The following is a 57,671-nucleotide window of genomic DNA, read 5'->3' as shown; positions in this document are numbered from 1 at the left end:
CATTTCTTTTCTTTTACAGACCTTCCTATCAGGGAACCAAACAACCTTTCTTTCAGTGGCATTTTTTCGATCGGAGGCGTCTTCTTGTCCTCCCAGGTTGCTGAGTAGCGATCACTTAACCATTCGTCACGACTTGCTTGCGCAGATTTGAAGTGTTTATTTAAAGCTTCTTCATCTTCATCTTCGATGGCATCACGCAGCTCAGCCAGGGATTGGATCATCGTATTGAGCACCCGGGCGATGTTTTCACGGTTATGCAAAGATAACATCTTCAAAGTTTCAGGGTCATCTTGTATGGCTGTAGTTGCATGATAGGCACGCTCAGCCACTTTGCGGGTTTCCTGCCAGCCGGGTTGGCTTACAGTCGCATTCAGCAATGCGGTGGATGTAAGTTGCGGCAGGAGATATGCTGAAGCCATCAATCCATCTGACTCAACGATATCCGCGATCATAAACTTGGCGCCGATCAACGACACCAAATTGGTAACCAATTGCACCCCTTCACCGGGTGTGCCGAACGAGGCATCTACCAGGAAGATGCTGTTCTTGAAAATATCCGCATTGGCTGAGTCCAGACCCTTTCCTGACTCCTGCAAAAATTCAGCCGCGATGGTGGGTACAAGTCCCACATAATAACAATGTGCTGGAAGGATCTCTCTTGCCCACTTCGCCACCTCAGATTTGATGGGAGCAGTATCCACAACCACCGTTCCCGGCATAAGGTCGGGGGCGATAAATTCCAGGGTCTCGCGGATCTGATGAACGGGCAGTGCCAGGATTACCAAACGAGCATCCTTCACGGCCCTCGGGAGATTATGCTCGGTCTTATCCACGGCGCCTTTTTGCTGCGCTGCGCGCTCGATCGAAAATTCCTTGTCGTGACCTACAACGAAAACGTTATCTTTATGAGCAGAAAGCGCCAATCCGATCGAAGCGCCAACTTGACCCAAACCAATAATTGTAATTTGAACAGGCATGTTACCCTCGCAAAAGTTTGATGGCGCGATTATACTGCCAATACCTCCGCTTTAAACGCCAAGAACCGCGGACGCCGACCGCGGTTCTCTTTGAAAGGAGGAGAAGAGAAATCACCTTACTGAGGTAAATTTATCATGGTTGTCCAAATAGTACTTGACGACAACCCTACGATTCCCCTACGATTGTTAGACAATTAACAAGAATGCAAATTTTTTAACATTATTTGTCTTGCGGAGGATTACAAAATGGCTATCTCTTCCCTAAAAATATATCTTGGCGAATTGAATCATACGGTACTGGGTGATTTCCGCCTCGCGGTTTCCGACCTTGGGCTGGTCGCTGTCGAATGGGCTGACGCTCAACCCAGGCTGGATGCGTATTTGCGCCGTTTCAAATGTGCTGTTGAACAAAATCCATCAAAGGTAAAACCCTACGCAAAAGAATTAGGCGAATACTTAAAAGGCAAGTGCCGTGAATTCACCTTCCCGATTGATTGGTCAAGTTTGCGTCCATTTCAACAGAAAACGTTAAAAGTTGTTTACGCAATTCCATATGGGGAGATAAGCACCTATGCAGAAGTTGCCGTGAAGATCGAATATCCGAGAGCTTACCGCGCTGTCGGCCGAGCCAACGCCACCAACCCCATGCCGATTGTGATTCCCTGCCACCGTGTGATCGGCAAGGACGGTAAACTGCACGGCTATGGCGGCGGAAATGGGCTGGCCACCAAGGAGTGGTTGCTTAAATTTGAAGGCGCTGTGATCGCGTAACGGTTACAAGCCCGGCGTATATTTTTGTTCCCACTCTGCAATGGCGGCGCGGATCTCGGATTTGATTTGCTCATCTGGAACATCATCTATCGTGGCGTATTTTTGCAAGCCTACGTAGACTTGTACGCCACCCTGAAGTGATTCTTGTAAACGGATTCCAGCTTTTGCGAACTTGGTCTTCATCAATTTTGTTTGCAGGACGGAGTCGATCTGACCGACGATGCTCAGTGTTGAGATGTTCTTTTCTTCAGTTTTTTTGACTAGAGGCTGTGCGGGTGGTGGCGCTGACTCTTTAACGGAATCAGGTATGGGCGGCGTGTTGAACGGTACTGCTTGTTGAGTCTGTCCGCCTTCAAGCCATGGACGAAAGATCGAGATGAGTTCGATCAAGCGTTTTTTCTTATCAGCAGATAATATTTCTGGAAGCAAGATTCCGTCCATTTCCACAGTGACACGGTTGTTTATTTTTTTTAATCTTAATAAACCGGGGTCATCCTGTTGTAGAGCGGGGGCCATCCGTGATTCAAGTGAAATTTTTTGATCCGCCTGCGCGATCTTTTTCTCGGCTTCATCAAGCTTGATCTGAGCTTTTTGTTCGGCTGCTTTAATTTTTTGCGTAGTACGGAGATTGGAATCAAGAAATCCAATGACCCATCCCACAATTACAGCAATTACTGCAATCACAATATATTGGAGTGTCATATATCACCTCATGTGCTGGCAGACTGGACAAATATGTGTGCCGCGCTGTCCAACGGTCAATTTTTGTATGATCGTACCGCAAACGGGACATGCTTCGCCGTCGCGGCCATACACTCGAAAATGATTTTGAAATTCACCACCGCGGTAGACCCAATCAATGCTGGCTCCATTGCGGCGAATGCCTTCCTTGAGGACAGTGCGGATCGCTTTGTGCAATGCGCCAGCTTTTTCTTGCGTAACGGTATTCGATAGCGCGAGCGGATGCAGTTGCGCGATGTGCAAACATTCATCGGTATAAATATTTCCAAGGCCGGCGATGAAGGTCTGGTCAAGCAGTAACGGTTTTAGCAGGCGTTTGCGGTTAAGTAAATTTTCATAGAGCCATTGCGAAGTGAAGTTTTTTTCAAGCGGTTCAGGTCCAAGTTTGCCCAGAATAGTTTCAGGTTTATCTGTCAGCCAAACCCGCCCAAATTTGCGGGTGTCGTTGAATGCCAGAACTGTATGGTCCGAAAGGTGAAGCAGAATGCGGTCATGCTTTTCCGCCTTGATTTTACCTTCCCGTATGATCAAATCCCCGCTCATGCGCAAATGGATCAGGAGACTATAATGTTCCAGGTTGAGTATGAGATATTTTGCGCGGCGTGAGACATCCAGGATCTTTTGCCCGGCCACCTGTCTCTTAAAGTGGTTGGTTGACGGTGTGGCAAGCGTGCGTGCCCAGTGTACTTCGGCGGAGAGGATCGTCTTTCCGACGAGTTCCGGTTTCAGGGTACGGGCAAAGGTTTCAACCTCGGGGAGTTCAGGCATTTTTTTGTTTAAGGGTTTGAAATTTAAAACTCTTCAACATTCAAACGGGAATTCTATTCGTTGAACATCTCGCCCACCGAACGGCCTTCATGAGCACGCTTGATCACCTCTCCTAACAGCGGTGCAACAGAGAGTACGGTCAGGCGGCCTTCCAGTTTCTTGAGTTTATCTGCGGTGAGCGGCGCGGAATCAGTAGTGACGATATGTTTGATGGGAAGGGAAGCCAGTCGTTCCGCTCCATTTCTGGAGAGAATGGCATGGACGAATGCGAGATAAACGTCGCGCGCTCCATTCTGTATGACAACATTCACAGCCTGTGAAATGGAACCACCGGTGTCCACTTCATCATCAACAATGATCACATCACGGTCTTTTACATCGCCGATCAATGTCAGCGCTTCGGTATTCGCGTCATTTCCAATACGCCGCTTTTCAATGAAGGCGATCGGCATATCCATGTCCGCGGCGTAGTTGCGGCCCTTTTTCGCAAAGCCGAGATCCACTGAAACGACCACAGGATCCTTCATTTGGGGGCGAAGGTTTTTGTTGATGTGATCCACCAATAAATGTGATGCGGTCAGGACATCGCCGGGAATCGAGAAAAATCCCTGCACCTGCCCGGCGTGCGGATCAAGGGTCATGTAACGGTCGGCACCGGCGACTTCGAGCATATCCGCAACCAGGCGAGCGGTAATGGGTACGCGCGGTTGGTCTTTCTTATCGGAACGGCCATAGCACAAATAAGGCACGACCGCTGTGATACGGGCTGCGGAATCCAAACGCAGGGTTTGGATCATGATCAGCAGTTCCATCAAGTTTCGATGGACGGGAGCTGACGTACTTTGGATCACATACACATCCTGTCCACGCACACTACCGTGCAGTTTTACGAACAGGTTTTCGTTCGGGAACTCGATCACTTCACGCTCGCTGACCGGTTGATCGAGATAATCAGCTATTTTTTGACCAAGCTCGGGTGAGCCGGTGCCAACAAAAAGTTTTATTCCACCATACACTTTCAGGTCGTGATGAACATGACGCATTTAAAGCTCCTTCTTTCGAGACATCCACTCAGAGCGTAACACACTCATGATCAAAACGTCATCGTATTTTCCAAATTTATACACAGCCTCACGCAGGCGGCCTTCAAGTATAAAGCCGGCTTTTTCATAAGAACGCACAGCGCGGATATTATCAGTATAGACCCGTAAAAACGCGCGGTTCAGGTTCAATGTTTCAAAACAATGGCGCACCAGCAGGGACATGACTTCGGACCCATAGCCCTTGTTCCATTCTGATTTATCGCCGATCAAGATCCCAAGCTCGGCACAACTATTCACCGCGTCGAAATCAAACACCCCACAATCACCGATCAACTTCCATGTCTTGCCTTTGCGTATTTCTATCGCAAGAGGTTTTTCCTTTTGGTCGCGTTTTGCAAGTGATGCGAACCAGTTTTCTTCATCGCTCATGGACATCGGCAGGTACATGGCAAGACCGCGGGTTACCTCCGGATCATTTACCCACTCAAAAAAATATTTAACATCATCATGTTCCACCGCGCGCAAACGTACACGGTCACCATAAATTGTGCTCACTTGTACCCTCCGTTCATTAACGACTTGACCGCTTCCCACGGTGAAAGTTCTCTTTGGATGATGCGCTCAAGCGCATCATCGACCTGTTTTTGGGGAACATTTTCCCTAAAACGGTTAACCAGAGTCTCACGGATCAGCGCATCCAATTCGACCTCGAGCCTGGCGCGGTCCCGAACGGCCCAATCTCCGCTGTGAGTTAAGTGCGCCACATGTCCCGCAATGGACTCTGCCAGTTCCGCAATCCCCTTGCCTTCTGTGGCTACCGTCCGCAAGATGGGCGGAATCCACATCGGCGCAGACAGCGAATCTTGTTTCGGGGCAGCTGTCCGCATGATTTGACCGTGATGTTGAAAGACTCGCTCGGTCGGGTGTGCCAGATCCAGCATGGACTTCAATGCCTTCTCGGTATTCTCCACACCGGGGCGGTCTGATTTATTTATCACAAGAATATCCGCAACCTCCAGAATGCCGGCTTTGATGGCCTGGATGTCATCGCCAAGGCCGGGCGCTTCCACAACGAGAGTTGTATGCGCGAGGCGCGCCACATCCACTTCGCTCTGCCCTGCGCCGACCGTTTCAATAATAACAATATCAAACCCGGCCGCGTCAAACACCTGGGACATGTTTGCTGTGGACTGTGCCAGCCCGCCCAACGAACCGCGCGTCGCCATGGAGCGGATGAACACGCCGGTGTCACCGGAAAGATCGCGCATGCGCACACGGTCACCCAGTACCGCTCCGCCTGTGAAAGGACTGGAAGGGTCAACTGCGATGATCGCCACGCGCTTGTTTTGAATTTTGCGAAAATGTAATGCCAGTTGATTCACCAGCGATGATTTGCCGGTCCCGGGCGCGCCTGTCACACCGATCAAATGTGCCTTGCCGGTATGTGGGAATAATTCGATCAGAGCGGCGCGGCTTTCGGGGGAGTCATTCTCCACCTGGGTAAGCAAGCGTGCCAATGAAAGTCGGTCACCATTGAGTACTGACTGGGAGTAATTCATGAAAATCTATTCTTCAATATCCACAACAAAAACACAGAGCAGTGAAATCTCTGTGTTTTTGACCGTAAGTTTATGCTTCAACTGCTGTTCGGACATCACGAATGATGTCTTCGGTGGAGGCGCCAGGGCCAAAGACGCCTGCCACTCCCAATTCTTTTAAGCGAATAAGGTCTTCATCCGGGATAATACCCCCAATGAAAACCTTAACATGTGTTTGTCCATTGGCTTTCAGTAATTCCATTACACGCGGAGTTAATGCCATGTGTGCGCCGGAGAGAATGGAAAGCCCGACCACATCCACATCCTCTTGAAGCGCGGCTTCGGCGATCATTTCCGGGGTCTGGCGCAGACCGGTGTAGATCACTTCCATGCCGGCGTCGCGCAATGCGCGCGCCACAACTTTTGCGCCGCGGTCATGTCCATCCAAACCGGGCTTGGCCACCAATACACGTATCTTCTTATCGGTCATATTTCCTCCGAGGGAATGATGTTCAAAATTATACTATGTATCACAATCGCCATATCTGATAAAAGTGAAAGGATTGCATTTCGCAATCCTTTCACTTTTTACATTCCATCATCTTTTGGCGGCGCGGTCTGACCATAATCCAGAACCGGTCGCATTTGTGTTCCGCCTTCCGGCGGGCCAACGATCTTTTTATCTTCCATCATATCCACGATACGGGAAGCGCGTGTGTAGCCGATGCGCATTCTTCTTTGCAGCATGGAGACGGATGCGCGTCCTTCCTTGCGGACAATATCCACAGCATCATCAAAGAGCGGATCATTATCTGATTTTGCGCCTTCATCCCATAATTCGGTCTGCTTTAATGGAACGCCGGTTGGCACGGCGTCCGCGGGAGTGCCGGCCACCGCATATGCGCTCGACCCGCCAGCCTGTGTTCTCCAGAACTCTACCAGACCCTGGATCTCATGGTCTGAGACGAATACACCTTGCAATCGCGCGGCAGAAGGCGCGTCTGGCGCTTGATAAAGCATGTCACCGCGCCCGAGCAATCTTTCCGCACCGGGCTGGTCGAGGATCACACGGCTGTCTGTATTGGACGCAACGGCAAAGGCAATACGCGCGGGGAAGTTCGCTTTGATCAGTCCTGTGACCACATCCACGGATGGGCGCTGGGTCGCGAGGATCATATGAATACCGGTGGCGCGTGATAACTGCGCAAGACGCGTAATGGTCTTTTCAGTTTCATCCGGTGCGATCATCATTAAGTCAGCCAGCTCGTCAATGATGATGACAAGATATGGCAATTTCTTTTGCCCCTTTAATTTCATTTTTGCATTGTAGTCAATGATGTTGCGCGAACCAATCTGGGCAAACATGTGGTACCGCTTGTCCATTTCGCGTGTCATCCATTGCAATGCGCCGATAACGCGGTCCATTTCCACAACAACTGGACCAAGCAAATGCGGGATCCCGTTGTAGCCTGTCAGCTCCACGCGTTTGGGGTCCACCAGAACAATGCGCAGATCATCTGGTGTGTTGAACAAAAGCAAACAGGTGAGAATGGAATTCACACACACTGATTTACCGGAACCGGTCGTGCCAGCGATCAGCATGTGCGGCATCCCTTCCAGGCTGGCGATTATTGGAAGTCCAGCCACGTCGCGTCCCAGGCCAAAATTCAACGGCTTGGTATTGCGTTTGTAAATATCGCTTTCCAGAATATCACGCAGCGCCACCATCGCCATTTCTTCATTTGGCACTTCGATGCCCACATAGCTATGTCCGGGCACAGGCGCTTGAATGCGGATGCGCGGCGCGGCCAATGCGAGCGCAAGATCATCGGATAAGGAAGCGATCTTGCTGACGCGCACCTTGGTGCGGACTCCGCCTCTGGTCTCAAGGAATAGCGGTTCCACTCCGAACTGCGTGATGGATGGTCCGCGGCTGATTGCAACCACCTGGGCCGGCGCACCAAAAGATGCAAGTGTCTCCTCAATTAATCGTGCGCGCTGTTGAATAAAATCTTCATTGATGGCGGGCGCACTGCCTGCGTCCAGGATATCGCTGACGCTTGGTAATTTCCATTGGATCACACTTGGTCCGCTGCTTGTTCGTGTGGGTTGGATGCTGTTGGCAGCCGCTTGTTCCATGACGGGCATGGCAGATGAATCTATCGGGGTGAATTCCTCTGTTGAAACAGGTTCAGGTTCGGGGCTGCTTGAAGCGCGCGGCGCGATCGGTTTGTTCAACCATTTTTGCAGCGTATCCTTTAATGGCGTCAACCAGAAGAATAATTCCTGCACGGGTTTATCAAGGGTGACCGCGATCCCAATGACCAGCCATGCGAGCAGTGCCACATAGGTTCCACCTGCCCCCAGACCTGACCAGAGTGCGCGTTGGAAGAGACCGCCCAAAGCGCCGCCCCCATTGCCGGTTAGCGCCACGGCTTCCGCAGTTTCTGCGGTGGCGACAAATGAATGCAATACGGTGAGCAGCCAAAGATAAAGGAGCACGCTGCCGGAGGCGCGTTCAAGCGAAAGCGGGGGGATGCGCTCGATCTTTCGGAGGACAAGCCACAGCCCAAAGATGAGCAGTCCGATCGGCAGGATGTACGCGCCCCAGCCAAAGATTTGCAAAAGGAATTGAATCGCCCCGCCAATGAGCGGGGATCGGTTTGCTGAGATCAACCCCAAAAGAATAATTGCGCCGATGAATGTCAGGATGATGCCGACTACATCGAGTTTGCGTTCAGCGGAAAGAGTATTCCACCACGAAAAAGCGGGGGGCGGGGGAGTCTGTAGTGGCGGCGTTTTTCTGCTTTTTGACGCGGGTTTGTTCTGCGACACATCCCCCTTTTTTGAGGGAAGGATTTTGCCGGCAGGTTTTGTATTTTTCTTGGGAGGAGTGGAGGGTTTTAAAAGAGGCATGAAGATAAAAGGATGAAGGCTGAAATTTGGAAGGTCAAAAAGATTATAGCACTGATGGTCTGTTTCCTTTAAGGTACAATTGTTTCATTATGTCGTTGCCAGGAGGGTGCTTGCTCTTCCCGATACCATCCCGAATGCTCTTATCGGGATGAAGCAATCTCCCCCCATGAGAGGCTGCTCACCTGCACCGCAGGTGTAAGTGTCGGATAAGAACAGGACCGCCTCGCAGCGACATGATCTATATCGAGAATCGTTAATAGTTGTAAGGACTAACCCATTGTTCGAAATCCTATTTCTTGGCACATCCGCTTCCGCGCCGTCTGCAAAGCGCGGGCTTTCGGGGCAGATCGTTTCTCATAACGAATATCGTTTCCTCATTGATTGCGGCGAAGGCACCCAAAGACAGATCCTGCAGTCGGGCATTGGCTTTAAACGGCTGACGCGCGTGTTATTAACGCACGGACATCTTGACCACATCCTTGGGCTGGGCGGACTGCTGTCTACGCTCCTGCGCTGGGAATCGATCGATGAGCTTACGATCTACGGCGGGCGCAGTACGCTCGAGCGCGTACAGACACTTCTTTATGACGTTGTCCTGCGTGGTAATCAGCCTCCCATGCCGCTGATCTTAAAAGAGATCAAACCCGGTGTCATCTTTGAAACGGATGATTTCACAGTGACCGCTTTTTCTGTCACGCACCGCGGACCGGATTGTTTGGGCTATGTCTTTGAAGAGAAGGCGCGCCGTCCATTCCTTTCACAAAAAGCAGATGCGCTTGGCGTACCGTTCGGTCCCGAACGCGGACAACTGGTTGCCGGCAATGAGATCATACTCGCTGATGGAAAACAAATCACCCCCGATGATGTGCTGGGTGACTGGGAAAAGGGCAGTAAATTTGTCGTGGTGGGCGATGCCGGTCGGATAGATAACCTGATCGAGGTCTGCAAGGACGCGGACGGTCTCGTGATCGAGTCCACGTACCTGGATGAAGAAGCGGATATGGCGAAGCAGTTCTCTCATCTCACCGCGCGCATGGGTGCGGAACTAGCCACAAAAGCCGGGGTTAAGAAGCTGATCCTTACGCATATTTCGCGCCGCTACCGTGAAAAAGATGTGATCGCTGAAGCGCAATCCGTTTTTCCAAATGTGGCTGTGGCGCGTGATTTTGACACCTATCAAATAAAGAGAGAAATTTAAGATGCCAGAAAAATTAAAGATCGGGGTATTGACCTCGGGCGGCGATGCGCCGGGTATGAACGCGGCCATCCGTGCCGTGGTGCGTACCGCGTTGACGAACGACATGGAAGTGATCGGGATTCAAAATGGTTACGAAGGTTTGATCAATGGTGAATTCCGTAATATGAATGAACGCTCTGTCGGCGGTATTTTACAGCGCGGCGGGACGATCCTTCTCACCAGCCGAAGCAAGCGCTTTATGGAGCCAACCGGCCAGCGCGATGCGATCCGCAAGATGAATGAAGCCGGCATCAACGGGTTGATTGTGATCGGTGGTGAAGGCTCAATGAACGGTGCGCACGCGCTTTCACAACAGGGTGTCAAGGTTGTTGGTATCCCTGGCAGCATTGATAACGATATCTGGGGAACGAACATCGCCATTGGCACGGATACCGCCATGAACACCATTATGGAAGCTGTCGACAAATTGCGCGATACCGCGTCATCGCATCAACGCGCGTTCCTGGTCGAAACAATGGGACGCAACAGCGGCTATCTTGCAGTGATGGCGGCCATTGTCTGCGGCGCGGAAGTGGCCTTGATCCCCGAAGTATCCATTACCGCTGATGAGGTGGCCATGGCGGTCGAACAAGCCTACAAACGCGGCAAGACACATGCCATCATTATCAACGCGGAAGGTTCCAATATCAGTACAACCGAGCTTGCGGCACGCATTGATGACCTGGATGTAGGCTTCAAGACGCGTATGACGATCCTTGGTCATATTCAACGTGGAGGTTCGCCGACCGCGTATGACCGCCTGCTGGCCTCACGCATGGGTGTAAAAGCCGTGGAAGCCTTGATGGATGATAAGCACGGCGTGATGGCCGGACTTAAAGGCAAGGGGGTGGAATTTATTCCGCTGGTGGATGTGATCACCAACAAACGCAAGGTCAACATGGAGTACTATCGCATGGCGAAGGTGCTGGCTAGATAGGACCGTTGCAGATTCAAAAGTTTCAGCCGTTAAGATGGAAAATCTTGGCGGCTTTTCTATTTAATGGTTACTTGAATCACAGCCGTATCCACTCTCTGATCTGCGCGTACTACTTGCAGCTGAATCGCATATAGTCCAATTAATCCTTTTGTATCCCACTCAGCCAGAACAGCATTTTCTATGGGAGTATTTACATCACTCCCCAGTTGAATCCATTCCTGTGGATTCAACCCCTTGCCCACCTGCACACGATAATATGAAAAGTCGTCGCCCGAGGCTGTCCCGATTATTTTCACAGCGCCGTTCACATCTGCAAATAATTCCGGAGAAATGATATTGGCGATGGGATTCACTGGCGGTGCTTGAATGGCGTCGTACATGGTAGGTGGGATCTCAAACCCTTCCCCCAAAGCCCAATCGCGCGCGTTTTCCGGGACAAGCATATACACACGTTTCTCAATTAATTCAGGCGGAGTGAACACAGTGGCGAGCAGACCTGTCTCGCGGTTGATATCGAACTCGTTGAATAAATTATCCGCCTGGATCGGTTCACTTCCGTTCAGGAAAACCTCGCTTACCAAATTCGGGCATTCACTGGTTGGCAGCATTCCGGAAGGATCACACACAGTTATTGTAGAGACCCCTTGCGGTTTGGCCCAACCGTCAGCGGGGGAATTCCCTGAAGCCAACTGCATCAATGCATTCCATAATACCGATGGAAATTTTGGCGAAACAAGCTCATTCTCGTCATGCACGCCGGTCCATGTGACCACTACATGGGAGGGGGTATAGCCAACCACCCACGCATCCTGCCCATTTGATGTTTGCCCAACCTTTACCCCCACGGGACGCCCGATCTCAAGTGGATTCGATCCGCCGCGTGCGGTTTCATCGCTCAATATATTTGTCATCAAATACGCCAGCGCGGATGTTAACACTGGCTTGGCTTGCGGCAATGACCAATCCAACAAAACCGCGTGGTCCACACTCTCCACGCGCAGAACGGTCACAGGTAAAAATTCATCACGCACAGTCTGACCGAAATAAATTCCCTGTTTACCAAACACACCATATGCCCCTGCAAGTTTCAGCATGGAAATATTTTCGATCAAATCGATTCCAAATGATGACGCAATGTTGGTCACGTTCTCAATGCCCATTTGCGCCTTCAATGCCTGCGCAGGTACTTGATAATCGTTTGCCAGTGCGATCCGCAGGCGTACGGGTCCGTGATACTTGCGGTCAAAGTTTTGAGAAAATCCTTCTGTGGGAATATCCCATGTTAATGAAGCTGGACTCAAGCCGCGGGTGAATCCTGTCAAATAGATGAACGCATCCAAACTGGACCCGGGCTGGTGCGCGCTGACGAGCGGGGTTTCCACGCCTTGGTTTGTCTCCCCGACCAACGCCAGCACCTGGCCATTGTTCGGGTCAAGGATCAACGCGCTCGCGGATGAATCTGCCAGTGTGACGGCGGGAGGAAGGGATGGCAATAATCTTGCAGATTCGCAGTCACTTTCAGATTCAGTTAATCCGGCCATGCGGGTTGCGTATACTTTCGTTGTACACGCGGCTTGGATCTGTAGGTCATAATCGAGCGTGGTAATGATGTTAAACCCGCCGCGCTCAACCCGCTCGCGCGGGATTTGCGAATCGAGTTGGGACAAGACCATGTTGACGAAAGCCGGGGCAGTTTCGGGTGAGACCGAGGCGCGGACTCGAAGGTTGGGGTCTCTGCCAGCGCGGCGATCATCTCGGTGTTGCTTAATTTCAGAGTCAAGATCAAATCTCGTCCACGTTCCAATGCCTGCTGCGGCGCATCCAGCGGATTCAAAGCAGGGGTTTCACTTGTCGCCGCAAGAATGGCGGATTCGACTAAAGTAAGCTCTTCAGGTGATTTGCTAAAATAAAATTGAGAGGCAGCATCCACACCGAAAGCATAGCTGCCAAAGTTCGCGCTGTTGAGATACCACTCCATCACCTGCGCGCGCCCAAAGCGGGCTGTGATCTGCGCGGCCAGAATACGCTCGCGGATGGCGCGCCTAAATGTTGGCGCTTCGTTATAAATAATTAACTCGTTGACAAGTTTTTGTGCAATGGTGGGATGTGAATCGGGGTCGTTATATCCCTGAACGGTAAACCCGGGATGAGACCAAAATTGAGGATCGGCGACGGCGGCCGCCGCATCAATTAATGTCGCGGGAATGTGTTGTGGATTTTTAGCGTTGATGGGAATGTATCGCCGCGTTCGCGAATCGTCCGTTGGCGAAAATGTGAAAATCAACTCCGCGCCTGTGCGGTCATAGATGCGTGTCGGTTGGAGTAAAAGCCCGTCAGGTGGGTTCAGCAGTCGCGGTAAGATGTCAATGGATGGGAGGTCCTGGGTAATATCTGCGTACGCATACGCACCAATAATAATGAATGCCGCGAGAAAAAGAGAAAGAAGGATCCCCAAACTAAACAAAGTACCGCGCGTGCGGTTGGATGATATACGCTGTTTTGCGATTCGCCTGTCACGGCGTGTGCGTAGAACTGGAAGGATGGAGGGCATGCCTCTATTTTAGCGTAGGTCGCGCTTCAAGCGCGACTTTTAGTCGTTCAAAAGATCCGAAAGGAAATTAAGTAGTCCGCCAGTTCCAGCCTCTTCTTGTGTTTGTGAGTTATCGGGGACATCACTCGCCACCAATCCGCTTTGACCGTTGATCAACACCAAATGCTCGCGCCCGTCAAAGGGAAGTTCGGTCATCCACACAGGCATCAAATTTAATTTGAAAGACTCCACAGCCAGGTTTTGAGATGAAGTGTGCACAATGTTCATGCCGCTGATCATGTAAGGAAGTTTGTCTTTATATCGTGCATAGACCTGACTGCGCGCATCCAGTGAAGCATCAGCCATCGGCACATCATAGATCTCCGCGGGCCAGCTTGCAAGGAAGCGCGGATCATACGGCTTGGTGGTCTTGAGGTCAAAAGCGGGGATCAATTTCAAGAAAACAGCAGACAGCTTTCGCGAGGCGGGAAACGGAAGGTCATCCACCATGATGGGATACTGGTCAGTGATACGGGTGATCTTTTTCTCGCCGCCGCGCTTGAATAACTGTTCATCCTGTTCGATCATTTCTCCTGTGTAATCAATGACGCCGCCAATGTCAAAGGTCCACATTGGAAGATAAAGCCCGCGCGGCAGTTCCACTCTTTTTTCAGGGTTGATATGGTTACTCTCGACCCAGTTGACCAAAAGCTGCGTGGCTTTTTTCTGTGTGAAAGCGTGCGGGATGATCCCATCCGGCGCGAGCAGGTCTTTTGTCTTTTCAAGGCTGACCACATGCGGAGAATCGCAATACACGCATGAAGCCGAGATCTGCTTCGGCGGCAAAATGAATTCAGCGCCGCACCCGTTACAATGAAAAACCAGTTCCTGCAGCGGCTTGCCATGTCCGCGCGAGGTGGCCATCGCGATGATGAAATCTTTTTCGTCCGCCTCTTTGGTATGCGTGTCAAAACCCTGATTGCGTGAGCAATAATCGCAAACAAGGGTTTGACCGTCCGGCGCGAACGCCATACGTCCGCCGCATTTGGGACACATGAAGCGATCCGCATTTGCCTGGCGCGATCCTTCAGACACAGCGGGCATCTTATCGGGATTGATCACTTCATCGGCTTTGAGTTTCCCATCGAGGATCGCCAATGCGCGGCGCGCCCGCGCATGTCTCAGGTCATGCGAAAGACAATTTTCCAGGGCTTTTCTTTTTTCGACAGGATTGGCTGTGACTTCCCCCATCCAATACCAGGCTTCAGCCAGCACATCATGCGAACTGGTCATATAAATGGCGCGGTCAAGATAACGGCGGGCGGTTTCATGATTGCCTGTCTTGGCTTCAATAATTCCAGAGCGGAGAAGTTCCTTGCTGTATTCTTCCATTTTTATTTCGCGGCGCTCCTGACGATCGCGTCTGTCATTTTTGCAACACGCGCCATTTCTTTCACATCATGCACGCGGATGATATCCGCGCCGCGCGCGATGCCCACCGCAACTGTCGCGGCTGTGCCTTCCACCCGCTGGTCTGCGGGCAGATCCAGAGTAAATCCTATGAATGATTTGCGGGATGTCCCCAGCAAAATGGGATATCCCAACTCGCGGATCTCGCCCAGCCGATTGATCAACTCAAGATTGTGTTCGCGCGTCTTTCCAAAGCCGACACCTGGGTCCAGAACAATATGCGACTCAGCAATCCCGGCTCTTCGCGCCAGCGCCGCGCTATCCATGAGTTCACGTTTTACATCCGCAATTAAATTTTCATATCCCGCGCCGATATAAGCATTCCCAAATTTCTCGCGGACTTCCACGCTGGCGGGGTTGCTGCGATTGTGCATCAGGATGACCGGTGTTTTATATTTTGCCGCCACCAACGCAAGGTCATCATCCGCGCGCAGCCCCCAGACATCATTAATAATATGCGCGCCTGCATGAACCGCTTCTTCGGCGACTTTTGCTTTGTATGTATCAATTGAAATAATTGCTTCGGGAAAATTTTTGTTCAGTGCGTGAATGACAGGAATCACACGTTCCATTTCCTCATCAGCATTGACTGGAGCAGAGCCGGGTCGTGTTGACTCTCCGCCCACATCCAAAATATCGGCGCCGTTTGCCAGGAAATTCTTCGCCTGCTCGATAGCAGTCTCGACGGCATCTCCTTTTGCAATGATACCGTCCCCGGAAAAACTATCGGGAGTCACATTCAAGATCCCCATCACATACGTGCGGGAACCCCAGTTGAATGTAAAACTCCCGATCTGCAGAGAAGTGGATTTCATGTAAGTTATGTCGTTGCGACGAGCCTCAAAAGGCGAGGGTGTTCTTCCATCCTAAGCAACCTCGAGATTACCAAAAGGTTGCTCCGTCGCTGCGCTCCTCGCAACGACATGTTTCATGCTATATCTGATCCAGAGGACGCGCCAGCCAGGCTTCGGCCTGATTAATGTCAGTAAAGATCTTCATGGCGGAGGCTGCTTCTGGCAATGATCCGGCAGCCACGTTTCGTACCGCATCCGCGACGGATTGATCCGCAACCACCACAGCCACGCGGATGTTGCGCGCGGAAGGGTCGCTGTTCGCATCCACTGCCATGCGCACGGCTTTTTCAGGGATCTGCTTCACGGCGCGCAGGTCATACAGGTTGCGGGTGCGGCGGTCTGCTTCCAGCAAGTGCTCGAGAGCAAATTCATGCCAGTGCTTGAGGGTGGCGTCTGACAGATCGGTGAATGTCAAGGTCATGCCGCCATCGCCGCGGCGGATCACAGAATAGCCGACATCGGCGGCGGGGGACCAGTTTAAAGGTTTGGATTCAGTCATGGGTTCTCTCCTGTATTTATACTATGATTATAACGCAGGCATAAAATTATTTTTCATTTTTTGGAATCACATGCTATAATGCGGTTCACCCGGGCGCTTAGCTCAGTTGGTTAGAGCACCTCGTTTACACCGAGGGGGTCGGGGGTTCGAGTCCCTCAGCGCCCACCTTTTTTTCGGAGAGTTGTAAATCAGGGGTTCGAGCGTTTCACGTCAGCGCCCACTAAATCCTGCTTTGGCGGGATTTTTTCTTTTAATTCAAAATTTTTCCTCTGCTATAATCCTTTTATGATCCTTATCACCGGCGCAACAGGTTTTATCGGACGTACACTTGTGCGCCAACTTTCATCCATTGGGTACCCGCTGCGGACGCTGATCCGCCCTTCGCCGCGTACGCCGCGCTTACCAAAGGGCGTGCCCGTTGAAGTGGCCGTGGTGTCCTTGGCAGATGTGCGTGGTCTACGCGCTGCGCTGCGCGATGTTGATACTGTCATCCACCTGGCAAGCGCGGAAAACCAGGGCAGCCGCGGGGATCTCTTAAAGGCGGATATTCAAGGCACAGAAAATCTTGTCGGGGCGGCATCAGACGCAGGTGTGGACCGGATCTTGTATCTCAGTCATATTGGCGCAGCGCCTTCCTCTGCATATCCGGCTTTTAGGGCAAAGGGCATCGCTGAAGAACATATCCGTAACGGAAAGGTCCCGTATACGGTCCTGCGGACTTCAATGGTGTATGGCGCTGAGGATCATTTCACCAATAATCTTGCGCGGATCATTCGGACATCGATTGGGGTATTCCCGATCACGAATGGCCGTCGGACGGTCGTTCAGCCACTTTGGGTTGAAGACCTGGTGACTTGCATGGTATGGTCTCTTGAAAATAATGACACGCTTAATAAGGTGTACGAGCTTGGCGGGACTGAATTTTTCACGTTACAGCAGATCGTCGAGATCATCATGGATGTCACCCATCGGCGGCGCTTGCTTGTTCCGCTATCACCACTCACCTTGCGTGGCTTGACCGTGTTCCTTGAAGGGGTGATACCGAATTTTCCGATCTCTTCATTCTGGCTCGATTATTTTGCCGTGAACCGCACCTGCGCGATCGATTCACTCCCGCGTATTTTTGGTTTGATGCCTGCGCGGTTTTCCTATCGCCTTGATTACCTGATCCGCAGGCCGTGGTATCAACAGGCTTGGAGTATGATCACGGAAAGAATTTCATCCCTACGCTCTCGCTAAATATGACCAATATTCAAATTCGCCTGATCGAAACACCTGAAGAAATGAGGCTTGTGGAGGAGCTTCAACGCGCAGTTTGGCCCGGCTCCGAAACGGACGTGGTTCCTTTGCATATGCTCATCACCGCTGTGCATAATGGCGGACTTGTCCTTGGCGCATTTATTGATGAAATACTCGCCGGCTTTGTGTTTGGATTTCCAGGAATCGAATCCACTCCTGATGGTCCGCGCCCCAAACATTGCTCGCACATGATGGGAATTCATCCCGATCATCGTGATGAAGGGATCGGCTTTGCGCTCAAGCGCGCGCAATGGCAAATGGTACGCCACCAAAACCTTGATCACATCACATGGACGTATGATCCCCTGCTCAGCCGCAATGCTTATCTCAATATAGCGAAACTTGGGGCGGTCTGTATCACCTACCGCCGCTCAGAGTATGGCGATATGCGCGATGGACTCAATGCCGGACTTCCCTCCGACCGCTTTCAATTGGATTGGTGGATCAACACTCCCCGTGTGGAAAGCAGACTCAGCAAGCGCCCGCGCCCAACCCTTAAGCTGCACCACGTTGCACGGTCGGGTCTGCGTCCATTTTATTCGCTTCACACTTCGTCCGATATGCTGTCATACCCGCCTGAGCACGTCCCTCCCTTTGAAGAGCGCCTGCTCTTGGCAGAGATCCCTGGCGATTTCCTCTTGCTCAAATCGAAGGATTTTGCGCTTGCCCGTGATTGGAGATTCTTTACCCGTGAGCTTTTTGAAACCGCCTTTGCAAAAGCATATATCGTCACCGATTTTATCTTTGATAAGAACGAAGGCGATCCGCGCGGGCTATATGTATTAACTCACGGTGAAAGCACGCTTGATGAATTTGAATAGACTCGGAGAAGATCGTTCATAAAAGTTGAAACGCCCGTTGGGGCGTTTCATTGTTAAGAAGTAAAGATATGAAAACCAAAGCTGCTTGTCCAAGGCTTACCTCCGCATAGAGGAAGCGTTCTGTTCGTTGGCGCCCATGGCGGTCATGCCGATCGGATGATAGGTTGGTTCAGCGACAGGGCGATTGGTGCCATAGTTTGGAGTCGGCTTGGGCGCTGGGCGCGGAGTATTAGTGCTGGGTTGATTGGGGCGATAGGCAGGCTGTTGTGCCTGAGCCGGGTAATTCCTTTGTGAAGAATAACGGTCGTGCACATCTGCAAGTGTGAACAGACGTTCCCCGGCCACAGAAAAGGTCCCAATGATCAGCACGCGGATCAGCCAGACCATGGCCGCCACAAAGATCGGCACTGCCTTGATCATGACGGACTGCCCGACCAATGAGCCGCCTTCAACGCTGTGATTGAGGATTGCCACTGATACACCCCACCAGGTCAATATGGCATTGAATGCAGCAGCAAGCAGCCATGCCCCAAAGAGGTACCAAACCTCGGCTGGTTCGTCGCGCCCCTGTTCTGGAGTGAAGATGCGGGCGATTCCTGCAAAGTCAATTCCGCAGAAGGCAAAAGCCAGAATCGCCGACCAGTGCATTCCCGCGAATTTCAGGTCGCCTAGAACATCCCGCAATGCGAATGAAGTTGTCCCAAAATTGAACAATTCAAAAGCGAGCAGGGCCGTAATAAGGATACTGCCAAATATCGCGCCGCGTTGCAGGGCGGTGTTTTTAAGAAATGGAAGAATATTAATATTGAGGGAACGGTTCATTGCGGTTCTCCTGTTGTAACCATACTCGGTAAATTCGACATTTCCGAATATAGAACACTTGTTCTAATTTGTCAAGGTTTTTGACGCCTTACGCAATGAAAACATCAAATCAAGAAAACTAACTCAAATTACGTAAAGAAATCTTTGATGAATCTTTAGGCCATAGCCCCGCAATTTTTTCTGCGCACTTTGGACATGTCCCCTCGCGCGTGATCTTGTATGCGCGGATGACATACCCGCTTCGTTTCACAAGCGGATAACTACATTTCGGGCAATGAGTAGTTTCATACTCTCCGACATGACCCGCTAAATTCCCCGCGTACACATACCTCAGCCCCGCCTCGCGTCCGATGTCAGCCGCGCGCATCAATGTCTGCGGACCGGTATTGTCCGGCGCGGTCATTTTATAGTCTTTGTGAAAAGCCGTTACATGCCAGGGAATATCAACCGATAACTCTGCCAGGAAACGCGCCGCGTCCCATAATTCTTCGTTTGAATCATTGAAGCCCGGAACCACCAAAGTCACTACTTCCACCCACAGTCCCAGGTCATGTGCCCTTTTGATCCCGTCCAGCGTATTTTTCAACGTGCCGCCGAGCGTACGATATTTCTTCTCGCTCATACATTTCAGGTCGATCTTATATGCGTCAATATACGGACGGATATACTCCATCACTTCGGGCGTGTTATTTCCATTCGACACATAAGCGCAGATTAACCCAGCCGTTTTTGCCTCTTTAAAAATATCAACCGCCCATTCGCTAGTGATTAATGGCTCGTTGTATGAAGAGACAACTACCGAAGCGTTTGTCCTCCTCGCCTGCTCCAGAATTTGTACAGGCGCTATTTTTCTTATAAACTGTCCCGCGATCTCAGAAGCCGGGTCTCGCAGTGCCTGTGACGTTAACCAATTTTGGCAATACCCGCAGTGATAATCGCAACCCAGCATTCCAAATGTCAATGCGTTCGTGCCGGGTAATACATGTGAAAAGGGTTTCTTCTCGATCGGGTCGCATTGCAATGCCGCTACATATCCCCACGGCACACGTAACTTTCCGCCCTCATTAAATCGCACCTGACAAATTCCGCGCCTGCCCTCACGGATCAGACAGCGGTGACCGCACGCGAAACAGCGTACCGCGCCATCCGCTTGCGGTTCATACAATTCACCTTCAACCGTTAAGCCGTCCAATACATTTGCCAGCGAACTCATCGAGACCTCGGCAAGAAACTCCCTGCTTTAGCAGTGGAGAGGGATAGCCGCTGGCGATGTGCTTTCGCTAGAACATTTTCAATAGATTGAAGATGTGGTATAATCACGCCATGAAATTGACCGCTCAAATAAAACTCCTGCCTACGCCTGAACAAGCGCAAGCCCTTCGTAAAACTCTTGAGGTTGCAAACGCCGCCTGCAATCACATCAGCGAACAGGCTGGGAGTCAGACATTCAAACAATTTCCAATCCACAACTTACTTTCGTGTCAAGGAAATGTTTGGCTTGACCGCCAGGTGGTGCGTTGCATCTCGAAAGTTGCAGATGCTTATAAGCTGGATAGAAAAGTCAAACGTACTTTCAAGCCGCATGGCGCGTGCTTTTGATGCCCGCATCCTGACCTACAAACTGGACAGGATGGAGTTGAGCCTCTGGACAGTAGAGGGCAGACAAAAGATGTCCTTTGCCTGCGGAAAACGCCAGCTGAATGCTAAAGGCCAGCATGGGGAAAGCGACTTGTGTCTGGTCAAAGGCAGTTTTACCTGATGGTTGTCTGCGAGGTGGAACCCCAAGCCAATTGACGTGGAAGGGGTGTTGGGGGTGGATCTGGGTCTTGTCCAGATCGCCGCAACTTCGGACGGTGGCGGGTTCAGCGGCCCATCGAAGATAACCGCCGAAAGTTTGGACATCGCAGAAGCAATTTGCAAAAGAAACAGACCAAATCCCCACGAAACTCAAGAAAATATCCGGCGTTCAATCCCGTTTTCAAAAACAACCAACCATAGAATCAGCAAAATTCTCGTACAGATTGCGTATGACACTCATCGAGCGATTGCCCTTGAAGAATTGGGCGGTATCCGTGAGGCTCCGTAAAAGGACGCAAGCAAGAGGCATGCGATTGGTCGTTCTCCAACTGAGGCGTACATCGTTACAAAGCCGAGCGCGTGGGGGTTCCTGTGATCTTCGTTGATCCAAGAAACACCCGCCACCTGCCCTGTGGTGTGTTGATAAAGCCAATCGTAGTCTCAATCTGTTTTCCTTGTCCGCTTGCAACTTCTTGGCAATGCGGACAGAGTAGCGGCTGTGAATATCGCAGTCAGGGCAGAAGTAAACCTGCCAATGGTCTCGAACCTTCGTGTTCAGGGACAAAGCCCCCTGCTTTAGCTGTGGGGTTCGTTTACCTATAATATGTCCATGCTGAATTTACTTTTGATCTTTGATAAAAGGTTATAAATCTGTGAAACAAGCGATCACTGTCGTCATTCAAGCAGGCGGCGCATCCTCACGCATGGGCGAGGACAAAGCCTTGAAATTATTCCTCGGACATCCGCTCATTGAACGGGTGATTGATCGACTCGCGCCGATCGCAGACGAGATCATTGTTACAACAAATCGTCCCGCGGAGTATGAATTTTTAGGCCTGCGCCTCATCCCTGACCTCAAGCCGGGGCGTGGCGCATTGGGCGGACTCTACACTGCCATCGCTTCAACCGCGCATCCGCTGGCGGCGGTGGTGGCCTGTGACATGCCCTTCGCCAGTTCAACCTTCTTCGAAGGCGCGCGCAGACTCATGGTCAGCGGTGAAGCGGATGTGGTCATCGCCAAAACGGATGAAGGCTACGAACCATTCCATGCGCTGTACCGCCGCGAGACCTGTCTGCCCGCCATTGAATCAGCAATAGACGCGGATCAGTGGAAGGTCATCTCGTGGTTTCCAAAAGTAAAAGTACGGACGCTTACCTCTGATGAGGTTAATTCCTTTGACCCGTCAGGGTTATGTTTTTGGAATCTAAACACACCGCAAGAATTTTTAGAAGCGGAGAAACGCGCTACCGGACAATAAGCACCGGGCAGGGCGCGTGCGCCACAACTTTTTGACTGGTACTCCCGAGCAGCAAGCCGGCCAGCGTGCCCAACCCGCGCGAACCTATTACGATCACATCACTATTGCGCGTGACAGCTACATCCAGTACAGCTTCGGCTGCCGAGCCTTCGATCATTTCAGTATTGATCTCACAAGGGATCTGCCCCACCGCCTCAATGGCTTTTTTCATAATGGCCTTGGCATCATCAATACGCGCGTCGATCGCATATTGCAGGTTCGGCTCGCCAAGATAGGGTGGAATGAAATCATAAGCCACCACAATGCGAAACTCATTTGAATTCATGGCGCGCGCCAGGTCGGCGGCGGTACGTGCGGCGTGCAAGGCATGATCGGAACCATCTACGGCCAACAGAACTCTTTCGAACATATTGCCTCCTTGTTGTGTGGGGTACAATCTTAGTATACAACCTCTCTGTCTAATTTTCATTAAAGGAGTTTTGCATGTCCCCTGATCATTCGACCGTGCTCAGCGAAAATCTAAAATTAATACGCCAGCAATTCCCAGCTCTTGACCGACCGGCTATTTTCTTCGACAACCCCGGCGGAACGCAGATCGCAAAACACAGTCTTGACCGCATCAACAAGTATCTAATCGAATGTAACGCCAACCACGAAGGCGCATTCGCCACCAGCATCGCCTCAGATGCTGTTCTGGACGAAGCTCATCGCGCCATGGCGGATTTCTACAACGCGCCCTCTGCAGAAGAGATCGTCTTTGGCAACAACATGACCACACTCACACTGCACATCAGCCGTTCGATTTCACGCGAGTGGAACGAAGGCGACGAGATCGTCCTCACCCGCCTTGACCATGATGCCAATGTCACGCCCTGGGTATTAGCCGCGCAGGACAAGGGCGTCAAAGTTAACTGGGTTGATTTTGACGTGGAAGATGGGACCTTGAAATTGGACGACCTGCAAAAAGCGCTGGAACGAAAGCCGCGCCTGCTGGCGGTGGGGTACGCTTCCAATTCGCTTGGCACGATCAACCCGATTGAAAAGATCATCAAGATGGCGCACGACGCCGGCACGCTGGTCTATATTGACGCTGTCCAGTATGCGCCGCACGGTCCCATTGATGTTCAAAAACTGGATTGTGATTTTTTGGTTTCATCCGCCTACAAATTTTTCGGCACGCACGCGGGCATTTTATACGGCAAGCATGACCTGCTGGAAAAATTATTCGCATACAAAGTCCGCCCTGCGACCAACAAACTGCCGGGCAAATTCGAGACCGGCACACAGAACCATGAAGGCATCGCCGGCGTGCTTGGCGCGATCGAATATTTCGAATGGGTCGGCAGGGAATTTGGCGGCGAGTACATCGAAGGCTTGAGCGGTGAAGGCTATCAAGGACGCAGACTGGAACTCAAAAAGGGAATGACAGCCATCCGCGCCTATGAATTCGAACTTGGGCGCGCGCTTCTTTCCGCGCTGGAAGCTGTTCCCGGTTTACGTTTATATGGTCTGGCCGATGTCCGTCGTCTGGATGACCGCGTGGCGACATTCTCGTTCCGCTTGAAGGATATGCATCCGCGCCTTGTCGCTGAGAAACTGGCGGAAGAAGGCATCTATGTTTGGGATGGAAATTATTACGCGCTCAATGTTAGTGAAAGACTCGGCGTCGAAGATCAGGGCGGCATGGTCCGTGTTGGAGCGGCGCATTACAACACGCTCGAAGAAGTGGAGCGATTAAAGGAAGCATTGATAAAGATCAGTAAATAGCATACAAAAAATCCCCGGCTGATGACGGGGATTTTTTGTATGACCTTCTCATTGGATACGGAAGCGGTAAAATCAACGCACCATGCAATCATCCCATCAGCTTGTACCTGATTTTATTTTCCGAAAATACCGCGCGGGCGAATCGAATGGAATCTTCGAAGGCGCGGCCATGTTCGTGGATCTCTCGGGTTTTTCCTACATGACCGAAGTGCTTTCTGCGCAGGGAGCGCACGGCGCAGAGGTACTGGCGGATATGATGCGCGTGGTGTTCGACCCGTTGGTGAATGCGGTCTATCAGCAGGGCGGATTTGTGATCGGATTTGCCGGGGACGCGTTCAGTGCTGTTTTTCCCGCCGGACAGGACCCAGTCGAGACAGCGATGCGCTGTTTGTCATCCGCGGCGGCAATGCAGGCGCACACCCAATCCCATTCGCAGATATCCACGCCCTATGGCACATTTAACATCCGCATCAAAGCGGGGATCGGATTTGGCAGGACGACCTGGCAGATCTTTAGATCCATCAACAATAGGCGCGCCAGTTATTGGTTTCGCGGCGAGAGTTTGAACGGTGCGGTCGCCGGGGAAGAAGCCGCGCACGCGGGGGATATCGTGGCAGATCCATTCTCTTACGAATTGCTGAAGGATATTGTCAGTGTTACCCCGGCGGGGAATTGTTTTTTGATCCAGGATATTCACGCGGACCTGCCCGCGCCGCTTCCTTTATCGGTGCCAAAGCCTGCAGATGACCTGGTTGAAATATTCCTTGACGATGCAATTCTTCACCTGCCCGCCATCGGTGAGTTCCGACAGGTGGTTAACATGTTTATTGACATCCCCGCCGGCATTTCAGATGAAGCGCTGATCGCGCCGTTCATGGAAACGGTTTATCTGTTACAGGAACAATACGGCGGTTTCTTTTTACGCCCCGACCTTGGAGATAAAGGGTTTACCCTGCTTATTTTCTGGGGCGCACCAAAGGCACATGAAAATGATGTGGAACGCGCGTTAAATTTCGTTCTTGAACTTTCCACGCGCACGCGCATCCCGCTGGGAGTTGGGATATCCTATTACATGGCATATACGGGATTCATCGGGTCCAGTCAGCGGGAGGATTACACAGCCTATAGCTGGGGAGTGAACCTCGCGGCTCGTATGATGGAACATGCCGGCCATGGCGAGTTTTGGATGGATGAAGAGATCGCCCGCCGCGCTGAAAAACATTTTAACCTTAGGTCTCTGGGAGAATTTTATTTCAAGGGTTTCAATCGCGGCTTGAAAACTTTTGTATTGATCGGGCGCAAGAACGTTGTTGAAACCGTTTATCAGGGACAGTTGGTTGGGCGTAGGAATGAGTTGGAAGCGCTGGCCGCATTTACAGAACCGCTCAAACACGGTCAATTTGCCGGCGTGATGGTCTTGAAAGGAGAGGCTGGTATTGGCAAAAGCCGTCTTGTGCATTCTTTTCAGTATTCTGAAGAGTTCAAGGATACCCCTGCCAATTGGGCCGTCTGCCAGACAGACGAAATCCTAAAGCTGCCATTTAACCCAATCATTGATTGGCTGAAGAAACGATTTGAACTGCTCGAAAACCAGCCTGATGAAATTAATTTCATCGCCTTCTCGCGCAATATTCACGAATTGGTCTCGGCAATACCTGACCGTGAGCTTGGCGCGGAACTGCTTCGAACCAGTTCGGTGCTGGCTGCGTTGATCAATATCACACAGCCCGATTCGTTATACGAAAGGCTGGACGCGAAAGGCCGTTACGATAATACGCTGATCGCTTTGAGCGTGTTTCTTCGCGCAGAGAGCCTGCGTAAACCGCTGGTCCTGTTCCTGGAAGATACGCACTGGCTGGATGAGGATACGGGCGCATTCCTCTCTTTTTTTGTACGCAGTCTGCGGTCTGCGCCGCACAAACAATATCCGATCGCTATTATTGCGACGCAGCGCCCCGAAGGCGATTCTGCGCGGATCATGGATGAAATTTCAACGAACATGGTCCGACTTGATAAACTCTCCCCGGCGAACATGTCTCATATTGCAAAGGACGTTTTAGGCCGTGTCATTGCCGACCCGCTGCTTGCCTTGCTGAATGATCGCGCGGAGGGCAATCCGTTCTTTGCCGAACAGATCCTGCGCTATCTGCTGGAACAAAATGCGCTGACTGTGGATGTGAACGGGCAATATATTTCAAGCCAACAGGCGGAAAGTTCCCTGCCAACCGATGTGCGCGCCGTGCTGGTTGCTCGCCTCGACCGCCTGACCCAGCCAGTGAAAGAGACCGTGCAAACCGCATCCGTGCTTGGACGTGAATTTGAAGTGCGCGTACTGGGAGAGATGCTGCGCGCCAAAGAGAAATTCCTAAGTTATATGACACAGGCGGAGAATGCAAATATCTGGTCACCGCTGAGCGAGATCGAATATATTTTCCGTCATGCATTACTGAGAGACGCGGCTTACTCAATGCAGTTGCAGATGCGTCAACGCGAATTACACGGGACGGCGGTCGCTGCGATGGAAAAGATCTATCGTCATGATCTTGAGCCGCATTACGGCGAACTGGCGTATCACGCCGAAAAAGCAGACCTGCGCGAAAAGGCTCTGCACTATCTAAGCCGCGCGGGCAAGGCCTCCCTGAGTTTGTACCATAACCAGCAAGCCATTGATTATTTCACGCGCGCGCTGGCATTGGTTCAGTCCGATGATCTGCGCACAAAGTTCGACCTGATGCTGCTGCGTGTGGAATGTTATTACAACAACAGCGACTCCGCCGCGCAGTTTATAGACCTGGATATTCTTGAAGAACTGGCAAAGACACTACAGGACGATGGACTGTTGGGCCGCGCGTATATGCGCCGCTCTTATTGTTTCTCCGCTTTGGGTGATTTTCAAAATGTATTGACCTACGCGACTCGCGCGAAATTCTTTGCTGAAGCGGCTCTTGATAATGAAACGCTGCTCTCAACCTATCTGGTACTGCCCAATTCTTTCCTGCGTATTGGAAAAGCAGAGGAGGCCTTGAAGTACGCCAAAGAGGGCTTGCGATATGCGCAAGGACAGAATGACCGCACCGGGATCGGCAAAGCCCTGTCCATACTTGGATTGGTCTCCTTGGAAATTGAAACCCCTACGATTGCCATGGGCTATCAGGAACAGGCGCTTGTCATCGCGAGGGAACTAAAGAATAAATATCTGGAAGCCATGACCTTGAACAATCTTGCCAATACGGTCGGGTTGTCACAGGGAGATTTCTTCACTGCCAGGAATTATTTTGAACAAGCGTATTCCATTTCATATGAATTGGGAAATCTTAACGGCAATGGGATCGCTCTGCTAAATCTGGGTTGGTTGACAGGTATGTTGGGTGATTACCCCGCCGCGACATCCTACTATGAACAAGCGTTAACCATCTTGCGCGGACTCGGACTTCGCGCACAGGAAATGCTTGCTTATATTAATTTGAGTGCGGTAATGGGCGCGCAAGGGGATGCGGACAATTCGCTCAAATGGGCGCGGCAGGCGCTTGAGCTGGCCTCCAGGAACGGGGATCCGTCAGGCGAGGGGTGGGCATATTTTTATTTGGGATATGCCTATTTATTAAATAAAAAATTTGAAGACTCCGCATCTGCCTTTTTGAAAAGCATTCAGATCAGAACGGCATTGAACGCTGATATTTTAGCGGTCGAAGCGCGCGCAGGGTTGATCCATGTCTATTTGGAAATTGGGGACCAGGCTTCGGCGCAGAATGAAGCGGAGCAGGTCCTTCAATACATGGAAAAGAACATGTCATTTGAAGGCGCGGAGGAACCGCTCCGAATTTTTCTGGCTGTGCATCAGGTCTTGGAAAAGAAAAAAGACCCGCGTGCTCAAGTCGTTTTGCAGAATGCAATCCAACTATTGAACACACAGGTCTCGAAATTACCGTCGGAAGAGGCGCGCCGGATGTACGTTGAGAATGTACCGTGGCGGCGCGCAATTCAAAAAACAGCCGAAGCGAATGGATTATAAAATCTACGGCGCCCAGCCGGCCGCGGGGTCGCCATCTGTTAATTCGATCGTATTGTTTTTGATGTCTCCCGTGTAATAATACGGGTTCCCGTTGCCGTCGAATATCACCAGCCGCGATGAACCGCCGTTTGGAATCGTGACAAAGAAACGTTCGTTGATATATTGCCCGTTCTTTTTAATATAAAAACTATTGAACCAGCGGATCGAGGTGCCGTCAACCATTGCTGCGGGCAGGCCGTCCACGCTTAATTTCTCCACTTCGTAGTCGCCGTCGCCGGTGAGTTCGATCGTGATGTCTGATTCGGATTTCTTCCCCTTTTCGATCTTGTATTTTTTGTGATTTTCCTTATCCTTTTTAACCTTGCCCGGAATAACGGTTTTGTTTTGCATGGTTCTCTCCTGTAAATAAGGTCAAATAAAAACTCACTTGAAAGGTTGACTTTCAAGGAAAACCCGCACAATGGGGCATATTATATCGCTTGTCGTTTATCGTGGATCATCCAATATGGCGTGTTGGCCATCGTCAAGCGGGCATCCCGCCTGATAGTTTATTGGTCATGCTTTCCATCTACAAGAGTTAAAAATACTTCAACAAGATCGGGATCATAGACAACTCCGATATTGTCACGGATATAAGCAAGTACTTTTTCAACCGGCCAGGCTTTGCGGTAGGGACGATCCGACCGCAGCGCATCCCATTGATCCACGATCGCAAAGATACGGGCGGACAGGGGGATTTGCTCGCCCATCAACCCGTCAGGATAGCCCTTCCCGTCCCAACGCTCATGGTGACTATAGACAAGGTCAATCGATGGCTGCAGGAACGAAACCTGGGCAAGCATTTGTTTTGCAATGACAGGATGCTCTTCCATGATCTTTCTTTCCCCGGCATCCAGCGGACCGGGTTTCAAAAGTATGCTGTCAGGGATGGCCAGCTTCCCGATATCGTGCAGTAACGCGCCGCGCCTGATATAAGTGATCTCTTCTTCACTGAGATTCAACGCCCGCGCCAGTTGCGTACTGAGCTCCACCAATCGGCGGCTGTGACCTTCCGTTTCATTATCGCGGAATTCCAAAACCTTGGCCCACGCGTCCAGGGTCAGGTCGTAGTTCTTGCGTAATTCGCTTTCAGAGTTTTTTACCCGTTCCAGGTGCTTGTCAATATTTCCAGCAACGATATAGGTAATTGCAGCGGCCGCTATTAAAAGAATGATAATGGGGACCAGGATGTCAAACCTGGTCGCGCCGATCGTCGGCTTGATATTTCCCTGTATCTCAAAATACACCAGCACTATAAGCGATGCAATGGAGGCAAGGGTAAATAACGGCGCGGTGCGCTTGCCGAAGAATAATATGCCGATCATGATAAATATCGGGTAGGCCAACAGCCCGGCGTCGCGGATCCCATCCCCGTCCCACATGTTGATGTTGATGACCATCAGGACAATAAAATTCAGAAAAAAAGCGGAAACGCCAATATAGCCTTTTTTGTTCATCCAAAGCAGGGGAACACAAAAAACGGAGAGGCCAAAGAGTGCAATTACAGATCCCCATGTTCGATATTGGATATTAAGGACTCCAAGAGCAAAGGAGGCAATTAATAAAACCCAAATGATAACGTTCAGTGTTTGAACGCGCTGATTCGTTTCATAAGGAGTGAATTTATTTGGCATCATGTTCACTTTGAGGGGGGAAGGTGGCGCAGATCGATCCTTTGCCGCTCATTTGAAATCAATAAAAACATTATACCTTCCCTGTCTGGTCCTCATAAACCCGCCATTCCCTACCATTCCAAAACCATCCGACGGTTAATCCGCTCACCTTTGAGATTAATCCAAAAAGCATGGCCTTCCGCCCCGTGCGGACTAAAGTCCTTCCTCAGTACGTGAAAGCCGCCTTTGGCGGCTCAGCCCGCAGGCGATGTGTTGAGCTTGTCGAAACAGCTTACCATGCTCTGAGGCAGGGACTTTAGCGTCTCGAACCCATCTAAAAACTCGTTGAGAAATATCAATGCTGCAATTGAACCACTGCCCGGCCCCAAACGATACGCTCAATAGGTTTTTCTTGTGATCTGATCTTTTTAAAGTGCTCATCGCTTTTCATATAATTACTTTGAGTATAACCGTCCCCCCTGTTACTACCTCTATTCAGTAAAACAAAACCAATAATGGCTACGATTATGCCGCCATAAAGAAAATAAGTACCTACTATAAATAGTGAGTCTAGCCCATTGAGCACAGCAAGTATCGTCAAGAGCACAGCTAAACCTACAAAGGTTAATAAAAACACAAGCAATGGTCTTTCAAGTATTTTTTTCTTAACGTTATCTGCCATAATGCTCTCCGGACAAATTTTAGAATTGATAAGAATTCCCAATCTTTAGAAGATTATACATCCCCTCATCATAGACTTTCATTAACCTCCCTATTTCTCCAGTTGCGTGAATGGTCGGATGGACTTATAGTCTGCTAGTCAACTGGTCAAAGACTACCCGGCCAGTGACAAGCAAACGAGGAGACGAAACTTATGCACGGTGGCTGGTTCATGGCAATGCGTCAGGGCGACGAAAAGCCCAAGATCACAAGAGAACTTTTATTGCGCGTGCTCACGTACGCGAAACCTTATTGGTGGCACATTGGCGGAATGTTATTGTCCATTCTTGCCAGTTCGGCGTTGAGCGTGGTCTCGCCGTTGATCTTCCGTCAACTGATCGATACGATCCTGCCCAACAAATCCATTAACCAATTAACCCTGTTCGCATTTGCTCTTTTGCTTGTGCCGTTGTTGAACGGCGGCATCAGCGTGATTCAACGTAAATTAAATGTGACCGTTGGCGAAGGCGTGATCTATGATCTGCGCGTGGCGCTCTTTGTCCGCTTGCAGAGGATGAGTCTGCGCTTCTTCACCAACACCAAAGTCGGCGAGTTGATGAGCCGCCTTAACAGCGATGTGGTCGGCGCGCAGAACGCCATTAGCAACACCATTGTCGGCATCGCCACCAACCTGATCGAAGGCGCGGCGATCTTGATCGTGATGCTCTCGCTCGAATGGAGATTGACCCTCGGCAGTGTCTTTGTCCTGCCGTTGTTCTACTTGATCGCGCGCAGACTTGGCGAACGCCTGCGCACCATCGCCCGCGAAGGCATGGACCTCAACGCGCAAATGAATGCGCACATGAACGAGACACTCAACATCGGCGGCGCGCTGCTCGTCAAATTATTTGGGCGCAGCAACGAAGAGGGCGAAAGATTCCGTCAACGCGCGGCGGGCGTGCGCGACATCGGCATCCAACGCGCAGTCATCGGCTCTTCATTTTTCGTCATGATCGGTCTGGTCAGCGCGGTCGGCACGGCGCTGGTCTACGGCTTCGGCGGTCTGCTCGTCATTCAAGATAAATTCACGGTCGGCACCATCGTCGCCTTCGGCTCATATCTCAGCACCTTATACGGCGCACTTCAAGGCCTTGCGGGCGCGCCTGTCGAATTCAGCACCAGCATGGTTTCCTTCGAACGCGTTTTTGAAATAATTGATTTGCCTCATGACATCGAAGAGAAAAAAGACGCGCACGTTCTCAAGGATGCAAAAGGCGAACTTGCGTTTGAAGATATCAGCTTCAAATATTCGATCAACGAAAACATCATGCTCAGCGAAGTCAAACGCTATGGCAGCATGGCGAATGTCACAGCGGTGATGTCTTTGGGAGAAAAAGATAAAAGCAAGAATGGGATGAAGGACGCCGCATCAATCGTCGGGGAGGCTGATACGAAATCCCAGGCACGAGACGTCGCTTTGGAGGGAATCTCCTTTACCGCCCAGCCCGGGCAGTTGATCGCCCTCGTCGGCCCTTCCGGCGCTGGTAAAACCACGCTGACCTATCTCATCCCGCGCCTGTACGACCCCACCAGCGGAGTCATCCGTATTGACGGTCACGACCTGCGCGATGTGACCCTCGACTCGCTGGCCGCCACGATCGGCATGGTGACGCAAGAAACGCACCTCTTCCATGACACCATCCGCACCAACCTGACCTACGCAAAAATGGACGCGACGCAAGCCGAGATCGAATCCGCCGCGCGCGCCGCCAACATCCACGACTTTGTAATGGGACTATCTGATGGATATGACACGGTTGTAGGCGAACGCGGTTATCGCCTGAGCGGCGGCGAAAAACAACGCGTGGCTCTCGCCCGAGTTATTTTGAAGAACCCGAGGATTTTGGTTTTAGACGAAGCCACCAGTTCACTCGATAGTGAATCAGAAGCATTAATTCAGGATGCACTAAAACGAGTCATGGCAGGTAGAACATCGATTGTGATTGCACACAGATTAAGCACGATCCTTGCAGCGGATCTGATTTTAGTAATGGATCGGGGAAGGATCGTAGAAAAAGGGACTCACGATGAATTGATCGCGATGGGTGGGCTGTATAGTCAGTTGTATGAAACGCAGTTTCGAGGGGAACGGATGTAACTCCCTCCGTCCCGCAAAGCGTTATTTATCTTTCCTGAATACTTTTCAACGCCGACAAAACCGCTTCAACTGTGAGTTTCTGCTGTACTTCTCTGCTAATGGCTGCCGGGTTATCTCCCAATTGAGAGCCATAATAACCGAACTGCGAATGATTCCCGCCGTCTATCAAAACCCAATTTGTATCCTCTGGCAAATATTGTGAATTGGCTTCGACTTCATCCATGCCGGCCAGTCCGTCATTGGTGGCGTAGATCTTTGTCACAGCCAAAGTTGAGTCAGATAGATCGAACGCCTCTTCTTTGGGATGGGTTGTCCCAATGAGAATGAGCCCATTGAAAGCATCTCCATGCAGGAGAGCAAACCGTGAAGCGATTGCCGCTCCGCGCGAATGCCCGCCCACTGCCCAATACTCGAGCGAGTTATTTGCATCCATGATCTTAAGAGCCAGGTTCTGTATACTGGTTTCCTGTGATTTTAACGGCGCGGACCCGAACGGAAGTTTGACGATGAAGACGTTAAACCCCTGCTCGGATATGGCTCTTGACATTGGCGCATACGCCTCCGTTGCGACCAATCCGCCGGGGAAGAAGATAAATCCTGTAGATTGTTGATTCTCATTAGGTTGAAAGCGGATGAACTGATCGGTCTCTTCAACAGTAATATTTTGATCACTTTCAAGCGCAGACCTGTCAAAGCCCTTGGCGCGAAAAGAATTCGCCATCCACAGCGTGAATAGAACTCCGAATGTAACCCACACAATGCGAATGATCTTCAGAAATTTTTTCATTAGATATATAAAAGCAGTATAGCATTTATCTGTATTGAGAAACGCAGGGTATATATGTATTCAGGACGATGCCTGTTATTCAAACATTCTAAAAGTGGTCTTGCGCAAAATGCTGCTTGCGATTGGGAGCAGTCGAACGGGAGTTTTCTTATGCGTGGAAACATTCATCATATTCCCAGCCAGTGTAGGGGGCGCTTCCCAGGCATGGACTTGACCAGGAATGCTTTCCTCAAGGTGAAAATCCTCGTTAGGAATAAATTGCCAATCATCAGCCAGATTAGCCAGTGGGGAATAATAAAGATCACGGAACCCTTCTGTCTTATATTTCCTGCCTTCCGTTTCGATGCCTTCCAATGGCAGCGCGTACACCAGCGGACCATGGCTTAGAAAATATTCTTTTTCAGAAAAGGGATTGATCTGAATCTCGGCTTTAAAGCTTATGGTGATCTGCTGTTCAGACTGCCAGACCTTTTTTACTTTTATCATCCCATTTTCTTCACGCCAGTCAGCCATATGATTTAATTCAAACCCAGTTGCCCAGGCCGGCTTGCGAAAAGCAAGTTCGAATTCAACGGGCGGTTCGGCATTAATGATAAAAGTTATCTGTAACTCAAAAGGATAGTTCGTCTCTTCCTTGATACGTACTCTTGCGCCATTGAGCTCGGTCACAAGCTCGCTCGCTCCATACAAGGCCGCCACCAAACCGTCCGAAGAGCGCAGCCACATGGCCTTGACATAGTAAGGGTAAATACGCCCGGCATTGGGGACACAGCACACAGCCACATCCTGATGCGCAGGAGAATATTTATAACGGGTCTGCGGATTCTTTTCATCAACCATGTCATGCGGATGCAGAGTACCGGTCATTGAGAAAGAGTTGTCAGTTTTTAAGTAGGCGATGGCGCTTTCGCGCGGATGGCGCGCGCCTTGCGCGGCGTTGAACAGGAGCCGCTCGAGGCGGTCAGCCCATGGTAGACCGCCGGTCTTTTGCAGCAGGTTGGAATAGGAATCGAGCAGTTCATGGATGGAACAGTATTCGTAACCGGTTTCTGAGGCGTCTGCCGCTCGTCCACCGATCATTTCATCGCCCATGGGAGCGCCGCTGGGAGTCAGGCATACATTCAATTTAACCAGATATGCTTCAAGTGCTTTTTCAAGCAATGGATTTCCTGAAGCATAAACAGCTGTCAACAGAGATCGCAAATGCTCGTAGGTGTGAGCGCCGTGCGCCTTGAAGCGATAGGATGGGTCGATCAGATTTTTGTATTGAATATCATCAGCGCTGAGCTGGTTTTCGCTATATTCCTGATACAGCCACAGGGCGTAATCGAGGTATCTTGCCTGTCTGGTGAGCTGGTAGAGCCGGTCAAGCACGTCGGTAAAAACCAATCCGTGACAAACCCCGGCATAATCGTTCTTGACTGTAAATGGTTTTGATCGGTTTTGCGGATACGCCCGCATGGTGACGTCCACCGCGCGGCGGACAGATTCCAAGACCCGTTCATCTCCAACGGCTTCGTAGTAACCAAGCAGTACGCGGAAGAGCGAGGCCTGTGCCCAGAGTTCACCATTCTCGCTGTCGAAATTAAATCGCAGGTCTGGAGCGTAAATGCCAAGATACCCATCTGCATCCTGTGTGGCAAGAATTTTTTCGATGTAGGCGCGGACCCTGGGAAGATAGTCTGGATGATCCAAAAGCAAAGTGGTGCGCACCAGCCCGTCACGCCAATTGGACTGAGTTTCGCTGTTCCACCACAGGAACTGTGCTTCCCAATCCTTTTCCTGAGAGACCACCCCCAATTCTTTTGTACGCACAGCCTTGGTCAAACGGTTTGCGCCATAAATATCATCGTTCACGATTAAGTCTGGGACCAGCTCATCCAAATGACCGACAAATCCATCTTCCAGGTCATGCTGCATTTGAGCGCGCATCCATCCCGTAGGACGGATTTCGCCAACCCGCATCCACTGAAACGCATACGGTTTAATATTCTTCTTTTTGTAAGGATTCATGCGGGCTGTCGTCCCAGTTCGCGCAATGCCTGACTCTGAGCATGAAGGTTTTCTACAGGGGTTTGATCTGGAATTTCACAACCTCCCGCTGAGATCCATGAATGCGCTCCCGCGGAAGCATTCGCAAAGATCCCCTCACGAACCTGGTCCGTCGTGCCCTGTAAAAAGATCGAGACCGGGTTCAGGTTGCCGCAGACAAGCATTCCATCCAGTGTCGAAACCGCCTGATACATATCCACCAGCGAGTCAATATCCACGATCTCCGCCCTGCTTTGCGCGATATCCTTGAGTAAATGAATTGTGTTGCCGCAAATATGTAAACGCGGGATTCCGCCTTTTGCCTTGATGGCGTCAAAGATGCGTTGTTCGTATGGCAGGGCGAACTCACGGTACATGCGCGGAGAGATCAAGGAGGCGACCGCATCGCCCAGTCCGATGATGTGCGCCCCGGCTTCGATTTGAGCGCAAGCGAAAGAGATCTCAACTTCCGCGCATTTTTCAAGCAGATCCTTCAGCCAGGCAGGGCGTTTGACAAGATCCTTCATTACATTCGTGACTCCGCGCAGGTCGGCTGCTTCTGCCAAAGCCCCCTCCACCCAGCCCATGACCGGAACTTCATCCCCCACCTGTTGATGCATGGCGCGGATTCCTTCAAGGCGGTCTGTCATTCGCGGACCAAAATCCTTGACAGGGAAATGAATGTTCTTCAAGTCGTCGGGTTCCACGATTAATGGAGTCCGATTTAGTGGCAGGTTATCATGCGGGAATTCAACTTCCAGACCCATGTCAGCGGCTTCACGGTAGGGGTCGGAGATCGCCTGGACGATATCAAGCTCAAAGTCCTGCATGACCGCAAGATTGGCCTGGCACAATACGCGGTGATCGAGATAATACTGCGAGAGAGGAACACCGATATGATGCGCCGCTCTGGTCATAAAAATATCGAAGTTGGGGACCCTGTCAACAGGTTTACCTTGCAGCAGATTATTTAATCGTTGAAGTGAATTCATAATGTGATTTTATCTGGACAGGATATTGCGGTCAATTCGTATTTTCCTCCCGCTTGTCCGCCCTAAATTGATAGTGGTACACTAACAACCTGATCTCCCAACCAAAGAAACAATTTCCAACACAGCTTTGGTAAAATATTGGTGAAAACCTTCACTGGAGCGTACTCTTGACCGAATCCCTGAAAATCGTTATTCCCATGGCGGGCTGGGGAACCCGCATGCGTCCGCACACGTGGAGCAAACCCAAGCCGCTGGTCAGTGTGGCAGGTAAAACCTCGCTGGAACACCTGCTGGATATGTTCAAGACTCTGCCCGATCCTGAAAATACTGAATATGTGTTCATCCTCGGCCCGTATTTGGGTGAGATGCAGATCCCTCCATTTATCAAAGAATATTACCCAAACCTTAAAGCTCATTTTGTTGTACAGCATGAAATGAAGGGACAGTCGCACGCGCTGGCGCTGGCACGCGAACATTTGCATGGTCCCATGATCGTATGTTTTTCGGATACTTTAATGGAAACTGATTTTTCGTTCCTTGCAAAAGAGGAAGCAGACGGTGTCGCCTGGGTGATGCCGGTGGAAGATCCGCGCCGATTTGGGGTGGCAGAGGTAAATAATGAAGGCTGGGTAGCCCGCTTCGTGGAAAAGCCGCAAAGTATGGATAATAACCTTGTGGTGGTTGGGTGTTATTACTTCAAAAGCTCGGAAAAACTTCTGGCCGCCATTGATGAGCAAATGGAACGCGGTATCATGCTCAAAGGCGAATACTTCCTGACAGACACGATCACGGTCATGATCGAACATGGAGCGAAGGTCCGCACGAATGAGATCAGCACCTGGCTGGATACCGGCACGATCGAGGCGACACTGGATACGAATAAAATCCTTTTGGAACGCATCAATGTTTCAACGTATCAACATGCTGGCGTAAAAGTAATTCTGCCAGTCGCCATCCACCCATCCGCGGAAATAACCAATTCGACCATCGGCCCATACGCATCCATCGGAGCGAATTGCAAGATAGAGAACAGTCAGATCGCAGAAAGTATTATCGAGGCTGGCTGTGAGATCAAGGATGCGGCGCTGAGTCGCTCGTTGATCGGCAGGCAGGCAAAGGTCAAGGCGCGGGGCGATGGCCGGGTCATGGAATTAAATATCAGCGATACCAGTTCGGTCATTCTATAGGGCAGGGGTTATCTTGTCCTATTTTTAATCATGGAAACAGTGGAGTGCAGGTCAGATACCGAATATGCGGAACGACCGTTGTCGTTGATATGGCAGGGAAGCCGCTATGAGATCGCAGAAATCCTGGCGCGCTGGCGCGGACCCGGCGAAAAGGGGTTCCGTGTAAAGACGACCGATGGTTCAGCTTTTGAGTTAACATATCAGGAAGTTTCAGATGATTGGCACGTTCAACCCATTTAGGAGGCTCAATGCAGGAAGTTGGTGAAGTACAAAGACTCGCAAGACGGGTGGCCGGGCTAAAGCCCAGCGGTATTCGCAAGTTTTTTGATATTGTCGCGACGATGAAGGATGTGATCTCTTTGGGTATTGGCGAACCTGATTTCACCACACCCAAGCCGATCCTCGATGCGGGCATCCGTTCATTACAAAATGGCGAGACGCATTACACATCCAATCACGGCAAAGCGGAACTGCGTCAGGGTATCGCGGAAAATTTACAAAAACTCTATAACGTTAAATATGATCCCGCTACGGAAGTGGTAGCGACCGTTGGTGTTTCAGAGGCGCTGTATCTCACCTTTACCGCGATCCTTGAACCGGGCGATGAGGTGATCGTCCCTACCCCGTGCTTTGTTTCGTATCAGGCGGAAGTGATCCTGGCGGGCGGTGTGCCTGTTGAAATTCCCGCGCGTCTTGAAAACAATTTCACCATTGACCCCGATGATATTCGCAAGGCCATCACGCCGCGCACCAAGGTTATTTTTATCGGTTATCCGTCCAACCCGACCGGCGCGGTCGCTCCGCGCGAGGTCATGCTGGAGATCGGCAGGATCGCGGAACAACATGACCTGATCGTTGTTTCCGATGAGATCTATGACCGCCTTGTGTACGACTTTGAGCATGTCTGTTTCCCCGCTTTGGATGAAAGCCTGAAGCGCCGCACGATTCTGCTTGGTGGATTCTCCAAAGCCTACGCCATGACCGGTTGGCGCATCGGCTACGCCTGCGGACCTGCGGATATTATTCAAGGCATGGTGCGGATACATCAATACACGATCATGTCCGCGCCGACGACTGCCCAGGACGCCGCGATCGAAGCCCTGAAGACGGGTGAACCGCACGTTCAGAGTATGGTCGCCGAATATGACCGCCGCCGCAGATTGCTGGTTTCCGGCCTCAACCGCCTCGGGCTCTCGACCTTTGAGCCGCGCGGTGCGTTTTATACCTTCCCTAACATCAAAGCCTCCGGCATGGACGATGAGACTTTCGCCGAAACTCTCTTAAAAGAAGAAGGCGTGGCCGTCGTGCCGGGCAATGCATTTGGTCCCGGCGGAGAAGGTTTTGTCCGCGCTTGTTACGCGACCGAGTACAGCAAGATCGAAGAAGCTCTGCGGCGCATGGAACGGTTCATGAGCAGGCATGGGTAGAACAGCAATTAAAAAATAGAGATTGGAAGGGCGGGCTTTCGCAAAGAAGTCCGCCCTTTTTATTTAAGTCGTATAATTTTTAAAAACCATCAAACAGGTGAACTTATGTCTAAAGCTACGATTACATCATCGCTGGTATCCGTCCAATGGCTCGCAGAGAATCTAGGAGCGGAAAACCTTGTCGTCCTGGATGCGAGTATGAAACCAGTAACGCCCGTTCAAAGTTCTGATCCACAGGAAGAACCCGCCTATATTAAAGGCGCAAGGCGATTCGATTTCGACCAGCATATCTGCGACCACAATACGACCCTGCCCCACATGATGCCTTCGCCGGAATTCTTCACGCAAGAAATGCAAAAGCTGGGAATCAATAAAGACAGCGCGATCGTTGTTTATGATGATGTCGGGGTGTACTCCAGTCCGCGGGCCTGGTGGATGTTCCGCGCCATGGGACATGCTCAGGTGGCGGTTCTGGATGGCGGTCTGCCCGCATGGAAGAAAGCAGATCTTCCCTGCAGCTCGCAAGTTGAGCTGTCTGCTGAAAAGCGCGGTGATTTCGAATCACAGCCGCTGAGCGGTTTGTTCGTTGATTCAGCGCACGTTTTGGAGGCGACTGCTGATCCGCGTTATGCGATATTGGATGCGCGTTCTGAGGGACGCTTCCATGGTGTGGAGCCCGAGCCGCGCGCGGGTCTGCGCAGCGGGCATATCCCCGGCTCGCTCAACCTGCCTTTTGCTCAAGTCGTTGTCGATGGGCTCGTTTTGCCGCCCACAGAACTTGATTCCGTTTTTTCTAAATTGGTGGATAAGGAACAAAACCTGATCTTCAGCTGCGGCTCCGGGGTGACCGCCTGCATCACAGCGCTCGCGGGCGAGCTGGCGGGATATTCAAAGATCGCAGTTTACGACGGCTCATGGAGCGAATGGGGTGCAGAGTCTTCCAATTTTCCCGTTGTAAAAAACTAATTCATATTGTCCAGGTCGGCTATGTGGTTAAATCCATCAATTTCAAAAGCCAAAGGAAACCAATATGCAAATTCTCGGAATTGACGTAGGCGGATCGGGCATCAAAGGCGCGCCGGTAGATGTAGAAACAGGCCAGCTTCTCGCGGAGCGGATCCGCATCAAGACGCCAAAAACGGCGAGCCTGAACCGATCGCGGAAGTGGTCAAGCAGATCGCGCAAGCCTTCAACTGGAACGGCTCCATTGGCATTGGCTTTCCCGCGCCGATCAAAGGCGGCGTCGCACTGATGGCGGCCAATGTCTCGGAGAAGTGGGTCGGCACGAATGCAGACGCGCTTTTCAGCAAAGTCACCGGCTGTGAATGCACGATGATCAACGACGCGGACGCGGCGGGACTGGCTGAAATGACCTTCGGCGCCGGGCGCGGACAACCGGGCACGGTCATCATGATCACGTTGGGAACAGGCATCGGCACCGCGATCTTCCACCGCGGACAACTGCTCCCCAACACCGAGTTCGGTCACCTGGAAGTGGAGGGCGAAGACGCGGAGTTCCGCGCTTCCGACGCAGCCCGTCAGCGCGAGGATCTATCCTGGAAAAAATACGCCAAACGCTTGAATAAATATTTAAGCGCGATGGAAAATCTTTTCTGGCCCAACCTATTCATCATCGGCGGCGGCATCAGCAAAGAGTCTGAAAAATATTTACCGATGCTGACCATTGAAACACCCGTTGTGACCGCGCAGCTCTTGAATGAAGCCGGGATCGTCGGCGCGGCGCTGGGCGCCCTGCGAAAATAAGGAACATTAAATGGATACGCCCATCGATCTCATAAAAGAAATAGATGACTTTATCGGCAAAGCCATGCAGGCATGGAACGTCCCCGGACTGGCATTGGTCATCGTCAAAGACGACCAGGTGCTGCACTCCAAGGGATACGGCATCCGTGAGATCGGCAAGCCCGGCAAAGTGGATGAACATACCTTATTCGCCATCGGGTCGAACACAAAACCGTTCACTACAACAGCAATGGGATTGCTGGTTCAGGATGGAAAACTTGCATGGGATGATCCTGTTACAAAATATCTTCCCGACTTTAAACTGTACGATCTACACGCCGCACAAATGATCACCATCCGCGACCTGTTGTGCCACCGCGGCGGCCTTGGCACCTGGGCGGGCGATGTTCTGCTATCCAGCAGTTATTCGACCGAAGAGATCGTGCGGCGGGTACAGCACATTCCACCCGATTACAGTTTCCGGGCCGGGTACGGCTATTCAAACCTCATGTTCATCACTGCCGGGTTGATCATCGAAAAAGTGAGCGGCATGAGCTGGGACGAGTTCATCCAAAAACGCATCTTCGAACCGCTGGGCATGACCGACAGCGTGACCAATGCGCGTTATTTTGGTGAGCGCGCCAATATCGCAGTACCGCATGAAGACATTAAAGGAAACCTGCAGACCGTGACACAGCACGCGGAGACTCATGTCGGCGCGGCGGGTTCGATCTGTGCATCTGCGGCGGATATTGCGCTGTGGCTGAGAATGCAGATCAACAACGGCAGTCTCGTGGGAAAACAGATCGTCGATCCAGCGATCATCAATGAGACGCGCACGCCTCATACGATCATGAAACTGAGAGCCATGGAAAAGAAATTGTTCCCCTCTCGGCATTTCTCTGCCTATGGGCTCGGCTGGATGCTCAATGACAGTCACGGCAGACTCACCGTCCGTCACACAGGCGGTGTGAACGGGATGCTCTCCATCACATTATTGATCCCCGAAGAGAAGGTCGGTATTGCCGTCCTTACGAATAAACTTCCCAATGCCGCCTACATTATCGTGCCGCATTATCTGACCGAAGTGATGTTGGGGCTGCCTCCCAAAGATTGGATCAAGATTTATATGGATCTTGAACAGCAGGAAACCCTAAAAGTTGAACAGGCAAAAATTCAAAAGGCAGGCTCGCGTATCAAAGACACACATCCATCGCTGGCTTTGGAGCAGTATGTCGGTCTGTACGATAGTCTCATTTTGGGCGGAGCCACGGTCAGTTTGAACGGAAGCGGGCTTCATATCCAACTACAGGCGGACGAATCGTTATCAGGCGCACTGGAACATTGGCATTACGATACCTTTCTGTGCAAATGGGATGACCCGGTGCTGGGCGAAAGCCTGATTCCCTTCATCAGCGATGGGCAGGGACAAGCAGTGGAGTTCCGTGTTAAGATCCGCGAGGATTGGATCGACCCGCTTGAACATGTTTTCAAAAAGATAAAAGGATAAAATGCAAAATAATAATAACTCAGCAAAAAAAGAAAATAAATGGCTGGCAGACCGCTCTGCGGGAATATTCATTCTGGTGCTCTCCATCGGTGCTGCCATGATCTCGATCGTCTGGCCATTACTGGGGATGTTCAAACAAAGTGAGGATGTTATCTTCTCCACGAACATGATCATCATCAACCTTGTGGGGATTCTCTTCGGACTCACGTACACGATCCTCGGCGGGGAAACGCTCAACAAACTTGGCAACCCCGCGGGCAAAAGAGGTCACCCGCTCGATCATTTTCGCTGTGATCTTTCTCGCAATTCTCGTTGCGCTGGTACAGGTTTGGAGCATGTTGGTCAGTACATTGGGATATGGGTAAGGTTACGAAGCATGCCTCATAAAAAGATTCCCATGGAACACGATAAGAAGATCGCCCTGGTCGCGCACGATAATAAAAAACGCGACCTGATCGAATGGGCGAAATTCAATCGCGACCTGCTGGCGCATCATCAGATATTTGCAACCGGTACGACAGGCAAGATCCTCGAACACGAACTCGGCTTTAAGATCATCAAACTCAAAAGCGGACCGCTCGGCGGCGACCAGCAGATCGGCGCCAAGATCGTCGAGAACAAGATTGACTTCCTGATCTTCTTCTGGGATCCCCTCGAACCTCAACCGCATGACCCGGATGTAAAGGCGCTCCTGCGTATGGCGGTCGTGTGGAATATCCCCATCGCCAACAATCGCGCCTCGGCGGACTTTATGATCTCCTCCCCGCTCATGGATGGAGAGTATGACCGTTTAGTTCCCGATTATGAGAATTATGTTGCGAGAAAAATTGATCTGGGTGAGAAGAGTGGATAAGAGAAGTCGGAAGTTTTTAAAACTTCCGACTTTTTCAATAGAGGCTATATGACAGGCAAACCAAAACTGAAATGGGAATATCCCAATTGGCAAAAACAAGCGCATGAATGGATTCATACTCAAGCAGAACGCCAATCGATTCAGATTACCGGCGAGATCGAACAACCGCACATGGTCCCATGGTCAACGGTTATGCGCATCCCGACAAATGAAGGCACGATCTTCTATAAAGCCACAGCGGTAGAGACCGTTTATGAATCCGCGCTGACAGAAAAACTGGCAGGCTGGTTCCCCGATTGCATGCCCGAGCTCATCGCAGTGGACACAACCCGCGGCTGGATGCTGATGCGCGACGGCGGCGAACAATTGCGCGCGTCCATCCGCCCAGCGCAGGATATCAAGCCCTGGGAACCTGTCATCACGAAATATGCTGAATTACAAATCGGGCTGGCAGGGCATGCTTCCGAGATGTTGGCATTGGGAATCCCTGATCACCGTCTTGTGACTCTCCCCCTACTATATAAAGAACTGCTTGCCGATGAAGACAGTCTGATGATCGGTCAGGAGAAGGGTTTGACCTCCGCTGAGTTCCAGCAATTACGAGACCTGACTTCACGCTTCAAGCAGATCTGCGCCGATCTTTCCGCCTTTGGAATTCCCGCATCGCTCAATCACGGAGATTTCCATGATGGCAATATCCTTCTCAAAAACGGACGCATGATCTTCTTCGATTGGGGCGACGCCAGCCTGACCCATCCCTTCGTGTCGCTGCGCACATTTTTTGTCAGCATGGAGATCGCGCTCAACCTCGATGATTACGCCCCGCCCACCTCAGGCATGACCGACCTTCTACGGCGCTACCTTGAAAAATGGGAAACCTTTGCGTCAAAGGATGAACTGTTAAAAGCTTATCAACTCTCCAAACCTGTGGCATCCATCGCTAAAACGCTGGCTTGGCATCAGACCATTTCAAGGCTGGATGGTTCCCTGCGCGATGAATACGCGTGGATCGTGCCTGAGGTGTTGAGGGAATTTATGGTGTACGAGAAGATGCTGGCGGATTAAAGTCTCCCATCAGGGTATACACTCATTGGTGCTGTATGTTTGAAGGGGAAGATGAGGAGGTTAAAGAAAATGATAACCGCAGAAGCTATTTTGGATGAGGCGCAGTTTGTGACCGCATTCATCACATCTAATAAATCAAGGAGCACACAATGACCACATCCTACGACGCGATCGTCATCGGTTCAGGCGCGGGCGGGTTGGCCGCCGCGGTGGCACTAGCACAGGCGGGCAAAAAGTTTTGGTGCTTGAACAGCACGACAGGCCCGGCGGGTGGACTCATTCGTTTACACTCGAAGGCTATCGCTTTAGCCCTGGGGTACATTACATCGGGTCGTTGGAAGAGGGCGGCGGACTGCGTAGGATTTACGATGGTCTTGGCGTGTCGCAAGACCTGACCTTCTGCGAACTTAATCCTGATGGATACGATCACGTAGTCATCGGTGATAAGCGCGTGGACTTTCCCAAAGGCAAGGAGAATTTAATTGAGCGGCTGAAGAGTCACTTCCCACATCAGGCAAAGGGAATTGATTCTTACTTTGCCGATCTGACCAACATGATGGAGTCACTTTCGAATATTGGCAAGTTGAGCGATCCATTGAAAGCGGCGGCGAGTGCGCCATCTATTCTCAAATGGATGCGTGCCACTGGCGCGGACTTAATCAACGCACATGTCAGCGATCCCGTTTTGCGCGGTGTGTTGGCGGCGCAGGCGGGTGACCACGGACTGCCGCCGTCGAAGGTTTCAGCTTTCGTCCATGCGGGCATCACGCATCATTATTTCAACGGCGGGTATTATCCGCTGGGCGGAGCGTTCGCACTGCCAAGAGCTTTTGTTCGGGCTCTGAAAAAGTCTGGGGGCGAGATCAGGCTCCAGTGTAGGGTGAAGCGCATTCTCGTCGAAGGCAAAAAAATTATCGGCGTGGAATTGGACAGTGGCGAGGAGATCCGCTCGAGTGTTGTAATTTCCAATGCTGATCCTGAAATTACGTTCGGTCAATTAATTGGGAAGGAAAAGCTCTCGCCTCGACTCAAACGGAAAGTTGATTCTGTCCGATATTCGACTTCGTGCCTGAGCCTGTTCTTCGCCACGGACATGGATCTGCGCGCAGCTGGACTCGACTCTGGCAATTACTGGTTTTATGACCACGTCGATGTGGACAAAATTTATTCGGACGGACTGACGGATGCGCTGCTGCGTGATGAGACTCCACCTGGCATGTTCCTGACCGCAACCACATTGAAAGACCCGTCGAAGATGCCCGCGCACGGCGCGGGACATCACACCTGCGAGTCGTTCGCGTTCGTGGGCTATGAGGCGTTCGAGAAATGGGCAAAGACGAAATACGGTTCGCGCCCCGCGGACTATGACGCGATGAAGGAAGACCTGGCGTGGCGCATGGTGCGCGGACTGGAGAAGCACGTGCCTGGCTTGAGCAAGCACATTGTGTTTTACAGCCTCGGCACGCCGCTGACAAATGAACATTATCTCAACGCCACGCGCGGAAATTTATACGGCATCGAGAAATCGCCAACGCAGGTCGGGCCGTGGGCATTCTCGCCGCGCACCGAGTTCGAGGGCTTGTATCTGTGCGGCGCGAGCACGCTCAGTCACGGCGTGGCAGGCGTGACCCAATCGGGCATCAACGCAGCCAAGGCGGTGCTTAATTGCCGCACACGTGATATTTTGACTCAGAGCGGTGCGAGCCTGACGTTCTTGCCGTCGGAGGATGTGTCCGCGTGGCCTGAGAGTTTGAGGAGGAAGATGGAAAGAGGAGAAGTGGCCCGGGAGGGTGAGGAGAAGGAAGTTTAATCAGGCGGCTTAATTTCCAGCGTTAAACATAGCGTTGAGCGTGGGTCTCCTGACCCACGCTTATTGTTATCCACTCAATCAATGTCACGGGGATTTGGTCAACGGGCAGCCCCTCCGCCCCGCCAGGCGGGAGTCACCTCGGCTCAATTAAAAAACGGAGGACATTCCCGTCAGGGATGGATGGAGGAAACCCAAAGCCATGATCCATGCGAATAATATTTCCCTGATCCACTTGCAGGGTCCAGCTTGTGACCTGATCCGCTCCAACAAATACGATCGCGTATTGTCCCGCGGGATAGTTCTCATCTGAATACGCCGATTCTGAAACTTCATACACGGCGAACAACGCAGACACATCCAAACCACTCCAGCTTTCCAGATCAGCCTTGCGCAAAAAATGGCCTTCCGAATCAAGGATGGGCAGTGCCTCCACAACAGTCCCGTCCTGCTCACCCGCCAGACATTTTGGCGGCCCGCCCAATCCTTCGGCAACCGTGCATTTGACTTGATTAAATTTCATCAAGGATTTCAAGCCATCCTTGTCCCCGCGCAAGGCGGCATCAATGATCTTATCCAACTCAAGCACGCCTATTGAGTTGACCGTGATCGACTCAACCATCTCACGAAAGACACTCAGGTTCGCTTCATCAATGGCCTTGTAAACTTCACGCCAGTTCGCACCGTCATTGATCTCAACATTGATCGGCTGTCCCATCACAATGATCACGTCATTGGACTGCGCATTGATCAAGATAACCTGCCGCGCATAAACGGCCTCGATCTGCGCTGTCTCTGAAAGGGTGGAGATGTACTCGATCCCATCAAACCCACCCAGGCTGAGTTGCCGAACGCGGATGGTCAAACTCCTCACATCCGAAACCGACTCACCATCCTTCAAGTTGACCAGCGTCTGGTACGTATCCTTCCAAACCTGATTCTGATCGTTCTTCGAATACTGGATCACAACATTATAGGAATTCTTAAGATCATAGACTCGCTCGGCAGGGTCTGTCCCATAAGGATAAACCTTGTCCGTGCCTACTTCAATCCGCAGGGTTTGGTCGGAGATATATTCCTCGGGGCCGAACCAACTGGATGGGAACTGAAAACCGAATCCGAATCCGCTGTTGGCATAGGGTTTTTCTGCGGGCACTTCGGTCACGGGAATCTGCGGCGCTTCGGTCATAACTGGCAGCGGGGTCGCTGTCAATTGAGGAGCGCAGGCGCTGACAGAAAAAATGAACATAACAAGGGATAGGGCTAAAGTCTTTTTCATTTTCTTATCTCCATTTCAAGCACTGACGAAGACAGGCAGAAAAAAGTTCCAGATTCTTTGAAAGAAACTGTTCGCCAAAAAGACGAACTCAAATCGAAGGCGGAGGGAATTGCCTTCTGTTTTTGATACAATCAAACTACATCACTCTCATAGAGTCCGTAGAGTGAAAAGGAGAAAGACTCAATGTTGAAAAAACCGAGTGAAGAGTTCATCAAAGATGGGGCGCAAAACGTTACACAAAAAGACGTCGAAAAAGTGATCATCAGGTCAGAAGAGATACAAAGGAAGTTCAGCGCCAAAGGTCCGCTGGCGCGCTTTATCGAAGACGGCAAGTTGTTGATCGCGATCGTCAAGGATTACTGGGCCGGGGCATATCGTCAGATTCCCTACGGTGTGATCGCCTCGAGTGTCTTCACACTGATCTATGTGCTCAATCCTTTTGATATGGTGCCGGATGTGCTCCCGCTAATTGGTCAACTGGATGATGTCGCGGTAATGGGAGCATGTCTTATCCTTTTCGAGCAGGATTTGCATAAATATAAGGATTGGAAGATAGGGCAGGGATAGAAACAAAACACGGAGGCTGAGATCTCCGTGTTTTTGAGAAAATCTGCGAGGGAGGGAATAGGGGCAACGGGCAAACAGATATCGTCTGGCTATGTCAGCGTCCACAGGGGTATTTCAAGATCGCCTGATAATCCCATTTTTTAAACTTGTTTGGAACGCGAATTTTGAGAGAGCACTTCGGGCCTTTTGTCTTTTCGAGTAATTCGCAATAAGTCTTCCTGGTCATGGAAAAGCCATGGAGTCTGGATTCCACTTTCTATCAGTCGAATAATTTTGCTGTATAATCTTGACTTGTCGGGAGGCAGAGGAGAGCTACCTGTTAATTCCCCTTACCTCCATCATTACACATTTTCTCTAAGGAGGAGAAACGTGAAACGAAAACTTTCTGTCTTACTTTCGTTAGTTGTGCTTGCGAGTGTTGTGCTCGCGGCCTGTGGCGCCCCCGCCACTGAAGCCCCCGCTGCGGCGACTGAAGCCCCGGCTGTTGCAACCGAAGCCCCGGCTGCGGCTACCGAAGCGCCTGCTGTCGCTTATGAAGGCTCTTCTGTTGTTGCGCCTGATTGTGAATATGGCGGCGAATTCAAGTCCATCGAAGCGGTGGACGAATTGACCGTCAAGATCACACTCTGTGTGCCTGACCCCGCTTTCCCATCCAAGATCGCCTTCACATCCTTCGCCATTCAGCCTTCTGAATATCTCGAAGCCTCTGGCGGCAATGGTGACTTGCTTGAGAAGCCCGTCGGCACCGGCCCCTACATCGTTGATTCCTGGGTCCGTGGCGATCAATTGGTCCTCAAGAAGAACCCCAACTATTGGGGCGAGAATGTCGGCGCTGAAACCCTGGTCTTCAAGTGGAGCACCGAGTCAGCCCAACGCTTGCTCGAACTGCAGTCCGGTACCGTTGACGGTATCGACAATGTTGGTCCCGATGATTTCGCCACCGTTGAAGGTGATTCCAACCTGGCTCTCTTCAACCGCCCGGCCCTCAACATCATGTACATCGGCTTTAACAACAACCCCAAGGTTGACGGCTTCGATAATGCCGCCAATCCTTTGGCCAACGAAAAAGTCCGCCAGGCCATTGCCATGGGCATTGACCGCCAGCGCATCGTTGAAAACTTCTACCCCGCTGGTTCCGAAGTTGCCTCTCACTTCACCCCCTGCGCCATCCCGAACGGCTGCGTAGGCGATGAATGGTACGCTTTTGATGCCACCGCCGCCAAGGCGCTTTTGACCGAAGCCGGTTACCCGGATGGTTTCGAAACCGTCTTGAACTACCGCGACGTTGTCCGTGGTTACCTGCCCGATCCCAACGTTGTGGCTCAGGATCTTCAGGCTCAGTTGAAAGAGAACCTGAACATCACCCTCAACATCGAAGTCATGGAATCCGGTGCTTTCCTCGCTGCGGCGGATGCCGGCCAGTTACAAGGCCTGCATATGCTGGGCTGGGGCGCTGACTATCCTGACCAGACCAACTTCCTTGGCTACCACTTCGGCGCCGGCGCTTCTCAGCAATTCGGCGATAAGTTCGATGACATCACCGAAGCTTTGACCCAGGGCGCTCAGCTCGCTTCCGATTCTGAACGCGAACCTTTCTACACCACCGCCAACAATGCCATCCGCACTCACGTGCCGATGATCCCTGTGGCTCATGGTGGTTCCGCGCTCGCCTTCAAGGCTTCTGTTGAAGGCGCCTTTGCCAGCCCGCTCGGCAACGAAGAATTCTCTGTCATGTCCAACGGCACCGACACCTTCGTCTGGATGCAGAACGCTGAACCGATCTCCCTGTATTGTGCAGATGAGACCGACGGCGAATCCCTGCGCGCCTGCGAACAGGTGACCCAGTCTCTCCTCGCTTACGAAACCGGCGGAACAGCTGTTGAGCCTTCCCTCGCCGAGTCCTATGAAGTCAGCGCTGACCTGACCGAGTGGACCTTCAAGCTGCGCCCGGGCGTGGTCTTCCACGACGGCTCCACACTTGATGCGAACGATGTTGTCACTTCCCTTGCCATTCAATGGGATGCTGCCAACCCGCTCCACACCGGCAACACCGGCGCGTTCTCCTATTGGAGCGGCCTCTTCGGCTCCTTCCTGAACGCTCCTCCGGCTCAGTAATTTCAATCCTGCACAACCTATTAGACCCCCGTCAAGAGTTATCTTGGCGGGGGTTCTCCCTAAACCGATATGACCACTTATATCATCCGACGACTCTTACTCAGCATTCCCGTTCTATTTGGCATTTTATTCGCCACCTTCGCGCTGGCACGCTTGATCCCCGGGGATCCCTGCCGCGCCATGTTGGGAGAGAAAGCCACCAAAGTGGTCTGTGATGAGTTCAATCATCGCCATGGGCTGGACAAACCCATCCCGGTACAGTTTGGGGTTTATGTTGGTGAAATTGCCCGCGGAGATTTCGGAACTTCATTCCGCTATTCCAAACCCATTACTGAATTGTTGAAGGAGCGTTTGCCCATCACGGTTGAGTTAAGTTTTGCGGCGCTGTTGGTCAGTATTTTTATCGGTATTCCTTTGGGTGTGATCTCCGCGGTCCGCCATAACTCCTGGGTGGATGTAGTCACCATGATGTGGGCTAATGTGGGCGTGTCCATGCCCGTGTTTTGGCTTGGACTAATGTTGGCGTATGTTTTTGCGCTCGCGTTAAAAGATACTCCGTTTCAATTGCCGCCTTCCGGCCGCTTGAGCGCCGGGATTACCACAACTCCATTTTTTGAAACCTGGGGGATGCAGGTCAAGGAAGGCACTTTTTCTTTTACGATCGTTGATTTTCTTGCCCGAATGAATATCCTGAACGCCGTGCTGACCGCCGACTGGGCATTATTTAAAGACGCACTTATTCATCTTATCCTTCCCGCTTTTGCCCTTAGCACCATTCCGATGGCGTTGATCGCCCGTATGACACGCTCTGCCATGCTCGAAGTGCTTGGCCAGGATTATATTCGCACTGCGCGCGCCAAAGGCATGGGGCGGCGTTCGGTGATTTTGAAACACGCGTTTCGGAATGCCCTGCTGCCTCTTGCTACGGTGATCGGTCTGTCCTTGGGCGGTTTATTGGGCGGCGCGGTTCTGACCGAAACTGTTTTCAATTTATCCGGTGTCGGCCGCATCCTTTATGACGGCATCACGGCCCGCGATTATGGCATCGTGCAAGGGTTCACGGTTGTCATCGCAATGTTTTTTGTTTTATTAAATCTCATTGTGGATGTTTCCTATGCCTACCTCGATCCCCGTATCCGCTTGAACTAGGAATTGATCATGACAATCGCTGCAACCCCTGTAAAACTGGATTCTGAAGCTCTCACACTGAAATCGACAAGCCTGTGGCAGATCACATGGCATCGGCTTTTTCGGCGCAAGTCATCCATTGTCGGCATGATCATCCTGGCTATTCTTGTGACCATTGCCCTGACCGCGCAGTGGATCGCTCCCTATAGCCCCACACTTTCCATGTTGGATACAAAACCGCCGCAGGATATCCAAAAGCGGTCTTCCCCCTGCATTTATCTTTTGGGATGTCCTCAAGACCAGCCGCAGCACATCATGGGCACCGATGGAAATATGCGCGATGAATTCAGCCGCATGTTGTATGGCGCGCGCCTGAGTTTGATGATCGGTCTCTCCACGGTAAGTTTTGCCATCATTATTGGCACGATCCTTGGCGCGCTGGCCGGTTATTTTGGCGGCTGGATTGATAACCTCATTATGCGTGTGATGGATGTCCTGTTGGCATTCCCTTCGCTGCTGCTTGCCATTGCCATTGTGACGGTTCTTGGCCCTGGCCTGATCAATGCCCTGCTTGCGATCGGCATTGTCTCCATCCCGGCCTATGCGCGTGTAATGCGTGCCTCGGTGTTGTCTGTCCGCGAAATGGACTTTGTTTCAGCCACCCGCTCGCTTGGCGGCAATACATATGAGATCCTTTTTAAATGTATTCTGCCGAACGCGCTGACTCCGCTGATTGTGCAGGGAACTCTGGGCATAGCCTCGGCTATTCTCGACGCGGCCGCACTGTCATTCCTTGGCTTGGGCGCGCAGCCTCCCACACCTGAATGGGGCTCCATGCTTGGTGCGGAACGTAATCAGGTCTTCACTGCTCCGCACCTTGTGTTCTATCCCGGACTGGCCATCATGCTCACCGTGCTTTCGTTCAATTTGATCGGCGACGGCTTGCGCGATGCGCTTGACCCGCGCCTGGTGCATGTAAGTTCATAACCTGTTTTCTTGTTAAATCAAAAACGCGACCCATGCTGCGGTCGCGTTTTTTTTATGATTTCGTCACAAAATCTTAAAGAATATTCCCCAGACCGCCAGCGCCCCGAAGACGAGAATGACCAGCCCGGCTCCTAATGCGATCTCGGAGAATTCCCGCGTATCCTGCAAACGGAAGTCTGGGGAGATGCCGGTTACCTCCCAGCGCGGACTGGCGAACCATGCGAACATGGCGCCGCCCAACAGGCCGCCCACATGCCCCCAATTATCAATGCCGGGTGAAAGCCCGATGAACAGGTTGATGGCGATGATCACCCCGGCGTTGCTGATCGCCTGCCGGGCTTGACCGCCAAATAATTTACGGTTGTGATAAAAGAATGCGACTTCTGCCGCGATCAGTCCGAACACCGCTGTGGATGCGCCCACTGAATATCCGTTTTCACCGGTCAAAAGGAAAGAGAATACGTTGCCCGTGAATCCCGCCAGAAAATATAATAGGGCGAATCTGCCGTGTCCGAAATGTCGTTCCAGTAATGTTCCGATCGAAAAAAGCGCGTACATGTTAAAGAAAATATGCGGTATGGACCCGTGCAGGAATACCGGTGTGATAAAGCGCCAGATTTCCCCCGCGCGAATGACCGAGTTGAACCTTGCGCCGTACACTTCGAGCCAGTCAATTTGATTGGCGGCATATCCCAGCACCGCCACGCTTAATAATTGTAAAACATAAACAAACACCGTGACCGCGATGAGAGTGTATGTAACAGTTGGCGCAATGGTTGGCAGGGCCACGCGCACTGACTGGAGGGCAGGATCAGGCTCAGTGTTATAGGATGAAGCGGGGATTTCGTTCATCCAAGATCAACCTTGCGATGCGTGACGCGTAAATGTTCCGATTCAATGATGCCGCGAACTTTGTTGACCGTATCGTCCAAATGAAAATCCTGGTTGACGATCACATAGTCAAATGCTTCGATGCGCTGCAATTCCTTACGTGCGGTGGCGATCCGCAGGGAGAGAGAATCGGCGGTTTCGGTTTTGCGTTCGCGCAGACGGCGTTCCAATTCGTCCTCGCCCTCGCAGGTGATGAAGATCAACAAAGCCTCTGGTGCAACCTTGCGGACAGACTCTGCGCCCTGCACATCCACGCGCATAATAACGTCCATTCCGCTGGCGAAAGCCTCGCGCACCCCCTGTTTGGGGATGCCTTTGTAATCGCCGTACACGATCGCGTACTCAAGCAATTCGTTATGCTCGATCATGTGGGCAAATTCATCATCTGAAACGAACAGGTAATCCCTGCCGTGCACCTCACTCTCGCGTTTTTCACGCGTTGTGGCGGTTACCACGAAATGGAATGGCAGGCCGCGCTCCATCATGCGTTGGACGACAGAATCTTTGCCAACGCCGGATGGGCCGGAGATCACGATCAGGAGCGGCTCAGGTTTGCGGAGTTCGAATGTGTTGGTCATGGGGGTATTGTACCAAAGAGACACGCTCTTCATTGCGGCCTTTCAGAAGTCATATCCATCCGCAGATTAATCCTCCCTGCCGTCTGCGGATAGGCTTTTTTTGGGTACAAATTTCTTCTAGTCACCTGACAGTTTCAATAACGTGTACAAAGTAATACCGAAATTCGAATAGAGCGAATCAAATTTCTTTCGATGAAACGCAGTCCGATTTGGAAGAGGCTCAAGTCACGGCGATCTATTCGATCCACCAAATGACGGAATCCAGCTCGGAGCGTACGACTCCCTGTTGAAACGAGCCAAACATAAAGAAGTGCAACGGCTAAAGTCAAACGAGATAAACGAGGTGCATGTCGCAACATAGTATGCTCGAGATCAAAGCCATGTTTTTTGAAGTCGCCGAACATTTCTTCGATCCACACGCGACGACGATAATAACGAACCGTCAAAGTCTGGTCCGGCAGATTGGTCGCCAAACACCAAGGTTCCTTCTCGCCGATCTGCCAATAAACCAAGGCTGACACCGGATAGATCTCGTTTTTTAGTCAGGCAGGCTTTCTGAAACCAAGCGGTTTGTCCGGGATGATCCACAAAGCTACCCAACTCTCGCCAGCTGAGCTGTGCATTGATCCAGAGACCAGTGTTCGTTTTCTGGCGCAGCACATAGAACCAACGCCATTGATCCAGCTGTCGCAGAACGAAAATCGAGCCAAATTCGCTATCTCCGACCAGAAAAACAGGTGCTCCTTTGGGCAACAGGCTTCTAACACACTTGAGCAGACGCACCTGTTGTTTGCCAGTGCTGTGTCCACGGACATGCTTGACCCAAGACCAGGCGATCGGCACGGAAACGACTCAATCTCCGAGTGATACTTACATTCTTGGCAGGACTGATCACTTTCCCTGCCACCTTACTGAGGTTTACTGAATGACTATGAAAAATACCAACCAACAGCCAAACAAAGTTTTGAACTTGGGTAATTCTTTGCTTCGGCCGCAATTCACAAATTCGTTGAATCCAAGTACGATAGGTCTCGTTGATCGGCATTGGAACCTCCAGGTGAAATCGTTTGTCGCAAAACAACTTTACCCGATTTCCGTGCCGATCAACATCTCTTTTGTTAAACTGTCAGGTAGCTAGAATTTCTTCATGAAGCGGTAAAATTTACTCATGCCGACCTATGACTTTATCTGTAATCATTGTGAAAAACGCTTTGATGTGTTCATGACCTTCAGCGAATATGGAAAGAAACCCGTGCATTGTGTGCATTGTGAAAGCGGGAATGTCCGCCGCCGCATGACAAAAGTGCGTATCGCGCGGTCTGAAGAAAGCCGTATGGAATCTGTCGCCGGTGATTTCTCGAGTTTTGAGGGCATCGAGGATGATCCCAAAGCGCTTGGACAGATGATGCGCAAGATGGGCAGTGAAATGGGAGAGGATTTGCCCCCGGAATTCGATGATGTCGTGGATCGATTGGAAGCCGGGCAAAGTCCGGATGAGATCGAATCAGCCCTGCCTGATCTTGGCGCTGACAGTACAAGTGCTGAATAATTTGTCTTGATAAAAAGCCACCCTGAAGAATTAGCTTCAGGGTGGCTTTTTATTTATGACCATTGACTACTGCTTTGTGGATTACTTCTCTTTTGCTCCGTCGTCTATCCATTGCGTGACCAGATCAAGGTCATTTGCAGAAAGATTGAAGAAGTGCTTTTCACTTTGGATCTTGATCAACAGGCTTGCAGCGGATTCGTTCGGGACGATCACTGCGCCGCTCTTGCTCCCCTTCATCAGGTCCGCGTAGGTGGTGACATTCAATCCACCGGACGCCGCGTCGCCGTGACAGGCTCCACACTTTGCTTTGAAGAGTTCACCAATGGCTCCGTTATAGCCTGAGCCCCCTCCGGTAGGAGATGCTGCGGGAGCCGGGGTGGGAATTTGAGTTTTCAATATCTCGCGCAGCGCGGGAGCGTCAAAGCCTGCGTAGGTGTACACATTTCCATGGCAGGCGCTGTTCGAGCAGAAAGAGATATTGCTCACGCCGCCCATGCCTTCAATGGTATGGCATCCGACACAGGATTCGTTGATGGACTGATTGTGCAGGCTGATCCAATTGGGGTTGAGATGTGACTCGGGTTCCACACCGCCACTGTTGATCTCGATGTTCGTCACCAGATCTTTGGGTTCGGTCACGATCGGGATCGAGTGGCACAAGTTACATTCGAGGCGTACCGCTTCATTCTCCGCGTTCAAATGCTTCCCATCATGGCAGCGGAAACAGCCGGGCGAATTGATATGCCCAAGGTTGTTGGGATGTGTGGTGAAGTCAACTTCCTGGTCGTGGAAGACTGTGCGGTCATAGATGGCCTGTATCTCTGTCACGGCCGCCTGGACGATCCCTGTATTCTGACTGTAAAAATCAGCATAATTGGTCTTGTAATCTTCTTCAACCGCTGCAATGGCTTGGACGGCTTCGTCGCGGGTTTCGTATTTGACACTCAACACCTCGACCGCCTTGGCGCGGATGGAGGGTATGGCAGGGTGGATCAGTTTTCCAGCCATGGCCTGGTCCACAGATTCGGTCGGGACCTCAAAGTTATGCGTCACACGGTTATGACAGGTGGTGCAGTCAATATCCTTGAGCTGGCTTTCATCCATGGAAGCTGCGTCAAAACCTGATTCCACATCAGTGTATTCGGTGAATGTGCCGTCATCGTTGGCGACGCGTACATACGGGATTTCCTGATTCAGCGGATCCGTGGCGTAATACTGGACCTTGTTCGAGATGTGCCAGTGGATGCCTTTTCCAAGGCCTTCACGTTCGTCTCCGCCGCCAGTCTTCAGGATCAGGTAGGTGGTTGTTTCAGTGTTGGCTTCGTCGCTGGCAAAATGCTTGATGGTGCGCAGGCTGTCGTGGGCAAAGGTTTCCGGTAGATGGCATTTTTCGCAGGTATCGCGTGCCGGGCGCAAAGCCGTGGCGCGGATCGGATATTCATAAAGTTTGAATATCTCGTAATAGGTTTCTTTCAATCCCTGTGTCTTGCGCAGCAACTGATTGGAGAAGGAAGCGCGCCCGATATGGCATTCTTCACAGGTGACGTTTGCGTGCGGAGAATCAGCATGGACCACGCTCTGGGGCGGCATGGTGTGGCAGGCAGTTCCGCAGAAACTTGTGGAGTTTGAATATTCCCATCCATACATCCCGCCTGCCAGCAGGATCACAAACACAATGATCAGCGTCAGGTAAGGGAGAATATATGTCCAGCGTGAAGAGCCTGGGTCCGGTACGAAAAACTTTCCCAACCGTTCCAATAACTTTTTCATACACACCTCCAAATAAAATAGCAGATGCATGGCGGATGCATCTGCTATTATTATAAACCCGTGCGGTGTTTTAATTGCTATTTTTCGAGCGCGCCTGCGTCCAGCCAGGCTTTGATCTGGGTGAGTTCTTCTGCCGTAAGAGTGGCATAAGCGTGTTTACCACTTTCAAATTTCACGACCATGGTGCTGTTGGCAGAATCACCTGCGGTGAACACGACGCCGGAAACTCCGCCCTTGATCGCGTCTGCATACGTGGATAAATTCAATCCGCCCGGATGCGCCGTGACAGCCCGCATTTTGCTGGAACAAGGGACCCAGGCTCATCCCAGCTGACAACTGCTCTGTTGTGGGTGTACCTTCTGCTGAAAGAGTTCCTTCGGGTGTCGGTGAGGCATCTGTTGTTGCCGTTGGAAGCGGGGTATTGGTCGGCACAAGTGTCGGAGTCGAGGTCGGGCGCGGAGTGGCTGTTTGCGGGACATAGACTTCAAGCCAGCTGCCTTCCTGCGGCGGGATGGTGGTCAGCGCCGTTTCTTCAGTGTTGATAAAGCCATAGATGCCAGCCAGCATGCCCAGGACGAGTACGGAAGCGATCGGGAAGTAGATCTTCTGGCGTTTGCGAATGGTCGCTTCATCAGGCATGCGGTCTGCGGTCCCGGCTTTGATCGCGGCCAGTTCAAGCGGATGTTCGTGCTGCATTTGTTCTTCGGTCATCTTGCCGGTCCACATGGCTTTGTTGAAGAATTTAATATGCACACCATAAAAATGCCAGAGGATGATGGCCAGCACCGCCAGTACGCTTCACCGCCGTGCGCGGCTTTGGCGGCGGGATGACTTCGCCCGGCCAGGAATTTGGCGGATGTGATCGGGTTCCACATCA

At 51.4% G+C, this 57,671-nt stretch carries 55 protein-coding genes, 1 tRNA gene and 1 pseudogene (2 of these 57 only partly in view); 27 read left to right on the top strand and 30 right to left on the bottom strand.

All coding sequences use genetic code 11. The features are described 5' to 3' along the window. Positions 1-3 carry the 5' end (the start) of a GIY-YIG nuclease family protein gene (locus IPL17_RS19740; RefSeq protein ID WP_345308798.1) on the bottom strand. Its footprint begins 255 nt before the window's first position, so only the first 3 of its 258 coding nucleotides appear in the window; the start codon lies at positions 1-3; its stop codon lies beyond the left edge, outside the window. Then, on the bottom strand, positions 1-977 hold the 5' portion of the coding sequence (locus IPL17_RS19735) for a prephenate dehydrogenase (protein WP_345308797.1). The gene continues 1 nt to the left of window position 1, outside the view; the window shows 977 of its 978 coding nt (coding positions 1-977); it begins with the start codon at positions 975-977; the stop codon is cut by the window's left edge — 2 of its three bases fall inside, at positions 1-2. The genes IPL17_RS19740 and IPL17_RS19735 overlap by 4 nt, the downstream gene beginning before the upstream one ends. A gap of 246 nt (positions 978-1,223) precedes the next feature. On the opposite strand from IPL17_RS19735, the gene IPL17_RS19730 reads away from it, so the two are divergent. Then, on the top strand, positions 1,224-1,748 hold the full coding sequence (locus IPL17_RS19730) for a methylated-DNA--[protein]-cysteine S-methyltransferase (RefSeq protein ID WP_345308796.1): 525 nt from the start codon (positions 1,224-1,226) through the stop codon (positions 1,746-1,748). A gap of 3 nt (positions 1,749-1,751) precedes the next feature. On the opposite strand, the gene IPL17_RS19725 is transcribed toward IPL17_RS19730, so the two are convergent. The 7 genes from IPL17_RS19725 to IPL17_RS19695 all read right to left on the bottom strand — a co-directional run bounded on the left by IPL17_RS19725 (position 1,752) and on the right by IPL17_RS19695 (position 8,754). Then, a complete protein-coding gene (locus IPL17_RS19725) occupies positions 1,752-2,450 on the bottom strand; it encodes a hypothetical protein (RefSeq protein ID WP_345308795.1) in 699 nt (232 codons plus the stop codon). A gap of 3 nt (positions 2,451-2,453) precedes the next feature. After that, positions 2,454-3,257, bottom strand: coding sequence for a DNA-formamidopyrimidine glycosylase (mutM, locus tag IPL17_RS19720; protein ID WP_345308794.1), 804 nt, complete (start codon positions 3,255-3,257; stop codon positions 2,454-2,456). A 53-nt stretch (positions 3,258-3,310) separates the two neighbouring features. Next, positions 3,311-4,300, bottom strand: coding sequence for a ribose-phosphate diphosphokinase (locus IPL17_RS19715; RefSeq protein ID WP_345308793.1), 990 nt, complete (start codon positions 4,298-4,300; stop codon positions 3,311-3,313). Next, on the bottom strand, positions 4,301-4,855 hold the full coding sequence (locus IPL17_RS19710) for a GNAT family protein (protein ID WP_345308792.1): 555 nt from the start codon (positions 4,853-4,855) through the stop codon (positions 4,301-4,303). After that, positions 4,852-5,859 (bottom strand): methylmalonyl Co-A mutase-associated GTPase MeaB, encoded by a 1,008-nt coding sequence (gene meaB / locus IPL17_RS19705; RefSeq protein WP_345308791.1) that lies wholly within the window; start codon positions 5,857-5,859, stop codon positions 4,852-4,854. Before meaB ends, IPL17_RS19710 begins: the two co-directional genes overlap by 4 nt. Before the next feature lie 70 nt (positions 5,860-5,929). Then, on the bottom strand, positions 5,930-6,328 hold the full coding sequence (locus tag IPL17_RS19700) for a cobalamin B12-binding domain-containing protein (protein WP_345308790.1): 399 nt from the start codon (positions 6,326-6,328) through the stop codon (positions 5,930-5,932). Positions 6,329-6,426: 98 nt separating this feature from the next. Continuing rightward, positions 6,427-8,754, bottom strand: coding sequence for a DNA translocase FtsK 4TM domain-containing protein (locus IPL17_RS19695; protein WP_345308789.1), 2,328 nt, complete (start codon positions 8,752-8,754; stop codon positions 6,427-6,429). A gap of 277 nt (positions 8,755-9,031) precedes the next feature. On the opposite strand from IPL17_RS19695, the gene IPL17_RS19690 reads away from it, so the two are divergent. Then, positions 9,032-9,952, top strand: a complete 921-nt coding sequence (locus tag IPL17_RS19690; RefSeq protein ID WP_345308788.1) for a ribonuclease Z — start codon at positions 9,032-9,034, stop codon at positions 9,950-9,952. Position 9,953: 1 nt separating this feature from the next. Next, a complete protein-coding gene (pfkA, locus tag IPL17_RS19685) occupies positions 9,954-10,928 on the top strand; it encodes a 6-phosphofructokinase (protein ID WP_345308787.1) in 975 nt (324 codons plus the stop codon). Between the two features lie 56 nt (positions 10,929-10,984). On the opposite strand, the gene IPL17_RS19680 is transcribed toward pfkA, so the two are convergent. From IPL17_RS19680 to IPL17_RS19660, 5 genes are all read right to left on the bottom strand, one after another. Continuing rightward, positions 10,985-12,469, bottom strand: a complete 1,485-nt coding sequence (locus tag IPL17_RS19680) for a penicillin-binding transpeptidase domain-containing protein (RefSeq protein ID WP_345308817.1) — start codon at positions 12,467-12,469, stop codon at positions 10,985-10,987. Further along, positions 12,457-13,479, bottom strand: coding sequence for a transglycosylase domain-containing protein (locus IPL17_RS19675; protein WP_345308786.1), 1,023 nt, complete (start codon positions 13,477-13,479; stop codon positions 12,457-12,459). Before IPL17_RS19675 ends, IPL17_RS19680 begins: the two co-directional genes overlap by 13 nt. A gap of 39 nt (positions 13,480-13,518) precedes the next feature. Then, entirely contained in the window at positions 13,519-14,850 is a 1,332-nt protein-coding gene (locus IPL17_RS19670) for a hypothetical protein (RefSeq protein WP_345308785.1), read from the bottom strand. Between the two features lie 2 nt (positions 14,851-14,852). Beyond that, positions 14,853-15,743 carry a dihydropteroate synthase gene (gene folP / locus IPL17_RS19665; protein ID WP_345308784.1) on the bottom strand — a complete coding sequence of 297 codons (891 nt, stop codon included), beginning with the start codon at positions 15,741-15,743 and terminating at the stop codon, positions 14,853-14,855. A gap of 118 nt (positions 15,744-15,861) precedes the next feature. Next, positions 15,862-16,281: a hypothetical protein gene (locus tag IPL17_RS19660; protein ID WP_345308783.1), complete on the bottom strand. Its 420-nt coding sequence runs from the start codon at positions 16,279-16,281 to the stop codon at positions 15,862-15,864. 91 nt (positions 16,282-16,372) lie between these two features. On the opposite strand from IPL17_RS19660, the gene IPL17_RS19655 reads away from it, so the two are divergent. The 3 genes from IPL17_RS19655 (at position 16,373) to IPL17_RS19645 (ending at position 18,401) form a co-directional block, all read left to right on the top strand. Then, a tRNA-Val gene (locus tag IPL17_RS19655) sits at positions 16,373-16,446 on the top strand. Between the two features lie 120 nt (positions 16,447-16,566). Then, positions 16,567-17,520, top strand: coding sequence for an NAD-dependent epimerase/dehydratase family protein (locus IPL17_RS19650; RefSeq protein ID WP_345308782.1), 954 nt, complete (start codon positions 16,567-16,569; stop codon positions 17,518-17,520). 2 nt (positions 17,521-17,522) lie between these two features. Next, on the top strand, positions 17,523-18,401 hold the full coding sequence (locus IPL17_RS19645) for a GNAT family N-acetyltransferase (RefSeq protein WP_345308781.1): 879 nt from the start codon (positions 17,523-17,525) through the stop codon (positions 18,399-18,401). 96 nt (positions 18,402-18,497) lie between these two features. Here IPL17_RS19645 and IPL17_RS19640 read toward each other — a convergent pair whose 3' ends face one another. Together IPL17_RS19640 and amrS are read right to left on the bottom strand one after the other, a co-directional pair. Beyond that, on the bottom strand, positions 18,498-19,223 hold the full coding sequence (locus IPL17_RS19640; protein WP_345308780.1) for a hypothetical protein: 726 nt from the start codon (positions 19,221-19,223) through the stop codon (positions 18,498-18,500). A 118-nt stretch (positions 19,224-19,341) separates the two neighbouring features. Then, positions 19,342-20,436 (bottom strand): AmmeMemoRadiSam system radical SAM enzyme, encoded by a 1,095-nt coding sequence (gene amrS / locus IPL17_RS19635; protein ID WP_345308779.1) that lies wholly within the window; start codon positions 20,434-20,436, stop codon positions 19,342-19,344. 110 nt (positions 20,437-20,546) lie between these two features. Here amrS and IPL17_RS19630 point away from each other — a divergent pair, with 110 nt between their 5' ends. The 3 genes from IPL17_RS19630 (at position 20,547) to IPL17_RS19620 (ending at position 22,279) form a co-directional block, all read left to right on the top strand. Next, positions 20,547-20,822 carry a helix-turn-helix domain-containing protein gene (locus tag IPL17_RS19630; RefSeq protein WP_345308778.1) on the top strand — a complete coding sequence of 92 codons (276 nt, stop codon included), beginning with the start codon at positions 20,547-20,549 and terminating at the stop codon, positions 20,820-20,822. Continuing rightward, positions 20,806-20,982 (top strand): hypothetical protein, encoded by a 177-nt coding sequence (locus tag IPL17_RS19625; RefSeq protein WP_345308777.1) that lies wholly within the window; start codon positions 20,806-20,808, stop codon positions 20,980-20,982. Before IPL17_RS19630 ends, IPL17_RS19625 begins: the two co-directional genes overlap by 17 nt. A gap of 691 nt (positions 20,983-21,673) precedes the next feature. Continuing rightward, positions 21,674-22,279 carry a molybdenum cofactor guanylyltransferase gene (locus tag IPL17_RS19620; protein ID WP_345308776.1) on the top strand — a complete coding sequence of 202 codons (606 nt, stop codon included), beginning with the start codon at positions 21,674-21,676 and terminating at the stop codon, positions 22,277-22,279. On the opposite strand, the gene IPL17_RS19615 is transcribed toward IPL17_RS19620, so the two are convergent. Beyond that, positions 22,266-22,688 carry a universal stress protein gene (locus tag IPL17_RS19615; protein ID WP_345308775.1) on the bottom strand — a complete coding sequence of 141 codons (423 nt, stop codon included), beginning with the start codon at positions 22,686-22,688 and terminating at the stop codon, positions 22,266-22,268. The two genes, IPL17_RS19620 and IPL17_RS19615, sit on opposite strands and share 14 nt — an antisense overlap. Positions 22,689-22,762: 74 nt before the next feature. Between IPL17_RS19615 and IPL17_RS19610 the strand changes: the two genes are divergently transcribed. Both IPL17_RS19610 and IPL17_RS19605 read left to right on the top strand, forming a co-directional pair. Further along, a complete protein-coding gene (locus IPL17_RS19610; RefSeq protein ID WP_345308774.1) occupies positions 22,763-24,046 on the top strand; it encodes a cysteine desulfurase-like protein in 1,284 nt (427 codons plus the stop codon). An 82-nt stretch (positions 24,047-24,128) separates the two neighbouring features. After that, positions 24,129-28,058 (top strand): tetratricopeptide repeat protein, encoded by a 3,930-nt coding sequence (locus IPL17_RS19605; RefSeq protein ID WP_345308773.1) that lies wholly within the window; start codon positions 24,129-24,131, stop codon positions 28,056-28,058. A gap of 3 nt (positions 28,059-28,061) precedes the next feature. Here IPL17_RS19605 and IPL17_RS19600 read toward each other — a convergent pair whose 3' ends face one another. The 3 genes from IPL17_RS19600 to IPL17_RS19590 form a co-directional block, all read right to left on the bottom strand. Then, entirely contained in the window at positions 28,062-28,448 is a 387-nt protein-coding gene (locus IPL17_RS19600; RefSeq protein WP_345308772.1) for a hypothetical protein, read from the bottom strand. A 158-nt stretch (positions 28,449-28,606) separates the two neighbouring features. Further along, entirely contained in the window at positions 28,607-29,731 is a 1,125-nt protein-coding gene (locus tag IPL17_RS19595) for an HD domain-containing phosphohydrolase (protein WP_345308771.1), read from the bottom strand. Positions 29,732-30,065: 334 nt separating this feature from the next. Then, positions 30,066-30,392 (bottom strand): hypothetical protein, encoded by a 327-nt coding sequence (locus IPL17_RS19590; protein WP_345308770.1) that lies wholly within the window; start codon positions 30,390-30,392, stop codon positions 30,066-30,068. A gap of 192 nt (positions 30,393-30,584) precedes the next feature. Between IPL17_RS19590 and IPL17_RS19585 the strand changes: the two genes are divergently transcribed. Next, positions 30,585-32,528 carry an ABC transporter transmembrane domain-containing protein gene (locus IPL17_RS19585; protein WP_345308769.1) on the top strand — a complete coding sequence of 648 codons (1,944 nt, stop codon included), beginning with the start codon at positions 30,585-30,587 and terminating at the stop codon, positions 32,526-32,528. A 25-nt stretch (positions 32,529-32,553) separates the two neighbouring features. On the opposite strand, the gene IPL17_RS19580 is transcribed toward IPL17_RS19585, so the two are convergent. The 3 genes from IPL17_RS19580 to IPL17_RS19570 all read right to left on the bottom strand — a co-directional run bounded on the left by IPL17_RS19580 (position 32,554) and on the right by IPL17_RS19570 (position 36,338). Continuing rightward, positions 32,554-33,315, bottom strand: a complete 762-nt coding sequence (locus IPL17_RS19580) for an alpha/beta fold hydrolase (protein WP_345308768.1) — start codon at positions 33,313-33,315, stop codon at positions 32,554-32,556. Between the two features lie 75 nt (positions 33,316-33,390). Further along, a complete protein-coding gene (locus tag IPL17_RS19575; protein ID WP_345308767.1) occupies positions 33,391-35,328 on the bottom strand; it encodes a beta-L-arabinofuranosidase domain-containing protein in 1,938 nt (645 codons plus the stop codon). After that, on the bottom strand, positions 35,325-36,338 hold the full coding sequence (locus IPL17_RS19570) for a uroporphyrinogen decarboxylase family protein (RefSeq protein ID WP_345308766.1): 1,014 nt from the start codon (positions 36,336-36,338) through the stop codon (positions 35,325-35,327). Before IPL17_RS19570 ends, IPL17_RS19575 begins: the two co-directional genes overlap by 4 nt. 167 nt (positions 36,339-36,505) lie before the next feature. Between IPL17_RS19570 and IPL17_RS19565 the strand changes: the two genes are divergently transcribed. The 10 genes and pseudogenes from IPL17_RS19565 (at position 36,506) to IPL17_RS19520 (ending at position 45,933) form a co-directional block, all read left to right on the top strand. Then, positions 36,506-37,525: a sugar phosphate nucleotidyltransferase gene (locus tag IPL17_RS19565; RefSeq protein ID WP_345308765.1), complete on the top strand. Its 1,020-nt coding sequence runs from the start codon at positions 36,506-36,508 to the stop codon at positions 37,523-37,525. Between the two features lie 30 nt (positions 37,526-37,555). Beyond that, positions 37,556-37,765, top strand: coding sequence for a hypothetical protein (locus tag IPL17_RS19560; RefSeq protein ID WP_345308764.1), 210 nt, complete (start codon positions 37,556-37,558; stop codon positions 37,763-37,765). 8 nt (positions 37,766-37,773) lie between these two features. Beyond that, positions 37,774-38,952 carry a pyridoxal phosphate-dependent aminotransferase gene (locus IPL17_RS19555; protein WP_345308763.1) on the top strand — a complete coding sequence of 393 codons (1,179 nt, stop codon included), beginning with the start codon at positions 37,774-37,776 and terminating at the stop codon, positions 38,950-38,952. Positions 38,953-39,057: 105 nt separating this feature from the next. Beyond that, positions 39,058-39,918, top strand: coding sequence for a sulfurtransferase (locus tag IPL17_RS19550; RefSeq protein ID WP_345308762.1), 861 nt, complete (start codon positions 39,058-39,060; stop codon positions 39,916-39,918). A 198-nt stretch (positions 39,919-40,116) separates the two neighbouring features. After that, a complete protein-coding gene (locus tag IPL17_RS19545) occupies positions 40,117-40,716 on the top strand; it encodes an ROK family protein (RefSeq protein ID WP_345308761.1) in 600 nt (199 codons plus the stop codon). Positions 40,717-40,726: 10 nt separating this feature from the next. Further along, the gene (locus tag IPL17_RS19540; protein ID WP_345308760.1) at positions 40,727-42,205 is read left to right on the top strand and encodes a serine hydrolase; all 1,479 of its coding nucleotides are present in this window, start codon (positions 40,727-40,729) and stop codon (positions 42,203-42,205) included. Between the two features lie 376 nt (positions 42,206-42,581). After that, the gene (locus IPL17_RS19535) at positions 42,582-43,058 is read left to right on the top strand and encodes a methylglyoxal synthase (protein ID WP_345308816.1); all 477 of its coding nucleotides are present in this window, start codon (positions 42,582-42,584) and stop codon (positions 43,056-43,058) included. 48 nt (positions 43,059-43,106) lie between these two features. Continuing rightward, positions 43,107-44,123: a phosphotransferase gene (locus tag IPL17_RS19530; RefSeq protein WP_345308759.1), complete on the top strand. Its 1,017-nt coding sequence runs from the start codon at positions 43,107-43,109 to the stop codon at positions 44,121-44,123. A 149-nt stretch (positions 44,124-44,272) separates the two neighbouring features. Further along, positions 44,273-44,338: pseudogene (locus tag IPL17_RS19525) on the top strand (hypothetical protein); the annotation flags it as partial. A 26-nt stretch (positions 44,339-44,364) separates the two neighbouring features. Beyond that, the gene (locus IPL17_RS19520) at positions 44,365-45,933 is read left to right on the top strand and encodes an NAD(P)/FAD-dependent oxidoreductase (protein WP_345308758.1); all 1,569 of its coding nucleotides are present in this window, start codon (positions 44,365-44,367) and stop codon (positions 45,931-45,933) included. Between the two features lie 133 nt (positions 45,934-46,066). Here the strand turns inward: IPL17_RS19520 and IPL17_RS19515 are convergent, their stop codons facing one another. Continuing rightward, the gene (locus tag IPL17_RS19515) at positions 46,067-47,209 is read right to left on the bottom strand and encodes a hypothetical protein (RefSeq protein ID WP_345308757.1); all 1,143 of its coding nucleotides are present in this window, start codon (positions 47,207-47,209) and stop codon (positions 46,067-46,069) included. Positions 47,210-47,392: 183 nt separating this feature from the next. On the opposite strand from IPL17_RS19515, the gene IPL17_RS19510 reads away from it, so the two are divergent. From IPL17_RS19510 to IPL17_RS19495, 4 genes are all read left to right on the top strand, one after another. Continuing rightward, entirely contained in the window at positions 47,393-47,776 is a 384-nt protein-coding gene (locus tag IPL17_RS19510) for a DUF1232 domain-containing protein (protein WP_345308756.1), read from the top strand. 369 nt (positions 47,777-48,145) lie between these two features. After that, a complete protein-coding gene (locus IPL17_RS19505; protein WP_345308755.1) occupies positions 48,146-49,891 on the top strand; it encodes an ABC transporter substrate-binding protein in 1,746 nt (581 codons plus the stop codon). Between the two features lie 69 nt (positions 49,892-49,960). Further along, positions 49,961-51,040: an ABC transporter permease gene (locus IPL17_RS19500; protein WP_345308754.1), complete on the top strand. Its 1,080-nt coding sequence runs from the start codon at positions 49,961-49,963 to the stop codon at positions 51,038-51,040. A 9-nt stretch (positions 51,041-51,049) separates the two neighbouring features. Continuing rightward, on the top strand, positions 51,050-52,006 hold the full coding sequence (locus IPL17_RS19495) for an ABC transporter permease (protein WP_345308753.1): 957 nt from the start codon (positions 51,050-51,052) through the stop codon (positions 52,004-52,006). A 63-nt stretch (positions 52,007-52,069) separates the two neighbouring features. Here the strand turns inward: IPL17_RS19495 and IPL17_RS19490 are convergent, their stop codons facing one another. From IPL17_RS19490 to IPL17_RS19480, 3 genes are all read right to left on the bottom strand, one after another. Further along, a complete protein-coding gene (locus IPL17_RS19490) occupies positions 52,070-52,858 on the bottom strand; it encodes a rhomboid family intramembrane serine protease (protein WP_345308752.1) in 789 nt (262 codons plus the stop codon). Beyond that, positions 52,855-53,475, bottom strand: coding sequence for a guanylate kinase (locus IPL17_RS19485; protein ID WP_345308751.1), 621 nt, complete (start codon positions 53,473-53,475; stop codon positions 52,855-52,857). The genes IPL17_RS19490 and IPL17_RS19485 overlap by 4 nt, the downstream gene beginning before the upstream one ends. A gap of 372 nt (positions 53,476-53,847) precedes the next feature. Further along, positions 53,848-54,318, bottom strand: a complete 471-nt coding sequence (locus IPL17_RS19480) for a hypothetical protein (RefSeq protein WP_345308750.1) — start codon at positions 54,316-54,318, stop codon at positions 53,848-53,850. Positions 54,319-54,643: 325 nt separating this feature from the next. On the opposite strand from IPL17_RS19480, the gene IPL17_RS19475 reads away from it, so the two are divergent. Beyond that, positions 54,644-55,024 carry a zinc ribbon domain-containing protein gene (locus IPL17_RS19475; RefSeq protein WP_345308749.1) on the top strand — a complete coding sequence of 127 codons (381 nt, stop codon included), beginning with the start codon at positions 54,644-54,646 and terminating at the stop codon, positions 55,022-55,024. Between the two features lie 81 nt (positions 55,025-55,105). On the opposite strand, the gene IPL17_RS19470 is transcribed toward IPL17_RS19475, so the two are convergent. From IPL17_RS19470 to IPL17_RS19460, 3 genes are all read right to left on the bottom strand, one after another. After that, entirely contained in the window at positions 55,106-56,794 is a 1,689-nt protein-coding gene (locus tag IPL17_RS19470) for a NapC/NirT family cytochrome c (RefSeq protein ID WP_345308748.1), read from the bottom strand. 77 nt (positions 56,795-56,871) lie between these two features. Beyond that, positions 56,872-57,009, bottom strand: coding sequence for a hypothetical protein (locus tag IPL17_RS19465; protein ID WP_345308747.1), 138 nt, complete (start codon positions 57,007-57,009; stop codon positions 56,872-56,874). Then, on the bottom strand, positions 56,993-57,580 hold the full coding sequence (locus tag IPL17_RS19460) for a hypothetical protein (protein WP_345308746.1): 588 nt from the start codon (positions 57,578-57,580) through the stop codon (positions 56,993-56,995). Before IPL17_RS19460 ends, IPL17_RS19465 begins: the two co-directional genes overlap by 17 nt. Positions 57,581-57,671: the final 91 nt, after the last annotated feature.

Source organism: Candidatus Villigracilis saccharophilus (genome assembly GCF_016711665.1).
This window is presented reverse-complemented; position numbering and strand designations above follow the sequence as displayed.

Coding starts and splice junctions, on each gene's coding strand:
- IPL17_RS19610 (WP_345308774.1), top strand. CDS start 22,763: ATGTCCCCTGATCATTCGACCGTGCTCAGCGAAAATCTAAAATTAATA.
- meaB (WP_345308791.1), bottom strand. CDS start 5,859: ATGAATTACTCCCAGTCAGTACTCAATGGTGACCGACTTTCATTGGCA.
- IPL17_RS19645 (WP_345308781.1), top strand. CDS start 17,523: ATGACCAATATTCAAATTCGCCTGATCGAAACACCTGAAGAAATGAGG.
- IPL17_RS19550 (WP_345308762.1), top strand. CDS start 39,058: ATGTCTAAAGCTACGATTACATCATCGCTGGTATCCGTCCAATGGCTC.
- IPL17_RS19625 (WP_345308777.1), top strand. CDS start 20,806: ATGGCGCGTGCTTTTGATGCCCGCATCCTGACCTACAAACTGGACAGG.
- IPL17_RS19540 (WP_345308760.1), top strand. CDS start 40,727: ATGGATACGCCCATCGATCTCATAAAAGAAATAGATGACTTTATCGGC.
- IPL17_RS19510 (WP_345308756.1), top strand. CDS start 47,393: ATGTTGAAAAAACCGAGTGAAGAGTTCATCAAAGATGGGGCGCAAAAC.
- IPL17_RS19680 (WP_345308817.1), bottom strand. CDS start 12,469: ATGGCCGGATTAACTGAATCTGAAAGTGACTGCGAATCTGCAAGATTA.
- IPL17_RS19650 (WP_345308782.1), top strand. CDS start 16,567: ATGATCCTTATCACCGGCGCAACAGGTTTTATCGGACGTACACTTGTG.
- IPL17_RS19670 (WP_345308785.1), bottom strand. CDS start 14,850: ATGGAAGAATACAGCAAGGAACTTCTCCGCTCTGGAATTATTGAAGCC.
- IPL17_RS19640 (WP_345308780.1), bottom strand. CDS start 19,223: ATGAACCGTTCCCTCAATATTAATATTCTTCCATTTCTTAAAAACACC.
- IPL17_RS19500 (WP_345308754.1), top strand. CDS start 49,961: ATGACCACTTATATCATCCGACGACTCTTACTCAGCATTCCCGTTCTA.
- amrS (WP_345308779.1), bottom strand. CDS start 20,436: ATGAGTTCGCTGGCAAATGTATTGGACGGCTTAACGGTTGAAGGTGAA.
- IPL17_RS19570 (WP_345308766.1), bottom strand. CDS start 36,338: ATGAATTCACTTCAACGATTAAATAATCTGCTGCAAGGTAAACCTGTT.
- IPL17_RS19590 (WP_345308770.1), bottom strand. CDS start 30,392: ATGGCAGATAACGTTAAGAAAAAAATACTTGAAAGACCATTGCTTGTG.
- IPL17_RS19600 (WP_345308772.1), bottom strand. CDS start 28,448: ATGCAAAACAAAACCGTTATTCCGGGCAAGGTTAAAAAGGATAAGGAA.
- folP (WP_345308784.1), bottom strand. CDS start 15,743: ATGAAATCCACTTCTCTGCAGATCGGGAGTTTTACATTCAACTGGGGT.
- IPL17_RS19730 (WP_345308796.1), top strand. CDS start 1,224: ATGGCTATCTCTTCCCTAAAAATATATCTTGGCGAATTGAATCATACG.
- IPL17_RS19585 (WP_345308769.1), top strand. CDS start 30,585: ATGCACGGTGGCTGGTTCATGGCAATGCGTCAGGGCGACGAAAAGCCC.
- IPL17_RS19515 (WP_345308757.1), bottom strand. CDS start 47,209: ATGAAAAAGACTTTAGCCCTATCCCTTGTTATGTTCATTTTTTCTGTC.
- IPL17_RS19615 (WP_345308775.1), bottom strand. CDS start 22,688: ATGTTCGAAAGAGTTCTGTTGGCCGTAGATGGTTCCGATCATGCCTTG.
- IPL17_RS19675 (WP_345308786.1), bottom strand. CDS start 13,479: ATGCCCTCCATCCTTCCAGTTCTACGCACACGCCGTGACAGGCGAATC.
- IPL17_RS19535 (WP_345308816.1), top strand. CDS start 42,582: ATGCCTCATAAAAAGATTCCCATGGAACACGATAAGAAGATCGCCCTG.
- IPL17_RS19700 (WP_345308790.1), bottom strand. CDS start 6,328: ATGACCGATAAGAAGATACGTGTATTGGTGGCCAAGCCCGGTTTGGAT.
- IPL17_RS19580 (WP_345308768.1), bottom strand. CDS start 33,315: ATGAAAAAATTTCTGAAGATCATTCGCATTGTGTGGGTTACATTCGGA.
- IPL17_RS19630 (WP_345308778.1), top strand. CDS start 20,547: ATGAAATTGACCGCTCAAATAAAACTCCTGCCTACGCCTGAACAAGCG.
- IPL17_RS19725 (WP_345308795.1), bottom strand. CDS start 2,450: ATGACACTCCAATATATTGTGATTGCAGTAATTGCTGTAATTGTGGGA.
- IPL17_RS19595 (WP_345308771.1), bottom strand. CDS start 29,731: ATGCCAAATAAATTCACTCCTTATGAAACGAATCAGCGCGTTCAAACA.
- IPL17_RS19555 (WP_345308763.1), top strand. CDS start 37,774: ATGCAGGAAGTTGGTGAAGTACAAAGACTCGCAAGACGGGTGGCCGGG.
- IPL17_RS19715 (WP_345308793.1), bottom strand. CDS start 4,300: ATGCGTCATGTTCATCACGACCTGAAAGTGTATGGTGGAATAAAACTT.
- IPL17_RS19575 (WP_345308767.1), bottom strand. CDS start 35,328: ATGAATCCTTACAAAAAGAAGAATATTAAACCGTATGCGTTTCAGTGG.
- mutM (WP_345308794.1), bottom strand. CDS start 3,257: ATGCCTGAACTCCCCGAGGTTGAAACCTTTGCCCGTACCCTGAAACCG.
- IPL17_RS19470 (WP_345308748.1), bottom strand. CDS start 56,794: ATGAAAAAGTTATTGGAACGGTTGGGAAAGTTTTTCGTACCGGACCCA.
- IPL17_RS19495 (WP_345308753.1), top strand. CDS start 51,050: ATGACAATCGCTGCAACCCCTGTAAAACTGGATTCTGAAGCTCTCACA.
- IPL17_RS19475 (WP_345308749.1), top strand. CDS start 54,644: ATGCCGACCTATGACTTTATCTGTAATCATTGTGAAAAACGCTTTGAT.
- IPL17_RS19530 (WP_345308759.1), top strand. CDS start 43,107: ATGACAGGCAAACCAAAACTGAAATGGGAATATCCCAATTGGCAAAAA.
- pfkA (WP_345308787.1), top strand. CDS start 9,954: ATGCCAGAAAAATTAAAGATCGGGGTATTGACCTCGGGCGGCGATGCG.
- IPL17_RS19695 (WP_345308789.1), bottom strand. CDS start 8,754: ATGCCTCTTTTAAAACCCTCCACTCCTCCCAAGAAAAATACAAAACCT.
- IPL17_RS19490 (WP_345308752.1), bottom strand. CDS start 52,858: ATGAACGAAATCCCCGCTTCATCCTATAACACTGAGCCTGATCCTGCC.
- IPL17_RS19485 (WP_345308751.1), bottom strand. CDS start 53,475: ATGACCAACACATTCGAACTCCGCAAACCTGAGCCGCTCCTGATCGTG.
- IPL17_RS19560 (WP_345308764.1), top strand. CDS start 37,556: ATGGAAACAGTGGAGTGCAGGTCAGATACCGAATATGCGGAACGACCG.
- IPL17_RS19605 (WP_345308773.1), top strand. CDS start 24,129: ATGCAATCATCCCATCAGCTTGTACCTGATTTTATTTTCCGAAAATAC.
- IPL17_RS19660 (WP_345308783.1), bottom strand. CDS start 16,281: ATGACTGAATCCAAACCTTTAAACTGGTCCCCCGCCGCCGATGTCGGC.